Source organism: Streptomyces sp. NBC_00045 (genome assembly GCF_045041095.1).
Lineage (GTDB): Bacteria > Actinomycetota > Actinomycetes > Streptomycetales > Streptomycetaceae > Streptomyces.
On record NZ_CP108271.1, the window covers coordinates 5,401,411 to 5,456,416 of the forward strand.

General features: G+C 70.2%; 58 protein-coding genes, 1 tRNA gene and 1 pseudogene (2 of these 60 running past the window's edge). 39 read left to right on the plus strand and 21 right to left on the minus strand.

Annotated features, from left to right (window positions below):
* The 12 genes from OHA65_RS25470 to OHA65_RS25525 form a co-directional block, all read right to left on the minus strand.
* On the minus strand, positions 1-1,000 hold the 5' portion of the coding sequence (locus tag OHA65_RS25470; protein ID WP_327285437.1) for a hypothetical protein. 155 nt of this gene lie to the left of the window's left edge; 1,000 of the gene's 1,155 nt are visible here — the first part of the coding sequence; it begins with the start codon at positions 998-1,000; its stop codon lies beyond the left edge, outside the window.
* A complete protein-coding gene (locus OHA65_RS25475) occupies positions 997-2,478 on the minus strand; it encodes a hypothetical protein (RefSeq protein WP_328763705.1) in 1,482 nt (493 codons plus the stop codon). Before OHA65_RS25475 ends, OHA65_RS25470 begins: the two co-directional genes overlap by 4 nt.
* 2 nt (positions 2,479-2,480) lie before the next feature.
* Positions 2,481-3,335: an SAM-dependent methyltransferase gene (locus OHA65_RS25480; RefSeq protein ID WP_327285439.1), complete on the minus strand. Its 855-nt coding sequence runs from the start codon at positions 3,333-3,335 to the stop codon at positions 2,481-2,483.
* A gap of 74 nt (positions 3,336-3,409) precedes the next feature.
* Positions 3,410-5,176, minus strand: coding sequence for a GH3 auxin-responsive promoter family protein (locus OHA65_RS25485; protein WP_327285440.1), 1,767 nt, complete (start codon positions 5,174-5,176; stop codon positions 3,410-3,412).
* On the minus strand, positions 5,173-5,802 hold the full coding sequence (locus OHA65_RS25490; protein ID WP_327285441.1) for a hypothetical protein: 630 nt from the start codon (positions 5,800-5,802) through the stop codon (positions 5,173-5,175). Before OHA65_RS25490 ends, OHA65_RS25485 begins: the two co-directional genes overlap by 4 nt.
* Entirely contained in the window at positions 5,799-6,491 is a 693-nt protein-coding gene (locus tag OHA65_RS25495; RefSeq protein ID WP_328763709.1) for an HAD-IB family hydrolase, read from the minus strand. The genes OHA65_RS25490 and OHA65_RS25495 overlap by 4 nt, the downstream gene beginning before the upstream one ends.
* Positions 6,488-7,321: an AfsA-related hotdog domain-containing protein gene (locus OHA65_RS25500; protein ID WP_327285443.1), complete on the minus strand. Its 834-nt coding sequence runs from the start codon at positions 7,319-7,321 to the stop codon at positions 6,488-6,490. The genes OHA65_RS25495 and OHA65_RS25500 overlap by 4 nt, the downstream gene beginning before the upstream one ends.
* 41 nt (positions 7,322-7,362) lie before the next feature.
* Entirely contained in the window at positions 7,363-7,581 is a 219-nt protein-coding gene (locus OHA65_RS25505; protein WP_327285444.1) for a tautomerase family protein, read from the minus strand.
* Positions 7,582-7,659: 78 nt separating this feature from the next.
* Positions 7,660-8,568 carry a hypothetical protein gene (locus tag OHA65_RS25510; protein WP_371644809.1) on the minus strand — a complete coding sequence of 303 codons (909 nt, stop codon included), beginning with the start codon at positions 8,566-8,568 and terminating at the stop codon, positions 7,660-7,662.
* Entirely contained in the window at positions 8,561-9,181 is a 621-nt protein-coding gene (locus tag OHA65_RS25515) for a hypothetical protein (protein WP_327285446.1), read from the minus strand. The genes OHA65_RS25510 and OHA65_RS25515 overlap by 8 nt, the downstream gene beginning before the upstream one ends.
* Before the next feature lie 133 nt (positions 9,182-9,314).
* Positions 9,315-9,557, minus strand: a complete 243-nt coding sequence (locus tag OHA65_RS25520; protein WP_054222253.1) for an acyl carrier protein — start codon at positions 9,555-9,557, stop codon at positions 9,315-9,317.
* Positions 9,558-9,760: 203 nt separating this feature from the next.
* On the minus strand, positions 9,761-10,621 hold the full coding sequence (locus tag OHA65_RS25525; RefSeq protein WP_328763713.1) for a helix-turn-helix transcriptional regulator: 861 nt from the start codon (positions 10,619-10,621) through the stop codon (positions 9,761-9,763).
* A gap of 128 nt (positions 10,622-10,749) precedes the next feature.
* Here OHA65_RS25525 and OHA65_RS25530 point away from each other — a divergent pair, with 128 nt between their 5' ends.
* The 4 genes from OHA65_RS25530 to OHA65_RS25545 all read left to right on the plus strand — a co-directional run bounded on the left by OHA65_RS25530 (position 10,750) and on the right by OHA65_RS25545 (position 14,544).
* Complete coding sequence (locus OHA65_RS25530) at positions 10,750-11,544, plus strand: alpha/beta fold hydrolase (RefSeq protein ID WP_328763714.1); 795 nt, start codon at positions 10,750-10,752, stop codon at positions 11,542-11,544.
* A gap of 110 nt (positions 11,545-11,654) precedes the next feature.
* On the plus strand, positions 11,655-12,491 hold the full coding sequence (locus tag OHA65_RS25535) for a helix-turn-helix transcriptional regulator (RefSeq protein ID WP_328763715.1): 837 nt from the start codon (positions 11,655-11,657) through the stop codon (positions 12,489-12,491).
* 198 nt (positions 12,492-12,689) lie between these two features.
* On the plus strand, positions 12,690-13,724 hold the full coding sequence (locus OHA65_RS25540) for a beta-ketoacyl-ACP synthase III (RefSeq protein ID WP_327285451.1): 1,035 nt from the start codon (positions 12,690-12,692) through the stop codon (positions 13,722-13,724).
* A gap of 142 nt (positions 13,725-13,866) precedes the next feature.
* Entirely contained in the window at positions 13,867-14,544 is a 678-nt protein-coding gene (locus OHA65_RS25545) for an NADPH-dependent F420 reductase (RefSeq protein ID WP_405762471.1), read from the plus strand.
* A 102-nt stretch (positions 14,545-14,646) separates the two neighbouring features.
* On the opposite strand, the gene OHA65_RS25550 is transcribed toward OHA65_RS25545, so the two are convergent.
* A complete protein-coding gene (locus OHA65_RS25550) occupies positions 14,647-15,888 on the minus strand; it encodes an acyltransferase (protein WP_328763719.1) in 1,242 nt (413 codons plus the stop codon).
* 406 nt (positions 15,889-16,294) lie between these two features.
* Here OHA65_RS25550 and OHA65_RS25555 point away from each other — a divergent pair, with 406 nt between their 5' ends.
* From OHA65_RS25555 to OHA65_RS25565, 3 genes are all read left to right on the plus strand, one after another.
* The gene (locus OHA65_RS25555; protein ID WP_327285454.1) at positions 16,295-17,581 is read left to right on the plus strand and encodes an MFS transporter; all 1,287 of its coding nucleotides are present in this window, start codon (positions 16,295-16,297) and stop codon (positions 17,579-17,581) included.
* 221 nt (positions 17,582-17,802) lie between these two features.
* Positions 17,803-18,423, plus strand: coding sequence for an NADH oxidase (locus tag OHA65_RS25560; RefSeq protein ID WP_327285455.1), 621 nt, complete (start codon positions 17,803-17,805; stop codon positions 18,421-18,423).
* Positions 18,424-18,742: 319 nt separating this feature from the next.
* Positions 18,743-19,243, plus strand: coding sequence for a flavin reductase family protein (locus tag OHA65_RS25565; RefSeq protein WP_327285456.1), 501 nt, complete (start codon positions 18,743-18,745; stop codon positions 19,241-19,243).
* Between the two features lie 126 nt (positions 19,244-19,369).
* On the opposite strand, the gene OHA65_RS25570 is transcribed toward OHA65_RS25565, so the two are convergent.
* The 4 genes from OHA65_RS25570 to OHA65_RS25585 form a co-directional block, all read right to left on the minus strand.
* Entirely contained in the window at positions 19,370-20,179 is an 810-nt protein-coding gene (locus OHA65_RS25570) for an AfsR/SARP family transcriptional regulator (RefSeq protein WP_327285457.1), read from the minus strand.
* Between the two features lie 220 nt (positions 20,180-20,399).
* Entirely contained in the window at positions 20,400-21,386 is a 987-nt protein-coding gene (locus tag OHA65_RS25575) for an aldo/keto reductase (protein WP_327285458.1), read from the minus strand.
* A 94-nt stretch (positions 21,387-21,480) separates the two neighbouring features.
* On the minus strand, positions 21,481-22,605 hold the full coding sequence (locus OHA65_RS25580; RefSeq protein WP_327285459.1) for an acyl-CoA dehydrogenase family protein: 1,125 nt from the start codon (positions 22,603-22,605) through the stop codon (positions 21,481-21,483).
* Positions 22,606-22,708: 103 nt separating this feature from the next.
* Positions 22,709-23,530, minus strand: coding sequence for a DUF4231 domain-containing protein (locus tag OHA65_RS25585; RefSeq protein ID WP_327285460.1), 822 nt, complete (start codon positions 23,528-23,530; stop codon positions 22,709-22,711).
* Between the two features lie 163 nt (positions 23,531-23,693).
* On the opposite strand from OHA65_RS25585, the pseudogene OHA65_RS25590 reads away from it, so the two are divergent.
* Positions 23,694-23,875 (plus strand): annotated as a pseudogene (locus OHA65_RS25590) (site-specific integrase); the annotation flags it as partial.
* A gap of 176 nt (positions 23,876-24,051) precedes the next feature.
* Positions 24,052-24,270 (plus strand): hypothetical protein, encoded by a 219-nt coding sequence (locus OHA65_RS25595; protein ID WP_405762474.1) that lies wholly within the window; start codon positions 24,052-24,054, stop codon positions 24,268-24,270.
* A 715-nt stretch (positions 24,271-24,985) separates the two neighbouring features.
* Here OHA65_RS25595 and OHA65_RS25600 read toward each other — a convergent pair.
* Positions 24,986-25,741, minus strand: a complete 756-nt coding sequence (locus OHA65_RS25600) for a hypothetical protein (protein ID WP_405762476.1) — start codon at positions 25,739-25,741, stop codon at positions 24,986-24,988.
* 260 nt (positions 25,742-26,001) lie between these two features.
* Between OHA65_RS25600 and OHA65_RS25605 the strand changes: the two genes are divergently transcribed.
* Together OHA65_RS25605 and OHA65_RS25610 are read left to right on the plus strand one after the other, a co-directional pair.
* Positions 26,002-26,493: a GntR family transcriptional regulator gene (locus tag OHA65_RS25605; RefSeq protein WP_405762478.1), complete on the plus strand. Its 492-nt coding sequence runs from the start codon at positions 26,002-26,004 to the stop codon at positions 26,491-26,493.
* A gap of 25 nt (positions 26,494-26,518) precedes the next feature.
* Positions 26,519-27,082 carry an HD domain-containing protein gene (locus OHA65_RS25610; RefSeq protein WP_365952439.1) on the plus strand — a complete coding sequence of 188 codons (564 nt, stop codon included), beginning with the start codon at positions 26,519-26,521 and terminating at the stop codon, positions 27,080-27,082.
* Here OHA65_RS25610 and OHA65_RS25615 read toward each other — a convergent pair.
* Together OHA65_RS25615 and OHA65_RS25620 are read right to left on the minus strand one after the other, a co-directional pair.
* A complete protein-coding gene (locus OHA65_RS25615) occupies positions 27,075-27,548 on the minus strand; it encodes an NUDIX domain-containing protein (protein WP_405762480.1) in 474 nt (157 codons plus the stop codon). The genes OHA65_RS25610 and OHA65_RS25615 overlap by 8 nt on opposite strands.
* A 2-nt stretch (positions 27,549-27,550) precedes the next feature.
* Positions 27,551-28,291 (minus strand): helix-turn-helix domain-containing protein, encoded by a 741-nt coding sequence (locus OHA65_RS25620; protein ID WP_405762482.1) that lies wholly within the window; start codon positions 28,289-28,291, stop codon positions 27,551-27,553.
* An 867-nt stretch (positions 28,292-29,158) separates the two neighbouring features.
* Here OHA65_RS25620 and OHA65_RS25625 point away from each other — a divergent pair.
* The 17 genes from OHA65_RS25625 (at position 29,159) to OHA65_RS25705 (ending at position 41,691) form a co-directional block, all read left to right on the plus strand.
* The gene (locus OHA65_RS25625) at positions 29,159-29,479 is read left to right on the plus strand and encodes a hypothetical protein (protein ID WP_405762484.1); all 321 of its coding nucleotides are present in this window, start codon (positions 29,159-29,161) and stop codon (positions 29,477-29,479) included.
* Entirely contained in the window at positions 29,476-30,120 is a 645-nt protein-coding gene (locus OHA65_RS25630) for a GGDEF domain-containing protein (RefSeq protein WP_405762486.1), read from the plus strand. Before OHA65_RS25625 ends, OHA65_RS25630 begins: the two co-directional genes overlap by 4 nt.
* Positions 30,120-31,217, plus strand: a complete 1,098-nt coding sequence (locus OHA65_RS25635) for a conjugal transfer protein (protein WP_405762488.1) — start codon at positions 30,120-30,122, stop codon at positions 31,215-31,217. The genes OHA65_RS25630 and OHA65_RS25635 overlap by 1 nt, the downstream gene beginning before the upstream one ends.
* Entirely contained in the window at positions 31,217-31,561 is a 345-nt protein-coding gene (locus OHA65_RS25640; RefSeq protein WP_405763433.1) for an RRQRL motif-containing zinc-binding protein, read from the plus strand. Before OHA65_RS25635 ends, OHA65_RS25640 begins: the two co-directional genes overlap by 1 nt.
* Positions 31,562-31,590: 29 nt before the next feature.
* Complete coding sequence (locus tag OHA65_RS25645) at positions 31,591-31,881, plus strand: hypothetical protein (protein WP_405762490.1); 291 nt, start codon at positions 31,591-31,593, stop codon at positions 31,879-31,881.
* A 99-nt stretch (positions 31,882-31,980) separates the two neighbouring features.
* Entirely contained in the window at positions 31,981-34,134 is a 2,154-nt protein-coding gene (locus OHA65_RS25650; protein WP_405762492.1) for a cell division protein FtsK, read from the plus strand.
* A 140-nt stretch (positions 34,135-34,274) separates the two neighbouring features.
* The gene (locus OHA65_RS25655) at positions 34,275-34,556 is read left to right on the plus strand and encodes a hypothetical protein (RefSeq protein ID WP_405762494.1); all 282 of its coding nucleotides are present in this window, start codon (positions 34,275-34,277) and stop codon (positions 34,554-34,556) included.
* Positions 34,557-34,559: 3 nt separating this feature from the next.
* The gene (locus OHA65_RS25660; protein WP_405762496.1) at positions 34,560-34,760 is read left to right on the plus strand and encodes a hypothetical protein; all 201 of its coding nucleotides are present in this window, start codon (positions 34,560-34,562) and stop codon (positions 34,758-34,760) included.
* Positions 34,757-35,356 (plus strand): hypothetical protein, encoded by a 600-nt coding sequence (locus tag OHA65_RS25665; protein ID WP_405762497.1) that lies wholly within the window; start codon positions 34,757-34,759, stop codon positions 35,354-35,356. Before OHA65_RS25660 ends, OHA65_RS25665 begins: the two co-directional genes overlap by 4 nt.
* Positions 35,357-35,372: 16 nt before the next feature.
* Positions 35,373-35,528 (plus strand): hypothetical protein, encoded by a 156-nt coding sequence (locus tag OHA65_RS25670; RefSeq protein ID WP_405762499.1) that lies wholly within the window; start codon positions 35,373-35,375, stop codon positions 35,526-35,528.
* A gap of 4 nt (positions 35,529-35,532) precedes the next feature.
* Entirely contained in the window at positions 35,533-36,039 is a 507-nt protein-coding gene (locus tag OHA65_RS25675) for a hypothetical protein (RefSeq protein ID WP_405762501.1), read from the plus strand.
* 12 nt (positions 36,040-36,051) lie between these two features.
* Positions 36,052-36,342 carry a hypothetical protein gene (locus OHA65_RS25680; RefSeq protein WP_405762503.1) on the plus strand — a complete coding sequence of 97 codons (291 nt, stop codon included), beginning with the start codon at positions 36,052-36,054 and terminating at the stop codon, positions 36,340-36,342.
* A gap of 84 nt (positions 36,343-36,426) precedes the next feature.
* Entirely contained in the window at positions 36,427-37,353 is a 927-nt protein-coding gene (locus OHA65_RS25685; protein ID WP_405762504.1) for a bifunctional DNA primase/polymerase, read from the plus strand.
* 130 nt (positions 37,354-37,483) lie between these two features.
* Entirely contained in the window at positions 37,484-39,028 is a 1,545-nt protein-coding gene (locus OHA65_RS25690; protein ID WP_405762506.1) for a YfjI family protein, read from the plus strand.
* Positions 39,029-39,344: 316 nt separating this feature from the next.
* A complete protein-coding gene (locus OHA65_RS25695) occupies positions 39,345-39,515 on the plus strand; it encodes a helix-turn-helix transcriptional regulator (RefSeq protein ID WP_405763435.1) in 171 nt (56 codons plus the stop codon).
* The gene (locus tag OHA65_RS25700; RefSeq protein ID WP_405762508.1) at positions 39,512-40,966 is read left to right on the plus strand and encodes a tyrosine-type recombinase/integrase; all 1,455 of its coding nucleotides are present in this window, start codon (positions 39,512-39,514) and stop codon (positions 40,964-40,966) included. The genes OHA65_RS25695 and OHA65_RS25700 overlap by 4 nt, the downstream gene beginning before the upstream one ends.
* Before the next feature lie 83 nt (positions 40,967-41,049).
* On the plus strand, positions 41,050-41,691 hold the full coding sequence (locus OHA65_RS25705) for a hypothetical protein (protein ID WP_405762509.1): 642 nt from the start codon (positions 41,050-41,052) through the stop codon (positions 41,689-41,691).
* 142 nt (positions 41,692-41,833) lie between these two features.
* Here the strand turns inward: OHA65_RS25705 and OHA65_RS25710 are convergent.
* Positions 41,834-41,905 (minus strand) — tRNA-Arg (locus OHA65_RS25710).
* Between the two features lie 81 nt (positions 41,906-41,986).
* Between OHA65_RS25710 and OHA65_RS25715 the strand changes: the two genes are divergently transcribed.
* From OHA65_RS25715 to prmC, 11 genes are all read left to right on the plus strand, one after another.
* The gene (locus OHA65_RS25715; RefSeq protein ID WP_327285781.1) at positions 41,987-42,484 is read left to right on the plus strand and encodes a response regulator; all 498 of its coding nucleotides are present in this window, start codon (positions 41,987-41,989) and stop codon (positions 42,482-42,484) included.
* Between the two features lie 67 nt (positions 42,485-42,551).
* Entirely contained in the window at positions 42,552-43,601 is a 1,050-nt protein-coding gene (gene nrtL / locus OHA65_RS25720; RefSeq protein WP_405762510.1) for an ArgS-related anticodon-binding protein NrtL, read from the plus strand.
* 19 nt (positions 43,602-43,620) lie between these two features.
* Entirely contained in the window at positions 43,621-45,012 is a 1,392-nt protein-coding gene (gene lysA, locus OHA65_RS25725) for a diaminopimelate decarboxylase (protein WP_328763724.1), read from the plus strand.
* A 187-nt stretch (positions 45,013-45,199) separates the two neighbouring features.
* Complete coding sequence (locus tag OHA65_RS25730; protein ID WP_328763725.1) at positions 45,200-46,504, plus strand: homoserine dehydrogenase; 1,305 nt, start codon at positions 45,200-45,202, stop codon at positions 46,502-46,504.
* Positions 46,505-46,510: 6 nt separating this feature from the next.
* Positions 46,511-47,581 (plus strand): threonine synthase, encoded by a 1,071-nt coding sequence (gene thrC, locus OHA65_RS25735; protein ID WP_327285484.1) that lies wholly within the window; start codon positions 46,511-46,513, stop codon positions 47,579-47,581.
* Positions 47,582-47,916: 335 nt separating this feature from the next.
* Entirely contained in the window at positions 47,917-48,843 is a 927-nt protein-coding gene (thrB, locus tag OHA65_RS25740) for a homoserine kinase (protein WP_030295292.1), read from the plus strand.
* A gap of 434 nt (positions 48,844-49,277) precedes the next feature.
* Positions 49,278-51,389, plus strand: a complete 2,112-nt coding sequence (gene rho, locus OHA65_RS25745) for a transcription termination factor Rho (protein ID WP_405762512.1) — start codon at positions 49,278-49,280, stop codon at positions 51,387-51,389.
* A gap of 413 nt (positions 51,390-51,802) precedes the next feature.
* Entirely contained in the window at positions 51,803-52,903 is a 1,101-nt protein-coding gene (locus OHA65_RS25750) for an LCP family protein (RefSeq protein ID WP_327285486.1), read from the plus strand.
* 238 nt (positions 52,904-53,141) lie between these two features.
* Positions 53,142-53,360, plus strand: a complete 219-nt coding sequence (gene rpmE / locus OHA65_RS25755) for a 50S ribosomal protein L31 (RefSeq protein WP_030153765.1) — start codon at positions 53,142-53,144, stop codon at positions 53,358-53,360.
* A gap of 111 nt (positions 53,361-53,471) precedes the next feature.
* Positions 53,472-54,551, plus strand: a complete 1,080-nt coding sequence (gene prfA / locus OHA65_RS25760; RefSeq protein ID WP_327285487.1) for a peptide chain release factor 1 — start codon at positions 53,472-53,474, stop codon at positions 54,549-54,551.
* A gap of 82 nt (positions 54,552-54,633) precedes the next feature.
* Positions 54,634-55,006: the beginning of a peptide chain release factor N(5)-glutamine methyltransferase gene (prmC, locus tag OHA65_RS25765; protein WP_327285488.1), read on the plus strand. Its footprint extends 473 nt past the window's final position; only the first 373 of its 846 coding nucleotides appear in the window; the start codon lies at positions 54,634-54,636; its stop codon lies off the right edge, out of view.

The following is a 55,006-nucleotide window of genomic DNA, read 5'->3' on the forward strand; positions in this document are numbered from 1 at the left end:
CCGCGGACCGCTTGAGGAGCCGGGCGGCCACGGCGAGGCAGTGGCGCAGCAGGTCGTGGCGGAAGGACTGCTGCTGCCCAGGGCCGAGGGTCGCGATGAAGTACAGGCGCATGCCGAGCCGCAGCGCGCCGACGGCGTCCTCACCGGCGCCGTCCGCGTCGCAGGCCTCGACCGAGGCCCGCAGCAGCGCGCCGGCCGTGTGGTCGTGCCAGCCGCCGTGCCGGGCCGAGGTGATCTTGCCGTCGATGGGCACCCGGCCGATCGGCACCCGGCGCACCGTCGGCCCCAGCCGGGTCAGCACTCGGTTCAGCAGCTGGTAGTCCGCGTCGAGCTCGCGGTCGTACAGCAGGACGACCTCGTCGTACGAGGGGACCAGCGGCAGCAGTTCGCGCAGTGCGCAGGCCAGGTAGTTGGGGCGGCCGTCAGCCGTGACGATCCGGCGCAGCGGCATTCCGTACCGGGTGAGGTCCAGGTAGACGGGGCCTCCGCAGTGCCGCTGGTCCAGGACCAGGTCCACGGCGGCGAGCCGGTCGAGCATCTCTTCCAGCCCGAGACCGGGGGGCTGGTGCTTCCGCAGGCCGGGGTCGTGCATGCCGAGGCGCTCGTAGTGCCCGGCCCACAGCCGCAGCATCCGCTCGCTCGCGGGATGGACCCAGCCTCCGTGCTCGACGGCGTCCCGGTAGGGCCGCAGGACGTCGGCGCTCTGGCGCTGCCCGTCGCAGCGGTAGCGGACGTAGAGGTCCCCGATCTCCTCCTCGGAGAGCTGCGCGTAATCGGCTTCCCCGTGGGTGCGGTCGAGGTACTCCCAGAAGCCGACGGTCTGCTCGGTGACGTGGTAGGTGGTGTGGCTGTAGCGGTAGGTCACGGCGGCGAGCGGTGCGGTGGCCCGGAACATCACGTCGGTCCACAGCAGGCCCTTGAGGTGGCTGGGGGTCAGAGGTTTGGTGGGGGTGACCGTGACGGGTGCCAGCAGGACGTTCTTGCGGGGGAGCACCGTCATCCTTTCTCCTGGGCGGCGATGGCGTGCCGGAGTTCGGCGGGTGTCGGCGGCAGGGGGCCGGTCGGCCCGGCCGGTCGGGGGGCTGCGGCCGCCGCCCGTACGCGGGCCAGGAACTCCTCGTCGGCGAAGACCTCGGCGGGCGTGCTCAGGCTCGTCCCCATCCGGGTGAGCCCCCGCCACACGGTGCGGTCGGTGGCCGCCGCGGCGAGCGCGGCCGTCCGCAGCGCCCCGGGAACGGGCGCCGGTCCGGGCGGCTCGGGCGCCGGGGCCGCGGGAGCTCCGGTCCCGGCCCGCCACCGTTCGGCGCGGGACCGGGAATCGTGCGCCCCCAGCTCGTACCAGGGGCGCAGCAAGCGGTCGGCGAGGTCCGCGGCGGCCGGGCCCAACCGCTCGTCCGCCGCCGGGTGTTCCCCGATCAGCTCCGCGAGCCGGAAGGCGTGCGCGAGCGCGAGGGACATGCCGCGGCCGAACATCGGATCGGTGACGCAGGCGGCGTCCCCGGCCCGCAGCAGTCCGGCGACCGGGCGCTGCCGGCCGGCCGCCGCGCCGCGCAGGACGTTCGGCGGCATGGCGATGGCCCGTACCGGGCCGAGCGGCTCCGCCGCGTCCTCGTCGACCCAGGGGGCCAGGAACGGCGAGAGGCGGCAGGCGGTGGTGAACCCCCCGGGCGTGCGCAGGGCCGCCATCGCGCGGTCGCCGGGCAGCGCGCCGAAGGTGACGGCGAAGACGTCGTTGTCCGCCGGGTGCAGCACCGCCGAGTAGTGGTCCCAGATGCCGCCGGCCGCATTGCCCCGGTTGAGCGGGCCCGGCGGCGGGTCGTGGGGTCTGCGCAGCCGGTAGAAGCGGCCGAAGGCGTGCAGCCGGCTGGGGCCCGTCAGGTCCTGCGGCACCGGGACGCCCGCCGCGGCGAGCCAGGACCGGGACGCGCACCTGCGGCCGGACGCGTCCACCACCAGGTCGGCGGGGATCCGTTCGCCGCCGTCCGTCACCACTCCCGTCACCCGGTGCCCGGCCGGCCCGGTCGGGGCGGACAGGAGTCCGGCGACCGTCGTGCCGTGGCTGACGGTCACCCCGGGGAGGGCCTCGACGGCCCGGTGCAGCACGAGGTCCAGGACGGGACGGCGGACGAGCAGCGTGACGAGCTCCTCGTCCCCCGGCTCCCGGCCGGAGCCGGGGGAACCGGGGCCCGGGGGCGCCGCGGTGGTGAGGTCGACGAGCCGGGCCCCTTGCGCCAGCGCGGCGTCGAGGACGGCCGGTGCATGGCGGCGGAGCACGCGCACGCCCAGCGCGTTCAGGATGTGGTCGTGGGCGGCTTGCGGCACGGAGGGCCGCTCCCACAGCTCCGCGCTCTTGGCGGCCGGCCCGTCCGGCGGCGGTCCGCTCCTTTCCAGGACCCGCACCCGGTGGCCGCGCGCGCCGAGCGCCAGGGCCAGGGCGAGGCCGGCGATGCCGGCCCCCGCGATCACGGTGCCCGTCATGGTCAGCGACGCCTGCCGTGGACGAAGAAAACCCGCCGCACGTCCTTCACCTCGCGCGGCGGCACCGGGTCGGGCCACCGCCCGTAGTCGGCGTCGGGCTCGCCCGGCTGGACGGCGCGCACGTCGAACCCGTACTGCGCGAAGAGGGCCTCGGGCTCGTCGGTGCCGAACACCCAGGGGCACCCCCAGCCCGCGAAGACGTCCAGCAGGCCGCGCATGTGGGGAAGGGTCAGGGCGGCCCCGTTGACGATGTCGGCGGCGATCTCGCTGCCGGGCGCGGAGATCGCGGCGACCCGCTCCAGCATCCGGTGCGCGTCGGCCTCCGGGATGTAGTACAGCAGCCCTTCCAGCAGCCACGCCGACGGCACGGCGGGGTCGTAGCCGGACGCGACGAGCCGCTCCTCCCAGTCGTCGGCGGTGAGGTCGACGGCGACCGTACGGTGGTCGACGCGGGGCCGGACACCCCGCAGCCGCTCGGCCTTGAAGTCGAGCACCGCAGGCCGGTCGACCTCGAAGTAGCGGATGTGCTCGGGCCACGGGAGCCGGTAGGCGCGCGAGTCCATGCCCGCCGGGGCCAGCACGACCTGGGTCGTCCCCGGGTCCTGGGCCGCCCGCTGGAGCAGATCGTCGAAGAACCGGGTGCGGATGGCGTTGTAGTCCGGGGTGCTGGGCAGGGTCCGCGGCCGGTCGGGCGGGAAGGTCGCCGCCCGGATCTCGGCCAGCAGCTCCGGACCCGCCTCTCCGACCAGTCCGCCGGCGTACGGGTCCTCGTAGAGCCGGTCCTCGCGGCGGGTCTCGGCGGCCCGCAGCGCCGCGGTGAGCAGGGCGGTGCGTTCGACGGGGTTGAGCACGGGCATGGAAGGCTGCTCCTTGTCGTGGGGGGCGGGGTGCGGGTGCCGGGCGGCCGACGTGGGCTGCTGGTGGGGGGAGTTCAGCCGCGGGGCGCTGTGGTCAGGCGGTCCCAGAGGGCGTCGTCCTGCCGGAAGAGGCGGTCCTTGACCTGGGTGGGGCGGACGCCCGCGGCGACCGCCCCGTGCCAGTCCCGGTCGAACGCCTCGGCGTCCAGCAGGCGGACGGCGGGGGCGTCCAGCCGACCGGCCGCCCGGGCCCGTGCGTACCCGGCGGACTGCGCCGCGAGGGAGCCGTCCAGGGCGGCGGTGAAACGGGCGGTCTCGCGCTCGTGCCAGGGGGTGCGGGGGGCGATCGCGAAGACGTAGCGCGGGGTGCCCGGCACGGCCGCACCGGTGGCCCGTCGGGTGCCCCGTCCGACGACCTGTCCGGCAGCGGGTGCGACGGCCTGTCCGGCAGCCGGGGCGACGGCCGGTTCGACCCGGCACGCCACGTTGCGCAGGGCGAGCCCGCCGGAGTCCAGGGCCGTGTGCAGGGCCCTGACCACCTCGGCGTCGCGCAGTCGCTCACCCGCCGCGTCGGATCGGCCGCCCCGGCCCGCGTACTCCATCCGCGGCACTCCGCCGACGGTGTCCACGACCCGGACCACGTCGCCGACCGCGTACCGGTACAGCCCGCCGACATGGCTGAAGATCACGTGGTAGTCGTGGCCGGCTTCGAGCTCGTGCGGCAGCAGGGTGGCGCTGTCGGGGGCGAGGTCCTGGTCGGCGGGCACGAACTCGTACACCGACGCCGATGCGACGAGGCTGCCGGCCGACGCGTGCCGGTCCAGCGCCACCCCCACCGGACCCTCCGAAGCGGCCACCGGTGCCGGCAGCACGGCGACGCCGGAGCCGAACTCCTCGCGCAGCGCGGGCAGGTACAGCGAGGCCACACCGGTCGTCCAGCAGAACAGCGCCCGTAGCCGGGGCCACACGTGAGCCGGCCGTACGGTGCCGAAGTACTCCGCGAGCCGTTCGAGCTCGGCGGCCCGCTCGGGGTCCGGAGCCCGGTACGGCAGACCGCCGAGGGTGCCGTCCCGCACCTCCTTCACGATCCGAGACCACCACAGGTTCAGCTGGTAGGGGACGGCGGCGACCATCGCCGGGTTGATGCCGATCAGCGCCCGCAGGTCGCTCTGCACCGCCAGCCTGAGCCGCAGGTAGGCCCGTTCCAGGTGGTCGCCGGGCTCGGTGGGCACCGCGAGCATCGCCCACGGCGCGCCCGTGCCGGGCTCGGCGGAGAGGGGTTCGCCGAACCGGGCGCCGAAGTCCACCTGGCTGGCGCCCACATGGGGCCGGCCGTCGCCCGTGACGGGCGGGGCGCCGAGCGGATCGTGCTTGAGGTTGAGGACGGCGTCGGGCCGGTCCAGGACCTCCGGGAAGTGCTCGATCAGCGGGGCCCACGCAGCGAAGTAGAACGGCATGAAGGTCGTGCTCATGAAGCGCGGGGTGACGGGCACCTTCTTGTGGGCTCCGGTGCTGCCGCTGCTGGTGAAGTAGACCGCGGGCGCGTCCGCCGACAGCAGGTTGCGCTCCCCGGCGGCCGTCCGTTCGATCAGCGGGGCGTGGTCGGCGTACGTCCGCACCGGGACGGCCTCACGGAAGTCGTCCACCGTGAGGACGCGGCCCAAGCCGTGCTTCCTTCCGAAGCTGGTGGAGGCGTTGAAGCCCACCAGGTCGGTGAGGACGCGCTGCTGCGTGCCGCGCGGATCGGCGTGCTCGCCGGCCAGCCGGTCGCGCGCGGCGAACACCCGCTCGCGGTAGCGGCCGGTGTGGCCGGGGGCGTGCCAGACCGAAGAAACGTTCATGCGGTCAGCACCTCCCGTACGGCCCCGGCCGCCCGGTCGGCATCGGGCTGCTCGGTCAGCATCGTCACCGGCAACTCCCGCACCTCCTCCAGCAGCATCTTCCGCAGGTTCCTTTGGTAGCTCTCGAACTCCGTCCAGCTCCCGTCCTTGCCGTCGTACTCCAGGGCGTTGAGCCCCGCGCCGTCTCCCCTGCGGCGCCAGGCGGACCCGGGCGAGACGTCGAGGAAGACCACCCCGCTGGGCTGCGGGAAGGAACGCCACCAGGAGTACATCCGGCTGTCCTGGACCCCTGCCATCCGGCACTTCGCCAGGATCTTGTAGTAGTACGAGTCCACGAGCACCGGAACCTGCGGGTCCACCTCCCGCACCTGGTCCCGGAGGTGGACCACCGCCGTCTGCAGCACGCTGGCCATGAAGTCCACCGAGTACGCGCCACCGAGGCCCGGCAACAGGTGGTCGTGCACGTCCTGCCGCAGCCGCGGGATCAGGGCGTGCTCGGGTGCCACGAACGCGCTGTCCGTCGACACCATCCGCCACTGCGGCAGCATCGGTACCAGGCGCCGCATGACCGAGGACTTGCCGGCCCCGTCGGGACCCAGCAGTACGTGGAACCGACGCCCGCTCATCGGACGGCGACCGTCACGGAGCGCCGCGCCAGACGCTCGCGCAGCTCGGCGTCGTCGCCCACGACCACGGGATGCCCCACGAGCTCCAGCATCGGCAGATCGGAGACGTGGTCCCCGTAGGCGTGGCAGTCGAGCGGGTCGACGTCGGGCCGGGAGGCCAGGTGGGCGAGCACCGCGGCGCGCTTGCCCTCGCCGATGACCGGGGTGGCGACCTCGCCGGTGTAGACGCCGTCCGCGATCAGCGGGCGCGTGCACAGGACCGTATCCGCCCCCAGCTCGTGCGCCAGCGGTTCCAGCAGGGGCGGGAACGAACCCGAGACCAGGACCAGGCTCGCGCCGGCCGTCCGGTGCTCCCGCAGCGCGTCACGGGTGGAGTCGATGTAGAAACCCCGGGTGGAGGCGGTGCGCTCGGTGAACCAGTCGTCCGCCAGCTGCCTGACCGTGTCCACCGACTCGCCCGCGTAGTGGCCGTAGTAGAAGCGGTTGATGTCCTCGCGGGGCGTCCCGCCGTCGGCGCGCCGACGGATCACCGCCATGATCCGCTCGTACTCCTCCTCGCCCGCCGCGCCGTGCCGGCGCACCAACTGGTAGTGGAGGAAGTCGAACATGCTCTTGACCGTGATCAGCGTCTCGTCGACATCGCTGAAGACGATTCGGGGCCGGTCCGGGTCCGGCAGGCGGGCGTTCATGACGTACGGACCTCCGCCCGTGCCGGAGACGCCGCCTCCGCGGCCGCCGCCGCGGCGGCCAGCGCCACGCCGTCCTGGAGGGAACGCTGCGCCGCCCGCGTCTCCTTGGCGTGCGAGACCTGGGTGTCGAAGGCCGTGAACCGGACCTCCATGCCCGCGGTCTCCGAACCGCCCTGGCTCACGGAGAGTTCGCAGTGGAACGTCATGCGGGTGCGGTGCGGGGTCCGGTGGGCCAGCACGTGGCACCGCACCACCGCGGGGAGCGGGAAGAGGAAGTTGCGGTACCGGGTGGCGAAGGAGTCGATGACGAAGTAGCTGCTGCCGATCGCCTCGGGCGGCAGGTAGTACTGCTCGGCCACCGCGATGAACATCTGCCGGCCCGCCTCCGTGGCCAGCATCCCCTGCATGTGCTGCCCGGTGAGGTGGTCGGACATCACCTCGTTGTCGCCGTCCACCAGCAGGTCGGCCTCGTACCAGTCGCCGCCGACGGGCCGCGGCTGGGAGATGAGCACGTTCTCGGGGCGGTGCTTGTGCGCGATCTCCCGCCCGGCGCGGGTGTGCAGCGCCTGGTCGTCGATGACGACCAGGTCCGCGAGCCCGCGCCGGGCCAGGGTGTCGCGTATGAACTGGACGTCGAACAGGGAGACGCCCTGCCCCACGCTCACGCGGACCTCGCCGGCGCCGTCCGGGAACCCTCCGCTCCTGATCTGGCGGGCCAGCTGGGAGACGGTGAACACGCCTTCGTGGTGGGCGAACTCGGCGAACACATCGCCCACGAGGAACAGCGTGCCGGGCTTGGCATCGTTGACCTGGGGTGATTCATGGGACATGGCTGTCGGCCTTTCCTGTTCGGGGTGGGGTGGGGGGCACGTCATTCGGTCAGACGGCGGCTCAGTTCCGGGAACATCGGGTCACTGCCCAGGGAGCCGCCCTCCGCCCAGCGGTTGCGCGGCACCTCCTGGATGTAGACCGTGATCTTGTCCAGCGGTGCTCCCGTGACCTTCCTGACGGTCCGGGTCAGCTCCTCCATGAGTTCCTGGCACTGGGCGTCGTCCTGGCCGTCCCAGGTGGTGACGGAGATGATGGGCATGGGACCCCTCCGGGTCTGTCTGGTCTTGCGCGGCGGCCGGTTGTCCCGCCGCGCGAACTGCTGGGTGCGCGGGCGGCGTCAGGGCCGCGGGGTCCCGGCCCCGGTGGTCCGGAGCTCCTGGAACGACGGGCCGCGCAGCTTGAGATGGGCGTGGATGTCGCCGCCGAGACCGAACTCCCCGATGGCACCGCCGTAGCTGCGCTGGTAGCTCATCCACAGCACGACCACGTTGATGATCCGGTTGGCGCCGGGAAGCTCCGGGTCCGGGAACGGGTCCGGCATCGTGGCGTGGTAGCGGCCGGAGCCGTCCGCGTCCGTGACGAAGACGTTCGGCACCCCGAGCGGGCCCGGCCGGGTGGGCCCCGCCGGATCGAGGTCCCGGGCGCGCAGTGACATCACCGTGTAGACGCTGTGGGGGACGAGCCGGGAGAACTCGAAGTCGAACGTCCCGGAGCGGCCGTCCGGGGTGACGGCGACCTCCAGGGTCCCGCTCGCCCGCATCCACTGGCCGAACGTCACCGGCGTGACGACCTTGGGCCCGTCCTCCACGCGCAGGTCCGGGATGGGGACCTCGTGGAAGGCGTGGCTCGGCCGCTCGACCAGGGCGGCGTCCGGCAGCTGTTCCGGTGCGAACAGCATGGGGTAGTTGTTGCACGGCAGGGGCAGCGGCAGCGTGTGGAGAACGACGTCCCGGTCCGCCCCTTCGGGGTCGGTGTCCAGCTCGCGCACCACCGAGTACGGGGCGAGGCGCCCGAACTCGGGAACCTCGGTGTCCGGCGAGACCACGGCCGCGCCCCACTCGGGCGCGGCCCCGCCCGCGGCGGTGGGCCGGTTGATCATGCCCACCACCACGAAGTTGCCGTCCGCGTCCATGACCTCGCTCGGCGGGTACAGCGGACCCTGGGTCGTGAGAGCGAGTTCGTACGTCTCCTTGCGTCCCGGGGTCGCGAGCGCGGCCGGGCGGGTCGCCGTACCGGTCTCAGACATCGGCACGCTTGTAGACGCGGGTGTACAGGCCGCTCTCGCCGCCCACGATGTAGCGGTCGCCCGCCTGCTGGACGATCTCCTGGTACTCGGGCGACGTGAAGACCGCCTGGTACTGCGCCGGCTCGCACTCGAAACCGGACACGAACATCACGCCGGGCTGGGAGCTGATCAGCGAGTGGTACGCCAGGAACGTCTTCACCTCGTCCGAGCGGCGGACGACGTCGAAGATGGTGTTCTCGCGCCACTCGCGGTACGCGGCGTACGTGCTGGGCTTCACCTCGATGTACCGCAGCTGCACGTAGGGCGTCTGCGGCACCGGGTCGGTGGTGTCCTTCGGCGCCTCGACGAACTCCAGGAGATGGCGCCGGAAGTCCGTGACGAGGTCGTCGGAAACGCTCTCCCAGAGCTTGTGCCAGCCCGCGTTCAGGCCGTTCAGCTCCGCGATGTCCTTGACCGGCGTGATCTCCAGGACGTTGCCGTCGTCCACGCTGACGTACAGGGCGCGGCCGGCCACCGGCTCCTTCTGGTTCAGCCGGCTCCACTCGGCCAGGACCTGGTCCACCCGGCCGGGGGCCACGGAGACTTCGTTGAGGACGAGCAGGGTGGCAGACATGGGGTATTTCCTCTCGAATCAAGCGTGACGGACCACGCGAGCGGCGGAATGCCGGTCGCGAAAGAGAAGTGGGGGGTGGGGGTGAAGCGGGGATGCGGAAAGGCGGAAAGGGAGGGGGAAGAGGGGGAAAGCGTCAGGCTACGGTGACGCCCTTGGACGCGATCACCGCTGCCGCCTCCGCGACGGTCTGCTCGGGAACGAGCTCACCCATCTCGATCTCGACGCCGAAGGTCTTCTGCAACCGCAGGGCCAGTTCTTCCAGCAGCAGCGAGTCGATCTCCATCGCCTCGAACGTGGTGTCCGGAGTGACATCCGCTGTCGGCACGTCCAGTTCGCCCAGAACCGTGACCACCCGACTGACGATCGAATTATCCATGAGATTCCTCCGTGAATCACTGGGAACGCCGACTTTCGCGTTGCGGGATCGGAGCGGGTGAATTCAGCGGATCGAATTCCTCCCCGTCCCACGGATTCATCATGGGTTCTGGGAACCGGCGGAGGAAGTGTCTCCTGATCATGGTGGTGCGAACACCACCGGCACGGAGAACCGGATGCGGAAACCCGGTGCCGGCACGTCGATCAGGCGGCTTCGGCGTGAGCGCCGACCAGGTCGTGCGGACGCTCGGCCGACTCGGCCCGGGGCCGGGGGACGTACAGCGTCAGCAGGGATTCGGGGCTCTCCGGCACGCTCATCACCACGCGGTCGAAGACCCGCACCCCGGACTGCGGGAGCGCGATCTTGCGTCTGCTCTGGTTCGGGCCGACCACCTCGTGACAGTCCCACAGCGTGGCGAAACGCGGGCTGCGCTCGGCGAGTCCCTCGGCGATCCGGCCGAATTCCCGGTCCTCCGGGAAACGGGCCGACTGCGCCCGGAACTGGGCGACCAGCCCCCGCCCCACCTCGTCCGCTTCCGGGTACTTCTCGCGCGTGGAAGGTTCGGTGAAGAACTTCAGCACGCAGTTGTCACCGCGGGCCTCGATGCGGAACAGGGAACGGGCCGAACGGCTGGCCAGTTCGATCCGCCCGTACCGGTCCGTGATGTACGCCGGATTGCGCGACCACCCCTCGACGAGCGCGTGCATCCGCGCGTACTCGCTGTCCCAGTGGTGGCCCTGCATGCGCTGCGGCGGATTGTGGCCGGCCAGCCGGAAGAAGTAGTCGCGCTCCACGTCCCCGAGCCGCAGGGCGTTGCTGACCGCATTCACGATCCCTTCGGAGACGTTGATGTCCCGCCCCTGTTCGAGCCAGGTGTACCAGGACACCCCGACCCCGGCCAGGGCCGCGACCTCCTCGCGCCGCAGCCCCGGAGTACGCCGGCGCTCCACGTTCACCAGTCCGACTTCCTCCGGGGTGATCTGCTCCCTGCGCGCCCGCAGGAAATGCCGCAGCCTCGCCCGCCGTAAAAGTCCGGATACCGGGGGAGATGCAGTCGTCTGCATTCCTCGACCTCTTTCCAACTGAAGAAAATTTCCGAAGTGCGCCCGACTGGCAGACCCACCGGTGGTGTTGGCACCACCCCGTTCGACAGACACTCCCTCCCGCCGGAATCCGGCGCCACACTGACGGCATGTTCCACACAGCGGCGAACATCCCGGCAAGCACGGCGGCGGGTACGGCGAAGAGCGTTCCGGCGAAGAACGAGGCGGCCCGGCTGCGCCTGTTCTGTTTCCATCACGCGGGCGGCAGCGCCTGGTCCTTCTCGGGCTGGGGGCAATGGCTCGGCCGCGGCGTGGAGGTGGTGCCCGTGTCCATGCCCCCCAGGTCGGTGCCCGCGGCCGGCGTCCCCGGTGCCGTCAGCACGATGGACGCCCTGGTACGTGAGGTGACAAGGCAGCTGACCCCCTTCCTCGACGAGCCCTACGCGTTCTACGGACACAGCATGGGAGCGCTGGTCTCCTACGGCGTGGCACAGCGGCACGTCGCCGCGGGACGGCGCCCGCCCGCCTGTTTCGTGGCCGGGGCCCACCGCGCGCCGCACGTCCAGGCTGCGCCCGACCTGACCGTAGGGCTATCGGATAGAGCGTCCCTTGAGCTGCTGTTGGGCCTGGGTGGAGCCGGACGACTGCTGCGGGAGAACCCCGCACGGATGAAGGTCGTCGTCGAACGCCTCCGCGAGGACCTGCGGGTATGCGGCACCTACCGGCATCCGCAGGCGGGCCACCGGCCCCTGCCCTGCCCGGTCCACGTGCTGCTCGGCAGCCATGACCCGCTGGTCCCCGTGGCGGACGCCGAGGCGTGGCGCTCGCACACGAGCGCGGACTTCTCGTTCCGCTCCCTCCCCGGGGGCCACTTCTTCAACCGGGAACACAAGGACCTGTTCTTCGCCGAGTTGGGGAGCATCCTCGGGGCGGTGGAGAAGTGAACGGGCGGACGTGCACGTGCCCCGGAGGCCGCGTGTACGACCTCAAAACACGCGCCCGTGTGATTCCCGCCGCTGACACCGGCTGCCGGTGTGACCTACCTTCGGGCGGTATGGACGCCATGCCCTTAGGGACCGACCGGACCGACCGTACGAAGAAGAAGCGCACGGAGCTGGCGCACTTCCTGCGGAGCCGCCGCGCAGCGCTCTCCCCCGAGGACGTCGGACTGGTGACCTCCGCCCGGCGCGCCCGGGTCGGCCTCCGCCGCGAGGAGGTCGCGGTCCTCGCAGGGGTGAGCGCGTCCTGGTACGCCTGGCTGGAACAGGGCCGCCCCATCAAGGTCTCGGACGGGATACTCGACGCGATCAGCCGCGCCCTGCGCCTGAGCGAACTCGAACGGGTGCACCTGTACCGGCTCGCGGACGCCAACCCCCCGCTGCCCCTCTCCGATCCGGACCTCCCGGACTCCGGACTGTTCCAGCGGATGGTCGACACCCAGCTGTTGGGCCCCGCGTGCGTCATCGACCGCTACTGGGAGATCCTCGCGGTCAACGAACCGGCGGCCGATGTGCTGCGCCTGGGCCGCGACGGCAACGACAACTTCCTGACCAGCCTGTTCACCGGCTCCCACGGCGAGCGGTACCTGAACCGGCCCGAGGTGGCCCGCCGGATGACGGCCCGGTTCCGGCTCCAGTCCTCGTACGGCTCCGACGATCCGCGCTACGAGGAGATGGCGGACCGGCTGGCCCTCGACGACCCCGGGTTCTCCCAGCTGTGGGAGCGCCACGAAGTCGAGGAGTTCGTGCCGACGACGGTCGAGGTCGACCACCCCGAGGACGGGCCCGTCCCCTTCATGCTGTTCACGATGGACCTGGACGAAGCCGCCCGCACCCGGCTCCTGGTGTACCTGCCGCCGGGCATCTCCGGGCCCGTCGCGCCCTGGCCGTAGGACCGCCGGTCCCCACCCCGCTGCCACGAGGGTGGTGGTCCCACCACCACCAGCGGCACCCATAGCGCCAGCACGGTCTGGAAGGGCTCCGCCCGCCGCCGGACAATCGTCGGGTGGCCCGCCCCCGAGCGGAGAGCGGCCCGTTCCACCGTGCCCCCCGGTAGCGGCGTCCCGCACCGGCAACTATGGAGGCCCCCCTTGACTCATGCGTTGCCCCATGGCCGAGCAGCGGTCCTCGCCGGGCTCGGGACGTTCGTCCCGCCCCGCGTCGTCACCAACGAGGACCTGTCCCGGACCATGGACACCTCGGACGAGTGGATCCGCACCCGGACGGGCATCACCCAGCGGCACTGGGCCGACCCGGGGACCGCCACCGGCGACCTCGCCGTGGCCGCGGGCGAGCGGGCGCTGAAGTCGGCCGGCTCCGACGACGTCGACCTGGTGGTCCTCGCCACGACCACTCCGGACCACCCGTGCCCGGCGACGGCTCCCGAAGTCGCCTCCCGGCTGGGCCTGGCGAACGTGGCCGCCTACGACATCGCGGCCGTGTGCAGCGGCTTCGTCTACGGGCTCGCCTCCGCCGCGGGCGCCATCGCCGCCGGCATCGCCGACCGCGTGCTGGTCATCGGCGCGGAGACGTACTCCACGATCCTCAACCCCGACGACCGCACCACGTCGGTCATCTTCGGGGACGGCGCCGGGGCCGTGGTGCTGCGGGCCGGAGACCCCACCGAGCCCGGTGCGCTGCTGGGACACGACCTGGGCAGCGACGGCTCGTTGAAGGACCTCATCATCGTCCCGGGCGGCGGTTCACGGCAGCGCTCCGCCGCGGCCGCACCCGACGCACCCGAACCGGACCCCGCCGACGCGTACTTCAGCATGCAGGGCAAGCCGGTGTTCCGGCACGCCGTGACCCGGATGGCCGCCTCGTCCCAGGCCATGCTCGACCGCGCCGGCTGGGCGGCGGATTCGGTGGACTGGTTCGTGGGCCACCAGGCGAACGTACGGATCCTGCACGCCGTGGCCGACCAGCTCGGCATGCCCAGGGACCGGACGGTCGTCAATCTCGACCGCGTCGGCAACACCTCCGCCGCCTCCATTCCGCTGGCCCTCTCCGACGCCGTTGCCGGGGGCCGGATCACACCGGGCGACCGTGTGCTGATGAGTGCCTTCGGCGGTGGCGTCACCTGGGGCTCGACCGCTCTGGTCTGGCCCGACATCGTCGCGAACTGACACCCGTACACCCCGTATCCCCGTACACCCCGTATCCCCGTATCTCCGTTTACCCCGCATCCCCGTACTCCCGAATCCCTCCAGTCGGCCGCCGGTCAGTGTGACCGGCGGCCGACTTCCGTGTCGTCCGAGGAGATCTCCCATGACCGAAACGACCAACCCCCAGACGGCGCCCCCCCGAGCCGCGAAGCCGCTGGCCATCGGCATCCTGGGCGCGGGCAACATCGGCCGCCCGCTCGGCCGGCACTGGGTGGCGGCCGGGCACCGCGTGACCTTCGGCTCCCGGGACCCGGGCCGGCTCGTCCCGTTCGTCGAACCGCTGGGCGACCGGGCCCGGGCCGCGACGTACGCCGAAGCGGTCGAGGCCAGTGACGTCGTCCTGCTGTCCCTCCCGCACCCGGCCCTCGACGAACTGCTGGACCGGCTGGCGCCCCGGCTGGCCGGCAAGACCGTCATCGACGCCACCAGCCCGATCGGCGTCTCGGAGGACGGACTCTTCGTCTCCCTGCTCGGACCGGGCACCACCCGGGGCAGCAGGACCGCCGAGCGGCTGCCCGACGCGTCCGTGGCCCGTGCGTTCACCCACTTCCCGGACGAGCTGCTGTGGTCGCGCGGCACGCAGCAGCGGCACTTCTGGGGCATGGGCATCGCCTCCGACGACCCCGGCGCCCGGGAGGTCACGCAGGGCCTGGTGCACGACGCCGGCTTCGTACCGGTCCACCTCGGAGGCCTCAAGGAATCGGCCGCCCTGGACCCCGGCGGCGTCCTCTTCGGGTACGTCTCCACGCCCGCGGGCCTGCGCGCCGCGGCCGCCCTCTGACGGACCGACCGACGCGGACACCGGAAAACGCAAAGGGACCGCCTGCCCCGTCCGGCCGGAGCCGGACGGGGCAGGCGGTCCCCTTCGTGGTCGTGCGCACGGTCACGCGGTGGGGGCGGAACCGATCTTCTCGCCGGCGCCCCGGGCCGCGAGCGGCCGGTCCTCCGTCAGTGGCCGGTCCTCCGTCCCCGGGCGGGCTCCCGCGACGGGAGTCGCCGCGGCCGCCGGCTTCTTCTTCGGGTTCGACCAGCGCCGGGTGATCGGCCGTTCGATCAGGGCGTACAGCGCCCAGGACGCCAGGATCGCCACGCCCATGCACAGCACCATCAGGCCGACGGCCCCCGGAACCGAGTACGAGTTCCCGCCCAGCAGCTTCCACACCCCGACCATCACGGTGTAGTGCACCAGGTAGAAGGCGAACGAGACGTCGCCGAGCCAGACCATGACCCGGTTGCGGAAGATCGTGAACCGGCCCTCGTCGTCCGCGATGGCGCCGGCCGCGATGAGCAGGGCCGCCGGGACGACGCAGACCGCCCGCGTGGAGTAGATGGGCGGCGTGAAGTAGCCCACCGCGTAGCTCGCGACGAGCAGGACGCCCGACCAGACCATGCCGATGTTGCGCCAGCGCCCCGCCATCACCGAGCGGGCCACGAGGATGCCGAGCGCGAAGTCCAGTACGCGGGGCAGCGGCAGGATGTACGAGAAGAAGTACTGGTTGATCGAGGTGTCGGGCTCCGTGGGCATCATCGCCCCGGCCGGCACCAGCAGCGTCGAGAGCAGCGGCGTCGCGACGATCCCGGCGATCACGCCCAGGACCCAGAGGTTCAGCCGGTGGGCCGGGATCTTCCTGATCCAGTGGATCAGTACCGGGAACAGGAGGTAGAAGACCGCCTCGACGCCCAGGGACCAACCCGCCGGGTTCACCCCGAAGTTGATCGCGAAGTCCGGGTACCAGACCTGCACCATGAACAGGTTGAGCAGTCCGACCGTCATGTCCGTCAACGGAGCGGCGAACACCAGCATGGCCAGCGCCCAGACCACCACGTAGTTGGGGGCGATCTTGAGGAAGCGGCGCCGCCAGAAGCGCGGCGCGGTGTCGGTTTCCCGGGCCGACCAGGTCAACACGAAGCCGCTGAGCACGAAGAAGAACGTCACGCCGAGGGCGCCGGCGTGGGCGACCGCGTCGTAGTACGTGGTCACGGCAGAGCTGCTGCTCAGCCAGGGCACGCCCAGGAAGGCCAGGAGTGCGGCGTGGTAGAGGAACACCACGAAGGCGGCGGGGAAGCGCAACCCGGTCAGCGTGTCGAGTCGGGTCACCCGGGTACGCATTCTGTCCGTCGACACGTTTTCTGCTCCTTCAGAAGAGGGGAATCCGCGAGCGAATTGTGATGCGCATTGCGAAGCGAATGGTGATGCGCATTTGCGGTGCGAAGCGGGGGATGCCGAGAAAGCTACCCGACGTTCCGCCGCATTGCCTGGGCTGATCGATCCGGGTGGTGCCGCCACCAGTGCGGAGACCAACAGGCGCAGCGCCGGCCGTGTTTGTGCAGCGTAGGGGCGCTCGTCGGCGGGTGACTGGTGGTCCCACCACCACGACCCGGACGCACTTCCTCCGCGCGTACGAGCACGGGACAATTCATCGACGGGCCTTTTCTGGCAGTGATGATTCCCGCATTCTCCGCGCCGTCGGGCTGCCCGCGAGCAAAAACTCCGTCCCTTTCCCCGCCGGACCACCAAACCGGGAGCAACGATGTCCCCCAGTGCGACCAGTCAGACCAGCAAGCGGCCCGGAGGCACGGACCCAGCACCCGGGCCCACCTCCACGTCGACCCCGGACGCCCCGCCCGGGGCCGCCCCTCAGGGCTCGGTCCTGCGCGCCTGGCTGGCCGTGGCCGGACTGGCCCTCGGCGTCTTCTCCTTCGTCACCACGGAGACCCTGCCGATCGGCCTGCTCCCGTCCATCGCCGACGGCACGTCGGTCTCGCTGGGAACGGCCGGATTCCTCGTCACCGGCTTCGCGGCGCTCGCCGCGGTGACCGCCGCGCCGCTGACCGCGCTCACCGGGCGCGTGGACCGCAAGTGGCTGCTCGTCGCCCTGATGGTCCTCTACATCGCCGGCAACCTCATGGCCGCCGTCGTCGACGGCTACGCGCTCCTCCTGACCGCACGCCTCATCGTCGCCCTGGCGCACGGAGTGTTCTGGTCCATCGCCGTATCGATCGCCGTACGGCTGGTCCCCGAGCGGCACGCCGTCCGCGCGACCTCGGTGGTCCTCGGCGGCATCTCCCTCGCCTCCGTCGCGGGCACCCCGCTGGGCACCGCCGTCGGCCAGTCCGCGGGCTGGCACGCGGCCTTCGTCTGCGTCGGCTTCCTCGGCTTCCTCGTCCTGGGCGCGAGCCTGCTCTTCATGCCCGCCCTGCCCGCCCGGGGAAGCGGCAGCCTGTCCGCGCTCCTGCACGTACTGCGCCACCGCGCACTGCGCGTCGCGGTCGGCGTCACCGCACTGATCATGAGCGGCCACTTCCTCGCCTTCACCTACGTGGCCCCCTTCCTCCAGGAGGTGACCGGAGTCCGGCCGTCCCTCATCGGCGTGCTGCTGCTGGTCTTCGGTGCGGCCGGGCTGGCGGGGAACTTCGCGGCCGGTGCCGTCGTCGGCCGTGCCCTGCGGGCGAGCCTGATCGGCTGCACCGGGCTCCTGGCCGTCGTCATGGTGGTCATGTACGCGGGTGGGGCCAGCGGGCCCCTGGTCATCACGATGCTGGTGTGCTGGGGCGTGCTCTACGCCGCGCTGCCCGTCGCCCTACAGACCTGGGTCATGCGACTCGTCCCCGAGGAGAGCGAGGCCGCCTCGTCGCTGTACGTGGCCGCCTTCAACGGGGCGATCGGCGTGGGCTCGTTCATCGGCGGTCTGATCATCGACGGCTCCGGCCCCCGGCTGGCGATGGCCGTGGCCGGCGCCTTCGCGCTCGCCGCGATGCTGGTGACCGCCGTATTCGGCCGCAGCGGGGGAGGGGTGGCGCGCTCCGCCCGCTCCTGACCGCGCTCCGTCGACCGCGGCGTCGACCGCGGCGTCGACCGTTTCGTCGACCGTTTCGTCGACCGTTTCGTCGACCGATCCGACCCCGACCGCGCCCGTGTGACGGGCCTTTAAAGGCGGCGTGAGGAATTCCTAGTGGCCGTATGACGCACTGTGTGTCGTCGGGCCGGGGCCCGCGTCCATACTCGACGGATCCCTCCGCCCGGCAAGAGAGGTGCAATATGCGACAAACGACCGGGGGTGTCCAGACCTTCCATCTCTGGTCGCTGTCCGAGGACGTGATGATCGATCAGGGGGCCGGCGGAGACGCGTTGCTCCTCACCAGCCGCTGGGGCGAGGACCGGCTCGACCGGCCCAGCCCGGCGGTGCGCGAGGTGCTGCGGAGGATGGAGCTCGGGCCGGTACTCCTGGCCAACGCCCTGAGCGGCCCCGAGGACCAGTGCCCCTTCACGCTGCCGGCCCTCAGCAAGCTGTCGCACCTCGTGGTGCGCACCCTCGGCGTGGACGACCTGAAGGGGCCGCTGCTGTCCGTGGTGCCGTTGTCGTCCGCGGCCTCGTTCGTCCTGATCCGCCCGGCCGGCGAGAGCCGGGTGTGCCTTCCGCGACACGTGGCCTTCACCGTGCCGGAGTCGGGCATCGGATGCGTACTGGAGTCGGACCGCTCGCCCCACCGCGTCGTCCTGCACCGGCAGGAGGCGGCATGGGTCGCGATGACGCTCGCGTGGCCGACAACGCTCACAGCGGTTTCGGCCGCTTTGCCGCTGCCGCCCCAGGTGACCGAGGACATCATCGGTTATCTGGCGGCTGCCGGACTGGTCACCCCCGCCGACGAGCCGGCGTAGCGGATCCCTCCCGCAGGACCCCCGCGGACCCTCGTGCCGCCGGTCGGGAGGACCGCGGGACAGTGGCCCTGACCAGGGAAGACGTACCCTGTGATGGTGGTCGGCGGCCCGTCCGCAGCCAGCCGGGGGCGTGATGCCGCCCGGCGCCGTCGGCCGACGGACGCCCGTATTCCGGCCGTACCGGGTGCGCGGGGTGAACCGGCTCAAGGGCTACTGGCCCACCGGTCGAGTTCCCTTCCAGGTACTTTCTAGCCACTGCCCCGATAGTGCCGCCCATGCAGCGGGAAAGTCCCGTAACTGACTCGACGGAGTGGACACCATGCTGGACGCGGATACCTTCCGTAAGGTTTTCGGTTCGTTTCCGACACCTGTCGCGATCGTCACCGCACTCGGGGCGGACGGCGAACCGAGCGGTTTCACCTGCAACGCCTTCTCGGCCGTCTCGGCGGCCCCGCCCCACCTCCTCCTCTGCGTGGGCAAGGGGTCCCGGACCCTGCCCGCGGTGCTCTCCTCCGGGGTGTTCGCGATGAACTTCGTGGCCGACCAGGGCCAGGACGCGGCCCGGCTCTTCGCCGGGAAGGCGGAACGCAAGTTCGACGGCGTGGCCTGGCGCGGCGGGATTGCGGGCGTCCCCGTCCTCACCGGGGCCGCGGTCGCCTACGCGGGCTGCACGCTCGTACGGACCGTGGACGCCGATGACCACCTGCTGCTGATCGGGCGGGTGGAGGAGAGCGAGCTCTTCCCGGGTACGGCCGCCCTCTACCGGCAGGGCGAGTTCGGCACGTGGGAACCGGGCCGCCGGCTGGCCGTCCAGCACTGAACCGGGCGCCCCGCCGCCCGGCCCCGTACGCACGACGAAGCTCCTGGCGGACGCGGTGTCTGCCAGGAGCTTCGTCGGGCTTGGTCGTGCCGCGCGGCCCGGACGGCCCGCGCGGGGGCGCCCCGGCTAGGCGGAGAGCGCATGCAGGGTGGAGGAAGGGACCTGCAGGCCGCTGTCGTTGGCCAGGATGGCCTGGTGCAGCCGTTGCAGCCGCGGTGACGGCTCGACCCCCAGCTCCTTGATGAGCGCGTGGCGCAGGGCCTGGAAGGCGTCGAGCGCACGCCAGGGATGCCCGGCCCGGTACAGGGCGGTCATCAGCTGCGCGGACAGGGTCTCGTGCAGCGGCTGCTGGCTCACGAGCATCCGCAGCTCGCCGATGATCTCCGCGTGCCGGCCGAGGCTGAGGTCGGCTTCCAGGCGCATCTCCAGCGCCCAGTCGCGTTCCTCCTGCATGCCGATGACCTCGGTGCTCAGGACCTCCCCGACAGGGACGTCGGTGAGGGCCGGGCCGCGCCACAGCTCCAGGGCGCGGCCGAGCTGCTCGGACGCCGTCCGGGGGTCGTTGTCGGCCAGCGTCCGGCCGCCGACTCGCACCAGCTGCTGGAACTTCAGCAGGTCGAGGGAGAACTCCTCGGGGGCGAGCCGGTAGCCGCCGTAACAGGTCGCCAGAACGTCCTTGGCGCTCCGGCCGTTTTGCTGCTGCACACCGGCCTGGGTCAGTTTCCGGCGGAGTTGGAGAATGTAGGTCTGAAGGGTCGTGGCAGCGCTGCGGGGAATGGCGTTTCCCCACAACTCGGCCATCAGCGTTTCCACTTGTACGACGCGACCCGCGCGGATGGCGAGCAGCGAGAGGATCTGCCGGGGCTTTCCGGCGGTCGGCACTATGGACATGCCGTTCATGCGGGCTTCGAGTGGTCCGAGAACTCCGAATTCCATGAATCCAGCTTCGCAGTACCGTCGCGCGAGTGACCAGTGACGGCGGCACGAGCGGACATGAAGATCTCATACACGCAGGCCCGCCCACCGGCCCGCCTGCTCGTGAGCGGGCAGGCGGGCCGGTGGGCGGGTCGGGCTGGCGTGGGGCCGGTCGGGGCCGAGGTGTCGGAACAGGGCGCGACGGCCATTCGGTGACGACGGCCTCTTCGTTGACGAAGGCTCAGCCGTTGACGAAGGTGAGCCCGGTCGCGTCGTAGCGGGTGCCGGCGATCTGCTCCGGCGGGGCGGCCGCCTCGATCGCGGCGAGGTCCTCGGGGGTCAGTTCGACGGCCAGGGCCGCGAGGTTCTCCTCCAGGTAGCTCTGCCGCCGGGTGCCGGGGATCGGCACCACGTGGTCGCCCCGGTGCTGCACCCAGGCCAGGGCGAGCTGACCGGCCTTGACGCCCTTCGCCGCGGCCAGTTCGTCCAGCTTCGCGACGATCGCCAGGTTCCGCTCGCGGTTGCCGTCGGCGAAGCGCGGGTGGCCCCGCCGTACGTCGGTCTGCGCCAGCCCCTCGACCGAGCCGTACCGGCCGGTCAGGAAACCCCGCCCGAGCGGCGCGTACGGGACCACGCCCACCCCGAGCTCGCGGCACACCGGGACGATCTCCGCCTCCAGGTCGCGGGACCACAGTGACCACTCGCTCTGCAGCGCGGCGATGGGGTGCACCGCGTGCGCGCGCCGGATCGTCTGCGCGCCGGCCTCCGACAGGCCGAGGTGGCGCACCTTGCCGGCCCGCACCAGCTCGGCCATCGCGCCGACGGTCTCCTCGATCGGCACCTGCGGATCGACCCGGTGCTGGTAGTAGAGGTCGATGTGGTCGACGCCGAGCCGGCGCAGCGACGCCTCGCACGCCTGCCGCACGTAGGCGGCGTCTCCGCGGACCAGGGTGGGGTCGCCGAGGCGGTTGGCGAAGCCGAACTTCGTGGCCAGCACGACCTCGTCGCGGCGCCCGGCGACGGCCCGCCCGATCAGTTCCTCGTTGTGGCCGCTGCCGTAGAAGTCGGAGGTGTCCAGGAAGGTCACCCCGAGGTCGAGGGCGCGGTGCAGGGTCGCGATCGACTCGGCGTCGTCCGTGGCTCCGTAGCCGTGGCTCATGCCCATGCACCCCAGGCCCTGCGCGGAGACCGCGAGTTCGCCTAAGTACCGGGTGGGGACGTTGGTCATGCTGCTGCCTCCTGGGCTGGGGACCGTCTGCCCACGACGCTAGGTGTTGGAGTGCGCTCCAAGGCAAACGGGAGTGGTTCGTTCGTCGGGATCGTCAGGGGGTGAACGACCGGGACGCGAAGAGCGTCGCGGCCGGGTCGAACGTCAAGGCGATGTGCGTGGCGATGGAGTTGACGTCACGCCAGGCGCGCTGCAACGGGCTCTCGGTGGTGTGCCCGGAGGTCCCGGCGGTGGCGAACATCCGGTTGACGGCGTTCACGAGGTGCTCGGTCGCCAGCGCGTAGTCGCGTACGTTGCGGGCCGTCTCCTCCTCCGTGATCCGCGCGCCCCGGTCCGCGGCGGCCGCGGCCCGCTCCAGCAGCAGCATCGCGGCGTCGACCTCACCGGCGCTACGGGTCAGCACCGCCTCGTAGGTGCTGCGGGCGGGACCGGGCACGCCGGGCCGTCCGGCGCCTCGCGCCAACCGCTGCGCCGTGTCGCCCGTCCACAGCGCGAGCGCGCCGCGCGCGGCACCGAGGGCGGCGGGCGCGCACGACAGCCCGTTGACGGCCTGGATCGGCACGGTGTGACAGTCAGCCGAGGAGTCCGCCGGCCGGCCGTCGAAGAGGGACTGCCGGTCGACGCTGCGCGACGCGGGAACGAACACGTCATCGGCGATCAGCGTGTTGCTGCCGGTGGCCCGCATGCCGGAACCGGTCCAGGTGTCCTTGATCGCGTACTCGGTACGCGGCAGCGCGAACAGCCGCGCACCGCCCTCACCGGGCAGGACCGCGCACACCACGGCCCAGTCGGAGTAGTCGACGCCGCTGATGTACGCCCAGGAACCGGACACGCGCCAGCCGCCCGGCACCGGCGCGGCCTTGCCGATGGGGGACAGCGAGCCCACGACGAACACGTCGGGACCCCCGGCCCACACCTCCGCACGCCCGTCCAACGGCAGGTGGGCGGCCACCCGGGCCAGGCTCGACGCGACCGACGCACACCACGCGGTGGCCGCGCAGCCCTCGGCCACGACGGCGACGGCCTCGCTGAACTCCGCGAACGTACCCTCCACGCCGCCCTGCGCGGCCGGCACGAAGTGCCGTGCGAACCCCGCCTCCAGCATCCGCGCCACCACATCGGGAGTCAGCCGTCGCTGCTCCTCGGCATCACGCGCCCGCCGCCGTCCCCACTCGGCCAACTCCGCCGCCCGCTCAACGAGCCCGGTCCCCGTAAGCATCCTGCCTCCTCGTCAACGCCGATAAGCGGACCGGACCATGACACACCCCGGTAGACCCCGACTCGTCCCCCCCTAGAGCCACCCCTACGGACGCGGGACCCCGTCAGGTGAGTTGGGGGCGCTGCTGTTGCTGCGCCCCTTCGGGGGGCTGCTCCAGTTGCAGCTCCTTCTTCCGCTGCTCCTCGCGGATCCGCTCGATCTCCTCCGCGAAGAGGGTGGAGGCTTGGGCGCCAGAAAGATCCCTGTACCGCCTGATTCTCAGGGCGTAGGCCTGGAGTTCCAGATCGACCGAGTCGGCAGTCTGCTGAAGGTTGAGACTGCGCTCGCGAAACTTGAAGTAGGCGATGATCCCGGCGGAGATGCTCACCAGTGCGCTGATGGCGACAGCAACCCAGCTCCATACGCCCTGCTCGGCCGAGGCCGTAGTGGCAACCGAGGTCAGGATGGAGCCGACGATTACGGTGAGTTGAAACAGGTTGTGCCTGCTCCGGTATTTTTCTGCGCTCCGCCGGTAGTCGTCCCTGAGGGTCGAGATCGACTCGTAGTACTCGGGGAAGACCCCTGGAAGTGCTGCGGTATCCACCTCGCGCGACTGGAGATGGCGCTTCTCGGCTTCCAGTTGACGGAGCTCGACTTCTACGGCGGAGATGGTCCTTCGGAAGTGGGTCCACCAATAGGCGGACCCCAGGATGGAGACGATCGTCGCGCTGCCGCCGAGAAAATTGAGCAGCGATCGATCGTGGTTCTCCGGGCCGCTGGGCCAGTCGACGAGGACGTTCGCAGCGATCAAGGCGCCGATGAGCAATGGGTTGACTGCGAGCATCCACAGCAGTGTGAAGCGTCGGATCAGCCGACGCTCTACGACCTCGGCTTCCTTCGCAATGATCGACTGGTCGATGGTCAGGATGGTGGATGGTGTGGTCACTGGCCCCCCGTGTTCCTCGCCGGGCCCAAGAGGCCGGGCGCCGGCACATGGAGGTCAGGCTAGCTAGATCGTCCGCATCGCAGAACGGGGGCTCCTGGACCGCACCGCGAGGGCGCTGCCGTCCAGGAGAGGCTGAACCCCACTCGCCGCCCACTCGCGACCAGGCGGACTGCTCGGCAGCTCCGGTTACTGGCGTGTGTGGCAGGAGGCCAGGGAGCTGGCGCTCCCGCCGGACAAGGCGGGCTCGCCCTTGGCGCGGCGCCGTACGACCTCCGGTCGACGTGCATCACGCACCGGCTGCGCGCCGGGAACTCGCCGGAGGTGATCCACCGCAACCACGCCGGATGACCTGCCGCCGCGCAGCCCCGCCCGCCGTGCACGGGCGGGGCTTTCGTGGGTGCCCCCGTGCGCGCTGCGAGCGCGATCGGGGGAGAAGCGACTTCCCGTCAGGGGATGCTTCCAATGGCCGGATGGAGTAACGCAGCGGGCCGAGGTCCCCGATCCGGGGCCAGGGTAAGAGCATGGTCGACAGCGATGAGGGGATGGCCGCGCCCCAGAGGAGTCGTTTCGACGCCGTGCACAAGTGGGCCGCAACGGTGGCCGGTGTCGTCGCCCTGGCCTTTTCGCTCTACAACTTCACCGAACTTCAAAAGAAGCCGGAGATCGATCTGCCACTTCCTTGTTCCAGGCCGACGGTTGGAGCTTCCAACCCGGCCGGTACGAGGGTTCTCTGCAGTTGAATCGGGCCGGAAAGCGGGATCCGCTGACCAAGAAGTTCTGCGTTCTCATCTCGAAGAAAGCCGTGGATGAAATCCGCAATGGGGCGAGCGAGAGGGCATCTATTTATTCCGAAATGACCTGCCAAAGTTCTCGGGCAGTAAATACTCGGGCTGCTACGTGCGGGAAACCGATTGAAGCCAGGCCGCCCAATGGCTGCGGGGCAGGCTTTGTGCGGCGGCGCCGGATCGACTGGCGGGCCGCGCCCACCGGCAGCGCCCGGCTGTCGGGTGCAGGTGCCGCCGGCTGGAGCGAGCGATGACGGGTCGCCCGACACGGGCTCGGTAGGGACTCGCGGTGGGGGCGGCCGTCGATGTCGCACCAGGCGGCTTGGAGCGAGGGGTATCGAAGAGCTGTGCGGGCGGCGAGTCCACCAACGAGCAGTGGAGCGCCTCCCGTTCGCCCACGCGCCACCCACGCGTGGGCAGTGAGAGACAACGAGAAAGCCCCGGACTCAGCGGGACTGAGTTCGGGGCTTCTTCTTTGGCACTTCAGCTGGTCAGCGACACTTGCACACTGCTAGCTGGAGTGCCCCCGGCAGGATTCGAACCTGCGCACACGGCTCCGGAGGGCATGCCTGTGACGGCCAGTACACGGCCCCTGAACTGCACCTATGCCGCGTTGGCCCGGGCCAGCCCACGAGCTCTATCGCATACCGTGCACGCGCGAAGCTTGATCTCACTCGGTCGGCGCGTCGGGCATCTTCGCGGTCCCCGGGTCGGTCTGCTGGTTGGTGTCGGGGTTGGTGTGCTGGTTGGTGTTCGGGTCGGTCTGCCGGTTGGTATCGGGGTTCGTGTGCTGGTTCGTGTCCGAGTCAGTTAGCCGGTTGGTGTCGGGGTTCGTGTGCCGCTGTGTGTTCGGGTTGGTCAGCCGGCTCGTGTCCGGGTTGGCGTACCGCTGTGTGTTCGGGTTGGTCTGACGCTCTGTGTTACGGGGGTGCAGGTTAATTAGTCCCGTTCCCTTGTGACGGTATGGGGGTGCGGGGAAACAGGCAGCTTTCACGATTGCAGAGGTGACGACCAGAGCCACTCCAGCGGCTACTGGACCAGCCTTTGTGCCGACACTCGAAACCTTCGCTGCGGCAGTAATTGCTGTGAGTACTGAGAGCGGAAGGTTTTCCTTCACTGCTCGCCCCACTGTTTTCCCGTCGTTGACGTCAAGGACAGCCTTTGTTGTGTAAAGGGCGCCCGACCTCATGACAGTTACCGCGATCGAGCCTTGGGGTAGTATTCCCGATACTATTGCCCCCGTCGCGGCTTTAAGGCACGTGGCGCTAGTGTCAGTTATTGGGCCTATGCTTCTGTCGTTTTCAACCGGTGTGGTTGCAGCCGCTTCGGAGCGGGTGCTGGCTTGACTGGTCGCCATTCCGAAAACGCCAGTCATGGCACAGCAGGCAGTAGCAACGGTGATTCCCTGATGTAGTTTTTGATTCATGGCTGAATCCTGGAAATGTTGAATGTTTGCTCAACGAGCCTGGGTGGGCAGGCTTGTTGCTGGGTGCTTCATTTTTAGTCTGCGCTTGGATGGTCGTCGACGGCAAGGTGTGGAAGAGGGCTGCAAAATGAGTTTGTCTATGGCTGGAGTGCCCGAACCTCTCCCGAACGCGCTTCGCTCCCAGTAAGCCAGTCTCAGCGGTGCTAGGCGCGTCCTCACCGGGCCGCCCATGGCGATGGGGACCTCAGAGGGCCGCTCGCATGCGAAGCTGGGGCCGTTACTACCGCTGCAGGGGCCCGAGAAGGGGAGGCTGCGTGCCGCAGGCCAGTCCACGAGGAACGTACTTGCTCGTCTCGGAGTCGCTGCGAGCCAGGATCGCTGAGGGACGCTACGCGGACGGTCTGCCGTCCGAGGCCGAGATTGGGCGCGAGTTCGGAGTAGCCCGTACGACCGTGCGGCGAGCCTTGCGCGCCTTGGAGGAGACGGGGGATGTCGCCACCGTCGCCGGGGTCGGCCGGCAGCTCCCCGGGGGCGCCGGGCGCGCACCGTACGAGCAGATCATGGCGGACCTGTTGAACCAGATCCGCGAGGGAGCCCTTCCCATCGGCGCCCGCCTGCCCAGCGAGGCAGCGATGGTCGAGACCTACGGTGTTTCCCGCGGGACGGTGCGCCGCGCCGTCCGGGAACTGGAGACGGCCGGGCACGTAAGGGCCCAGCACGGGGTAGGAAGATTCGTCAGCAGCGCCAACTGAACCCAACCCCCGCGGAGGCAAATTCATGCAGCTGGCCAAGTGGGCCCATGACCTTGCGGAGTCGCTACTCGCCGAGGCCCTACCGAAGCGGTGGGCCCACTCGCAGCGCGTCTATTCGCAGGCTCTGACCCTGGCCCCGGCCCTGGGGGAGGACGCCGAACTGTTGGCGGCAGCAGCCATCGCGCACGATGTCGGATACGCCCAGGCCGCCGTCGACACCGGGCAGCACATGATTGACGGGGCCCGGTACCTGCGGGATGTCGTCGGAGCCGATCCGCGCTTGTCCAGTCTCGTGGCTTTCCACACGTCATCGCCGTGGGAGGCGTCCGAGCTGGGGCTGAACGATGCCCTCGCGGAGTTCGGTCCCGCGGAGCCCGATCTGGTGGATGCCATCACCTTCTGCGACCTCACAAGCAGCCCGACCGGCGCCCTGGTCGACCCCGGCGAGCGGTTGGCGGAAGTGCTGGACCGGTACGGCCCCGAACACGTCGTCTATCGAGCCGTCTCCGCGGCCCGTCCCGAGTTGCTGGCGAGGGTGGATCGGGTGAGGCAGCGTCGGGCCGAGGCGGAGTGGTCGGCTCTCAGCTGATCCGGGGGACCGGGGACTCCCGGAAGCCCTCTTCGAGGCGTCGGCGCGTGGTCGGCGACATGTCGAGTGAACCGACTTCAGCCCGCGGGACCCATCGGACCTCGAAGGATTCGGAACTCACCTTGATCTCGCCGCCGACCGGCCGGGCGCGGAAGCAGAGCGAGAACTCCTGGCGGACCTCGCCGTCCGCGAACGCGATGACATGCCCGGGGTCGGTGAAAATGCCCACCAGGCCGATCACCTCAACGGTGATGCCGGTCTCTTCCCGGACCTCTCGGACGACAGTTCCGGCGATGTTCTCGCCGATCTCTTGAACACCCCCCGGCATTCCCCAGCGCCCGTTGTCCGACCTGCGCTCCATAAGGACGTCGCCCGCGTCGTTGACCACGAAGGCCGTGACTGCGGGCACGATGCTGTTGGCCTTCGGTGCGGAGGGATCGTCGAAGTAGTCGGTGCGGCGGCTCATGGTCACCTTTCGAGGGGAACGGCTTCGGTCCAGACTTTCTCGAAGCTCTGCTGATATGTCGAGACCAGTTCAGCGCCGGCCACGCGGCGCAGGTGGAGAACTGGGGTCAGGGGCGCGCTTACCCCGTACACCTGCGTATTCACCAACCACTCTTCATCCGAGCGGTACAGCGAGTTGTGCAGGGTCGACCTATGTTGGCGAAACTCGATGCCTGGCACTGAGTAGAGCGGGCGGTACAACTTCATGACCTCGCGGACCTTGTAGGCCACGCCCTCTCCGATCTCCTCTTCCTCGCCGCGGCGCTGGATCTCCGGGCTTTCCGGATCTCCGAGCAGGATGCGTGCCCGGACGCCCTCAGCCGCTTTCAGCCTGAGGAGCCGCGCCCATCGGGGGTTTTCGGCGAGGAATACGCCCGCGTGCACCAGTACGCCGATTTCCCGCTCAGCCCTGCCGAACATCTGGAGCCACAGCTCGGCCGGCACGTAGGACCGGTGTGGGTACACCTTCAAGACTTCGGCGTCGGCAGCGTCCTTGCGCTGGGAGTCGGGCAGACCTTCCGGCCACAGGTACGACTCGTCCTCATGCAGCATCGCCGCGATGGCGAGGCGATGGCGGCGGTACGGCGCCCGCCCCTTGGTGATCCAGCGCTCCACGGTCTTGGGGTCCACCCCGACGTGCTCTGCCAGGGCTTCCACGGTGATGCCTTGCGTCAGCATCGCGGATCGCAACCGCTCGTTAGCCATCCCACCCCCAGGGACGTCCAGGGACGTACTCGACCTGCGGAACGTTACCGAGGACGTCCCAAGTCGTCCAGGGACGTGGTGACTTAGTCCCGTCCCTCGGCGGCACTCTGATGGCACATCACACGGAACCCCGGTTGAGCGAGGAGCTTGACAAGCGCAATCAGGGCCGCCACTGTGGAATACACGTTCAAGCGTGTATCGCATGTTGATTGGGGCGGTTCTCCGCGCTGACCTGCACCGATGCCTGTGACGAGCTATGCCCGGAGGAAAGCCCGAGGGGGCAAGTACGAAGGCAGCGTCCGTTCCTTAAGAACTCAACAGCGTGCCAAGCGAAACGAGACGGGGCGTGACCCCCGTCCCCATGGCGACGGGCAGTCGTCGGCGGCAACACCTTCTCTTGCGTTCTGGCTCTGGAGAACACCTCGCTTCAAAGGGGGTGCCACCCGGTACGCGCCGCCCTGCTGGCGTCAGAGCAGTGACGATGACGCACCCGACTACCCAGGCTCGGGACCGGAGCGCCGTGGCAACGGTGCGCCGGTGAAGCCTCGCCCCTCCGGCTTGGAGGCCCCTGTGATCCACCGACATCTACGGGCGCTGGCCGTACTGGACCGGCACGGCCAGCCGCGCCCCTCGCGTCACCGCTCAACCGCCCTGCGAAGCATCTCCGGGCTTCACCGCCCGGCATTGCTCGCACGGCTCGCTCTCCCTTCCGCAGTGCTCGCAGCGCTGCGGCCGGTTGCCTCCCCCGCCCGTCACGTACGGGCGGGGTGGAGGGTCGCCGCGAAGTTCGGGCTTCACCCCCGGGGCGCTGCCTCTCACCACGGACCGAGGCGCCCCGGTTCCCTTCGCTCATCAGGAGAGATCCACATGCGTTCGTACATCGGTAACCACGAGATCGTGAACCCCGCCGAGTTCGAGGAGCTGGCGCTCGGATTCGATGAACTGCCCCTGGGGCTCGACAGGGACCTGTTTCGCGGCCCGCTCACCCCGGAGACGGCCCAGGAGCGTGCGGCCCGTGAGGCGGTGGCCCGTGAGGTCATCGCCGAGCTGGCCACACTGGGCGAGGGTGGCGACGAGATCGCCGCATGGGACGCGCTCTACGCCGACGCGCTCACCCGCACGGTTCCCTTCCTGCGTGCCGCTGCCCGTGACGCCGGCCGCTCTACCCGGACGGGGGAAGCGGCATGAGCCACACCATGACGGCCCTGTCCGCAGCACTTCCCCTCGCATCCGGCTGGTCGGTTCACAGCCTGTGGATGCGGCGCCGGATCGACGCTGCCCGCCGCGACCCGCTGACCAGGCTGTGGACGCGGGACGCGTTCGAGGGGCGGGCCCGCAAGAGCCTGGCCCAGAAGTGCCAGCGCGCGGTGCTTGTCTTGGACCTCGACCGGTTCAAGGAGATCAACGACACCCTCGGCCACGCGGCCGGAGACGCGGTCATCCGCGAAACCGGGCAGCGCCTGGGCCGGTGGGCCGAGGAACACGCCGGGGTCGCCGGACGCCTGGGCGGGGACGAATTCGCCGCCGTCATCCCCGGCTACGGCATCGACAAACTGCGCGTGGACCTTTTCATGCTGATCGGCCGGCTGGACCAGCCCGTGCCGCATGAGGGCCACCCGATCGAGGTCCACGCCTCGATCGGAGCCGCCTACTACCGCAAGGGCAACGGTGACCTGTCCACCCTGCTGCGCCGTGCGGACGAGCAGATGTACAAGGCCAAGCAGCGCGGCGGAGGCTGGCGCATCGCGCACCGGCTGACCGTCCCCGCGATGAGCACGGTCAACGGCCGCCGCGACGGCCGCCCCGGCACCCGTGGGGAGGCGGCGTGATGACGACCCGCACGTCACTGACCATGGCGCAGAGGGTCGTGCTGACGGCCGCGTTCGTGCCCATGCTCGCCACCGGCATCGCAGGTGGCGTGGGTACCTACAGCAACATCAGCCGCGCCTACGGCACGGGTACAGCGCTCGGCGCGGTCGCGGCCGGTGAAGGTGCGACCGCGGTTCTGGCACTGGTCCTGCTCGGGCTGACGATGCTCGGCCAGTCCTCCCCCCGCATCATCCGGGTGGGCTTGTGGGCCCTGCCCGCTGCCGCCTCGGTCATGGCGGCGATGGCGGCCGATGACCCGGGCCGCACCGTGATCTACGCCGTGACCCCGATGGGCATGTGCGTCGCGGCGGAGGGCATGGCGTTCCTGGCTCGGCGGATCGTGGTCCACCAGGACGGCCGCGACGCCGAGGCGGAAGCCAAGGCGGCCGCCGTGGTGCGGTCCCTGGCCTACCACCGGGCCCGTGCCGCGAACCACCCGTGGGCGCTCGTTCGGAAGTGGTCCGACCAGACATCGTGGCGGCTGGCCCGGAAGGTCGGATTGGGTGACGCGTCGTTGGGTGCGCGACTCCTGGACGTTCAGCGCGACCGGCTCACCAGCGGCGCGGACGCCGCCCTGGCCGCCATGTTCATCGGACCCTCAAACCAGCACGAAACCTCAGAGATCACCGTAAATCGGTTGGGGCCTGACCTGCACGAGTCGACCCCCGAGGCCCCGACCGTGACAGCCGACCTTCCCGCCCTTGAGTCGGCCGACCCGATGCCGGTCATCGCGCCGGTGGCACTGCCCGAGGCGGTTGCGGTAGTCGAGCCGGTCGAGCTTCCCCAGTCGGCTCCGGTGAAGTCGGTTGCCGCTGCGGAGTCGGCTCCGCGTCGGGCGACCGGTCGGGTCCCGAAGTCCGCACGTACGCCCCGACCGACGCGGGATTCGGATGAGCTGCTGGATGAGGCCCGGTCGGTCACGGCCAACTGGTCCGATGGAGAGCTGACGGCCGAGGCCATCCGCAAGGCGGTCCGTACCTCGTCCGCCAACGGGCGTCTGCTGCGCGACACGCTCAAGGCCGAGCGCGCCGCCGCGGCTGAAGCAACGGCCGCGTGATGGCCGGGCGCGGCATACCCGTCTATTCATGGAGGCTCGCCCCGGACGGGCTGGCCACCCGCCGTCAGCTCCGCGCGGCCGGCCTGCGCCCCGGCGGACAGGAAGTCGTGGCCCAGCTGGAACGGCCCCGCTACCGGCGGGAGCCGCTGACCGCCTACCTGTACCGCGTCGACCTGGCCAAGCCGGTCCGGCCGATGACCCCGGGCAAGGCCGCTGCACTCGCCAAGGCGAACACCGCCCGCCGGACCTGCCCCGAGTGCCGTGCGGACGCGGGCTACGTCATCCCGGCATCGCTCGGCATGTGCGTGCCCTGCGCCTACCCCGAAGACCAGCGCGCCGCCTGAATCCCTCGGACCAATCCAGGAGATCAGCCATGAGCACCGCTATCACTGCCCTCAACACCTCCGCCAACGTCGACGCTGAGCGTCGCGAGGCCCGCAACAGCCGCCGGCGCGCGAAGCGTCGTGCGGAGGCCCGCCAGTGCAAGGCCCGCCACGCCGCGTTCGAGCTGTGCGCCTGGGGCGCCTGGAACGGTGACCGCCCCCGCGCTACGGCCGCCGACGTGGCCCGCAGGGCCAACGCGATGTACGGCGCCTACCTCAAGGGCGACGACATCACCGCCCAGGGGGGCGTCGACGCGCTCGCCTGGGCCATCAGCCTCTGAGCTGCACAAACCTGCTTCACGCGGGGCCCGGACGGTCGGCCGTCCAAAGCGCCGTCCGGGCCCCGTCCACCCCACTCGATAAGAGGGAGCAGACCCACCGTGTCTGATGTCCACGTCACCGGCCAGAGCGAAGAGCCCGAGCGCCCCGGCGCCGAGGTCTTCGACATCACCACCAAACGCCCCACCGTCTCGGTCCCGGTCGCCCCGCCGGCCGACCTGGACGACGACGAAGACGAGTCGCCGCGCCCGCGGCCGGTCGACTCCCCGGACCTGCCGTCCCCGGGCGTCACCACCTACAAGCGGCTCCCGATCATCCCTTCCTGGCTGAAGTCGAAGCCGGGGTTCGTCTCCACCACCCAGCGCGCGGCGAGCAACGCGTTCTACTCAACGGCCTTCCATGGGATCCGCACCCCCTGGTACGCACTTCAGCTCGGGCTGCACGCACCGCGCGGCGTGGCCCGTCTGGTCCGCGACACGAACCGGTGGGTGTGGGACGCCGAGGCGGCCCCGCTCCGCGCGTATGAGGTCTACAAGGAGAACACCGCCGAGTACCTGAAGCTGTCGCGGCAGCGTGACAGCCGGGTGCGGCTGCGGACGCTGGTCACCGTGGTGGCGCTGATCTTCGGTACCGGCTTCGCGCTGACCATGTACGTCATGGCCCCGGCCTGGCTCACGGTGCTGGCCTCGGCCGCGGTCCTCACCGCCGGTTTCTGGGGCGCCCCCCAGGACCAACCGGTGATCGGGCCGGCCGTGTTGAAGACGGAGCTCCAGAAGCTCACCGGCACGCTCGTGCTTCGGGCGCTGGACAACATCGGCAACGCGAAGCTGTCGGCCGCCATCAAGAAGGGCGGCGACATGAACGGCCTGCGGTTCACCTCGGAGATCACCCGGGACGGGCCCGGCTACCGCGCCGACTTGGACCTTCCCTGGGGCGTCACCCCCGAGGACATCATGGAGGCCCGCAAGCCGCTCGCCTCCGGCCTGCGCCGCAAAGTCGGCTCCGTCTGGCCCTCGGCCGACCCGACCGAGCACGAAGGGCGACTGATCCTGTGGGTGGGCGACAAGCCCATGAACGAGACCAAGAAGCCTGCCTGGCCGCTGCTGAAGTCGGGCAGCGTGGACCTGTTCAAACCGGTCGTCTTCGGCAACGACCAGCGCATGGGCGACGTCGCCGTGACCCTGATGTTCGCCTCCGTGGTCGTCGGCTCCATCCCGCGCATGGGCAAGACGTTCCTGATGCGCCTGTTCCTGCTCATCGCCGCACTGGATCCGCGCGCCCAGCTGTACGCGTTCGACTTCAAGGGCACCGGCGACTTCGGCGCGCTGGAACCGGTCTGCCACCGCTACCGGGCCGGAGATGAGGACGAGGACATCCTCTACGTCCTCGAATCGCTGCGGGAACTGCGTGCCGAGCTGCGCCGCCGGGCGAAGGTCATCAAGTCGCTGCCCCGCTCGCGCTGCCCGGAGTCGAAGGTGACCCCGGACCTGGCCAACGACAAGAGCCTTGGCCTGCACCCGATCGTTGCCGCGTTCGATGAGTGCCAGGTCCCCTTCGAGCACGACAAGTACGGCGCCGAGATCGAGGAAATCTGCACCGACCTCGGCAAGCGCGGCCCGGCCCTCGGCATGGTGACCCTGTTCGGCACCCAGCGCCCCGACGCCAAGTCGCTGCCTACCGGCATCTCCGCGAACGCGGTGCTGCGGTTCTGCCTCAAGGTCATGGGCCAGCCCGCCAACGACATGGTGCTGGGCACCTCGATGTACAAGGCCGGTTACCGGGCCACGATGTTCTCCCGCACCGACCGCGGCATCTGCTGGATGGCCGGTGAAGGAGACGACCCGCGCATCGTCGCCTCCGCGTTCGTCGACGCGCTCGGCGCCGAACAGGTCGTAGTCCGGGCCCGCCGGATGCGTGAGGAGTACGGCAACGTCACCGGCCACGCCATCGGCCAGGAACCCGAGACCGGGGAAGCCTCCTTCGACGTCCTCGCCGACATCCTCAAGGTCGTGCCGGCCGATGAGGAGAAGGTCTGGAACGAGAAGGTCGCCGCCCGCCTCGCAGCCCTGCGCCCCGAAATCTACAGCGGCTGGAAGGCCGAGACGGTCACCACGAACCTCAAGCCGCACGGCATCACCGCCCAGGACGTCTGGGGCTCCACCGCCACCGGCAAGGGCACCACCCGCCGCGGCATCGCCCGCGCCGACATCACCACGACCATCACTCTCCGTGACGGAAGGCGGTCCGGGAGCTGACTCGCACCGCTGCTAGACCTAGCGGCCCGCGCTGCTAGGTCTAGCACCCCCGCTAGCACCCTAAAGCGGTCCCCATCAGCGATCTCGCACCTAGCAATCGACCTGCGCAAACACTGGAAACCCCGGCCGGAAGGCACCCCATGGCCCTGACCCTCCTTGCTAGCGCCTGCCTGCTCCTCGTCACTTTCGGTTACGTCAGTCTGTGTGCGGGATCGCCGTTCGGCACCTGCCGCAAGTGCCGTGGCTTCGGCTTCGCGATGAAGACCGACCGCAAGGGCCGCCTCAAGCGCGGCAAGCACTGCCGCCGCTGCGACGGCCACGGCAAGCGCATCCGCGTCGGCCGCCACCTCTACAACCTCTGGCTGCGCCTCTACCGCGATGCCAACCCCGCCCCGCGCAAGACGTTCGTCCCGAAGGGATAACCCATGGCCATCACCGTCTCGCTCGTCGCCCTGTTCGGGCTGGTCCTGTTCTTCCTCCTCCGCTCCAAGACCCTCGGCTACGGCTCCGCGTTCGTGGCCGCGATGTTCGGCTTCTTCCTCGCCTCCACCGGCGCCTCCGGCCCCATCAACGAACTCACCACCGCGATTATTAAGGCCGTCTCGGATCTGGGGAGCCAGGGATGAACGAGCCCATCACCTACCGGCACTGGGCCATCGACCTCGCCCCCAAGGCGGCCCCCGCCCTGGCCACCACGACCGTGCTCATCCTGGGCCGGATCTGGAACGCCAACGGCGCCGAACACAGCGTCGGAAACGCGGCCCTCATGGTGGTTCTCGCTACCGGAGCCGCGACGGCCGGCGCTTTCGCCTCCGGCGGCCGCTCCGGTGACAGCGTGATCGCCGGAACCGCATTCGCCGCATCCGGCGGACTGGCCCTGGCCGGCGTCGCCGGATACGCCGACGGACTCTCCCTGCCGATCCTCCTGTGGGCGCTGGCCACCGCCGTCGCCTGCGGACTCGCCGCCCGCTACTGGCGCACCGACCGCCGCGAGAGCGTCGCCCACGAGCGGCACACCCTCGGCCGACGCGAGCACCACGCCCACGTGGAACGGGTGGAAGCGCTGCGCGCCGGAGCCCAGATCGAAGTCGCCCGATCCGGCGCCGCCTACGCCGAACAGCTCGCCAACGCCCTCATCACCCGCGCCACCCTCCCCGGATTCAACCCCCAGGCCATCACGAACGCAGGCCTGCCCGAGCTCCCCGCCAAGCACGACCACTGACCGAAGGAGCACCCGCATGAACGTCGACCCTCACGAGGTCGTGAGCCTCGAAATGGACTGGGACCACCTCGACCAGCCCTACACCCGACGAGTCACCCGCCTTCAGCTGGGCGAACTCCTGCTTCAGCTGGACGACATGGCCGACCAGACGGAAGCCGAAGAGGAGAACTGACGCCATGTTCGAGATCCGCGTCATCTGCGCCCCGACCGAAGCACCCGAGATCACCAAGGCTCTGTCCGAGACGTTCGCGACAAGCGCGGTACGGCAGCGGCCCACCCGCGACGGGGACCGCGTCCGCCTCTACGTCACCGCCGAACAGCAGCCCAGCCACTGGCCCGCGCCCGAAGCGGCCTACGCCACCGCTCCGAGCATCATCAGCGAGATCGGATGGACCGCCGGCGGAGCCCGGGACTGTCTGCACGGCATCGCGGTCCGCGAGTTCTGGCTCCGCAAGGCCGCGCTCCTGGACCGCATCGCCCTCACCGATGACGAACCCGTCAGCGGCGACGCCGCCACCTGCGCCGTCGAGGCGGCCCGGAGGCTGATGGAGATCGACCACGCCGCAGGGCTCGGCCCCAACGGTCATGCCAACGGCCCCTACACCCCGGATCACCCGGACAGCGTCCGCGATCCCCGCGGCTACGTCCGCCAGGAATACGCCCTCTGGATCCGCCACCACTGAGGAGAGATCGCCATGAGCACCAGCCCCGCCCTCAGCACCACGCAGCACCCCACGATGTACACGCAGGTCGATGGCCTCAGCTACCGGCCTGAGCGCATCAGCGTGATCGCGGCAATGTCCCACATCCGCAGCGCACGCAAGAGCCCCAAGAACGTCGACGCGGTCAACGTGTACGCCTTCACCGGCCGCGACGGCATCCCGCTGCACGTGGTCTACATCCACCACGCCCCCGGGCGCTGGCACGGCGTGAACGACGTCATCGACGTCTACGAGATCCCCACCGCCGCGCTCACCGACCTGTAGCTGTGCCCGGGGCGGTCGCCTCTCACCACAAGACCGCGACCGCCCCGGTTCTCCGTCCCTTCGCAGAAACAGGAGACCCCCAGCATGACACCAACACCCACCCCGGCGCTCCTGCGCGCCGCCCTGGTCGCCGCTGAGCGTGGCTGGCCTGTGTTCCCGCTCCGCCCCGGAGACAAGCGGCCCGCCGGACATCCCGAGCGCAACTGCCCCGGCACCGGCCGCTGCTTGGACGGCCATCGCACCCCCGAGCAGCGCGCCACCCTCGCCACCGAGCACATCACCACGTGCTGGCAGAGCGCCCCCTACAACGTCGGCATCGCCACCGGCCCCGCCGGTCTCCTGGTCGTCGACCTCGACATCCCCAAGGAAGGCGAGGGAGCCCCACCCCCGGAATGGGCCGGGGCCATCGATGGCCTGGACGTCTTCGCGATGCTCTGTGAGCGCGCTGGTGAGCGGCTGCCGACCGAGACGTACACCGTGCGCACCCGCCGCGGCGGACAGCACCTGTACTTCACCGTCCCTGCCGAAAAGCAGCTACGTGGGAGCGCGGGGCGGTTGGGGTGGAAGGTCGACACGCGAGCCTGGGGCGGGTATGTGGTCGCGGCCGGCAGCACCGTGGGCACCGGGTCCTACGAGATCATTCACGACGCGCCCCCGGCCCCCCTCCCCACGTGGCTCGGTGACCTGCTCACCCCGCCACCCGCACCCGCACCCGTTTCCGTGGCCGTTCTCCGCGCACGCATCGGGAAGGCGGACCGGTATGCGACGGCCGCCCTGAACGGCGAGGTCGCCAAGGTCGCGGCCGCCGCGACTGGCGCCCAGAACACGACGCTGTACAACGCGGCGTACGCCCTCGGCCGCCTCATCGCCGCAGGCACCCTCACGGAGACGGAAGTCACCGACGCGCTCACCGCTGCCGCGCCGGAGGGGCTCGCGCCCTCCCGGGTCGCAGCGAGCATCCGCGACGGCATCCGTCGCTCCCTCCGCAACGCGAGCGGAGACGCGGCATGACCACCACTGACGACCCCAGCTCCGCCGGACGACACCAGGCCCGGGATGGCAGTAGCGCGCCGAAGGTCGTCGGCCGTCAGGCCGTCCTTTCGGCTCTTCGTAGTGGCCCGCAGGAAGGCAGGACCGCAGCATGACCGCACAGCCCACCGACGCCGACCTCTGGGCCGGGTTCGACGCCGCCGCCGAAGAGGTGACCGGACCGGTCTGGGACGAGCCGGTCCCGCTCACCGGCCGCCGGGACCTCCCCACCTTCCCCGTGGACACACTCCCGCCGTGGCTGTCCGCCATGGTCGCCGCCGTCGCCGAGGAAACTCAGACCCCCGCCGACCTCGCCGGATGCCTGGCCCTAGCAGTGATCGCCACGGCCGCCGGCGGACGGGCCACCGTCTGCGTCCGCGGCCGGTGGCGCGAGCCGGTCAACCTCTACACCGCCGTGGCCCTGGACCCCGGCAACCGCAAGAGCGCCGTGTTCGCCCTGATGACCGAGCCGCTCATGGCCGTGGAGAAGGCTCTCGTGGAACTCTCCGGCCCCGCCCGCGCGGAGGCCGAGACCACCGCGCGCCTTGCCAAGGCCGCCGCAGACAAAGCAGCGGCCAAGGCCGCGAACGCCGAGGCAGGTATGCGCGACCAGCTCACCGCCGAGGCCGTCGCCCTCGCCCAGGCCGCCGAGGAAATCAAGGTCCCCTGCAAGCCCCAGCTCGTCGCGGACGACGTGACGCCGGAGAACCTGGCCACCTTGCTCACCGAGCAGGAAGGCCGGATCTCCGTCCTCTCCCCGGAGGGTGGAATCTTCGAAATCATCTCGGGCCGCTACAGCGGAGCACCCAACATGGAGATCTTCCTCAAGGGCCATGCAGGGGACATGGTGAGGGTCAACCGGCAGGGCCGCGAGGCCCAGCACGTCGAACACCCCGCCGTCACGATGGGCCTTGCCGTTCAGCCCGAAGTTCTCGAATCCATCGGGCAGATCAAAGGGGCCGACGGCCGCGGACTACTGGCCCGGTTCCTGTACGCGCAGCCCGAATCGCTGGTCGGCCGCCGCAACCTCACTCCGGAGCTCATCCCTGACGACGTGGCCGACACCTACACCCGCCAGCTCGGCGGTCTGGCCATGGCCCTGAACGGCTGGACCGACCCGGCGGTACTCACCCTCACCCCCGAGGCCGACGCGGTCATGCTGGCCTACCAGAAGGTCACCGAATCCCGGATCGGGAAAGGCGGCTCGCTCTCAGGCATCGTGAAGTGGGCCAGCAAGAGGGACGGAGCCGTTGCTCGCATCGCCGGGCTGCTCCACCTGGCCACCCACCCCGAGAGTGGGTGGGCTCGCCCCATCGAGGCCGCCACGCTGGCCGACGCCACCAGGCTCGGGGACTACTTCACTGCCCACGCCCAGCACGTCTTCGACGCCATGGGAGCTGATCCGGCACAGGAAGCAGCCCGTCAGCTCCTTGCCCACATCGGCGACGCCCGGGTGAGCGGCTTCACCAAACGGGATCTGTTCCGCCAGCTCTCCCGGGGGGACTTCCCCGCCATGGCCGACCTCGACCCGGCCTTGGCCCTACTTGAGGAACACGGCTGGCTCCGCCAGCAGCCCCCGCCCCCGCGCTCTGGGCGCGGTGGTCGGCCGCCCTCCCCGAAGTACGACGCGCACCCGCGCCTCGCTCGCGGCGCCTGACACAACCCCCACCGGACCGCCACAACTGACAGAACCCCCGATCCGGCCCGCTGACCTGCATAAACGGGCCCTACGGTCACCGTGACAGAACCTCCGGAAACTCCGACAGAACCCCACCCGTCGGCCATGACAGAACCCGTCGCCGGAGGTTCTGTCGGAGTTTCCGCGAGTTTTGTCAGAGCTGCCCTCAGGCCTGAGTCCGCAGGTCAACGCGCTTTCGCCGAGGTTCTGTCAGTTGTGTCAGCGGTTCCGGGGTTCTTGCTCCCCAATCCATGCCTTCCCGAAGGAGCTCGCCGTGGCCAAGCCCCGCGACGAAATGCTGACCATCCCGCAGGTGGTCGAAGAGATCGGTGTTCCGCGAGCCACGTTCTATCGCTGGCGTCAGTGCAAGAAGGGCCCCAAGTCCATCAAGCTTCCGAACGGTTCCGTCCGGATCCGACGGTCCGAGTTGGTCCGTTGGCTGGAGATGCGGGAGGAATCCGCGTGACGAACGACGCCGATTCTGGGTCCGAGCAGAACAATGGCTTGGACCCAGAAGGGTTTTCCCTCGATGTCCGCCTGTGGAATGTGACCAAGGCGCAGAGCAAGACCCGCCCGTATCAGCTCCGTTGGATCGTCGGGGGGAAGGTCAGTAGCAAGACGTTTGCCACCGTGGCGCTTGCGGGGAGCCGCCGGTCCGAATTGTGGTTGGCCATGAAGCGCGGCGAGGCGTTCCGCATCAAGGACGGCCTGCCTGAGTCCGAAGTTCGCGCCGCCGCGCAGGCCGCAGAGCCCGCGGATGCTCGCGAGGAACTTTCCTGGTTCACGTTCTGCCGCGAGTACATGGCCATGCGCTGGCCCACGGCTGCTGCCAAGACACGCGAGGGCATCGCGGATGGTCTCGCTGCGGTGACCCTGGCCATGGTGGAGCAGGACAAGCAGATGCCCGAGGTAGAGGAGCTGCGCCTCGCTCTTCGCTGGGCTGTTGTCCCGGCAAACGCCGAGTTGGAGCCGCCGGCCGAACTCGAAGATGCCCATCAGTGGCTTTCGAAGAAGTCGCTGCTCGTTTCCGCGTTGGAAGATCCGAAGATTCTGCGAGACGTCCAGTACCGGCTTTCGTTCAAGCTGGACGGGACGCCTGCGGCGGGAGAGACTTCCCGCCGCAGGCGCCGCGCCTTGAACACCGCCGTGGAATACGCGATCGAGCGCAAGCTCCTGTTCGAGAACCCTCTTGCCGCGCTCAAGAAGGTGAAGATCTCTTCATCGGGTCGTGTCGACCCGCGCGTTCTCGTGAACAAGACCCAAGCTGCTCAGTTGCTCGCCGCGGTTTCGTACGTCGGGACGTGGGACCGTAAGAAGGGGCGCCGTCTGGTGGCGTTCTACGCGGTGATGTACTTCGCGGCTCTCCGCCCGAGCGAGGCGGTGGGGCTGAGGAAGTCGGACTGCTACCTCCCCGAGAAGGGATGGGGGACGCTCACCCTCCGGGACACACACCCCGTGTCGGGCAAGCAGTGGACGGACAGCGGGGAGCGCCACGACAAGCGAGGGCTGAAGTCCAGGGAGGCCAAGGACGACCGGCCGGTTCCGATCCCGCCGCCGCTGGTCGCCATGCTCCGGGCTCACCTGGAGGAGTTCGGGACGGCCAAGGACGGCCGGCTCTTCACGAACGAGCGGCTTGGTCTCGTCGGCAGCAGCACGTATTGGCGGGTCTGGAAGGACGCCCGGGAGTACGCGCTCCCGCCGGACCTCCAGGGATCCATCCTCGGTGGGCGGCCGTACGACCTGCGGCACACCTGCATCACCACCTGGTTGAACGCCGGGGTCCCCGTGGCCGAGGTGGCACGCCGCGTCGGCAACTCGCCCGAGGTCATCCACCGCGTTTACGCGGGGTGTATCTACGGCCAGGAGGAGGCAATGAATACCAAGATCGAGAAAGAGCTGGACTGGCCAGCCTCCTGAGCGCTTTCACCTCTGAGCGGGCCACGGTGCCTGTACGTTCCCCTCGAACGGCCAGTGGACATCTGGTCAAGTGGGAGGGTGCGTTGTACATCGCTGTTGATCTACTGGATGGCAAGGGCTTCAATCTCGCCACGCTGATTCTTGCGGGCCTGGCTTTGTTGATGGGTGTGCTCGCGGTCTATTACGGCCGGAAGGCCCTGTTCCCGCCGAAGCGGCAGCTGACCTATCAGTTGGAGCGGTCGTCGCCCATCCTTGATCAGTCCGGGCTTGATCCGAGCAACGACGTCATCGAAGTGACGCGCAACGGCGTGCCGTTGGTTGACCCTCATCTAGCTGTCGTGTGGGTGAGGAACACGGGTCGGCATGCCATTGCGAGCGAACAGTTCGATCGAGGGCGGCCGCTGGAACTGGACCTGCAGACACCGATCGTCGAACTCCTCACCGCAGAGGCGGCCGGTGCGCGCTCTCTGGTGGGCGCCTGCTCGGTTTCAGGTAAGTCGGTTCTGTTTGGCCCCGAACTTATCAAAAGGGGGCAAACCGTCACGGTGACAGTGCTGACTGAAGGGAGCGCCGACTTGGTGGTGCGTGAACACTTCATCGACGTCAGGTTGAGCAACGCGGGGCGTGTCAGCGGTCAGGGGCACTTCGTGCGGTCGGTCGGCGGACCGGCCCTTCTCTCGGCGCTCACCGCCACTGCTGGGTTGCTCGTGAACATCCTGACCTGAGGAAGCCTGCACGCTCTATCGCAGGTCTAGCGCGATCAGTGCGTAACAACGACAAAGACCTGGACTCAGTGGGACTGGGTCCAGGTCTTCATGCTTGGCACTCGTGCAGGTCAGCGGCTGTTTCACGCTGGTCTAGCTGGAGTGCCCCCGGCAGGATTCGAACCTGCGCACACGGCTCCGGAGGCCGTTGCTCTATCCCCTGAGCTACGGGGGCGTGTCGTTCGCGTTGCGGCGACGGGTTGAACACTACCAGCTTCCGCGGGGTGATCAGGAACCGTTTGCGGGCCTGGGGGGCATGGGTCGCTCGGAGGGGGTGGAAGTGGCAAAAACCCGGACGCGGGGGCTTAGGGCGACCTACTCTCAAGTTGTGCCAGGCGTCTCGGGCCGGGTGCTTGTTGTCGACGACAACAAGGTCATCCGGCAGCTGATCAAGGTCAATCTCGAGCTGGAGGGCTTCGAGGTAGTGACCGCGAACGATGGTGCCGAGTGCCTGGACGTCGTGCACCGCGTGTGCCCCGATGTGATCACCCTTGATGTGGTCATGCCCCGGCTGGACGGGTTCGGGACCGCCGCGCAGCTGCGGGCCGATCCGCGGACGCGGCATGTGCCCGTCGCCATCGTCAGTGCCTGTACGCAGCACGAGGTGGAGTCCGGGATCGAGGCGGGGGTCGATGCGTTCCTCGCCAAGCCCTTCGAGCCCGCCGAGCTGGTGCGGGTCGTACGCCGGCTCGTCGAGCGCAAGGATCGGCGTGAGCGGAAGGGTGGCGCGCCGGCCGGGCGCGGGAGAGGGTAACGGCGTCCGCTGTTCACATGGCGAAACCGTTCGCGGGATGGGTGGGCTTCTCCCCTAGGCTGGTCCCGTGATCCCCGCCGACCTGTCCCGTACCGTCGTGCGCGCCGTGCGCTGCGCCGTCGAGGACGGGGAGCTGCCCGCCCGGGCGGGGGTGCCCGAGCGGGTCGTCGTCGAGCGGACCCGTCCCGGTGGTGTGGGGGACTACGCCACACCCGTGGCCTTCCAGATCGCCAAGAGCGCCGGACGCCCGCCCCTGGACGTCGCCGGGGTACTGGCCCGGCGGCTCGGCGCCGTTGCCGGGATCGAGCGGGTCGAGGTGACCGGTCCCGGGTTCCTCAACTTCGTGATGGACCCGGTGTCCGTCGACGCCCTCGTACGAGAAGTGCAGGCCCGCGGGCGCCGGTACGGGTTCAGCGCCACGGCAAGCGTCGGCATCGGCGTCAGCATCGGCTCCAGCTCCAGCTCCAGCTCCAGCGCCAGCTCCGGCTCCGGCGGGCTGCGCGCGCGGGTCGTCGAAGAGGCCCTGCTGAGGATCCGGGCCACTCAGGGCACAGGTACGGGCATGGGCACGGGCATGGGCGCCGATGCAGCAGCAGCCGTCGCCGCGGCCGCCCCCCACACCGCGCCCGTCGCCAAGCGCGACGGGGACGTCGTCCGGCTCTACGGGGAGGACGCCGCCCGCTGGGCCATGCTCTGCGTCGCGCCGCACGAGAGCCCCTCGTTCTCCGCCCGCCTACTCGTCCAGGACGAGTCCAGCGAGTTCTTCCGCGTGCGGTACGCCCACGCCCGCAGCCGCGCGCTCGTGCGCAACGCCGCCCGCCTCGGGTTCGGGAGCGGGCCCGGCGAGGTCCCGGACGGCGGGCCGCTCGCGCAGGTCCTCGCCGATTACCCCCTCGTCCTTGAGGCCGCCGCGCACCGGGCGGCGCCGGAGCAGGTCGTCCGGTTCCTCGTGCGGGCCGCCGACGAGCTGCTCGACTTCCACTACCGCGTCCTGCCCAAGGGGGACGAGAAACCCTCGGCCGCCCACCGTGCCCGGCTGGCTCTTGCCGAAGCCGCCGGGACGGTGCTGGCCGGCGGCCTGGACCTGCTCGGCATAGCCGCACCCGACTGCCTGTGATCTGCGAAGAGAGATACCGATGAGCCGTTCCGCGCACCCCGCCGGGCCCCGCCACGCCGACGTCCTGCCCGAGGGGCACTACTCCCCGCCGCCCGCCGACCTCAACGAGCTCGACGAGAAGGTCTGGGCGCGGACGGTACGACGCGGCCCCGACGGCGTCGCGGCCGTGGGCGGCATCCCCGTCACCACGCTCGCCGAGGAGTTCGGGACGCCCGCCTACTTCATGGACGAAGAGGACTTCCGGGCGCGGTGCCGGGCCTGGGCGCACGCCTTCGGGCCCGACGCCGACGTGTTCTACGCGGGGAAGGCGTTCCTCTCCAAGGCCGTCGTGAAGTGGCTCAAGGAGGAGGGCCTCAACCTCGACGTGTGCTCCGGCGGGGAGTTGGCCACCGCCCTCGCCGCCGAGATGCCCGCCGAGCGGATCGCCTTCCACGGCAACAACAAGTCGGAGAGCGAGATCCGGCGGGCCGTCACCGCCGGCGTCGGGCGGATCGTGCTCGACTCCTTCCAGGAGATCGCCCGCGTCGCGCACGTCGCCCGTGAGCTGGGGGTGCGCCAGCCCGTGCAGATCCGGGTGACCGTGGGCGTCGAGGCGCACACCCACGAGTTCATCGCCACCGCGCACGAGGACCAGAAGTTCGGCATCGCCGTCGCCGACGGCTCGGCCGCCGAGGCCGTTCGCCGCGCCCTCGGGCACGACAGCCTCGACCTGCTCGGCGTCCACTCCCACATCGGCTCGCAGATCTTCGACATGGCCGGCTTCGAGGTGTCCGCGAAGCGGGTGGTGCAGCTGCTGGCCGCCGTACGGGACGAGCACGGGATCGAGCTGCCCGAGATCGACCTCGGCGGCGGCCTCGGCATCGCCTACACGTCCTCCGACGACCCCCGCGAGCCCCACGAGATCGCCAAGGCCCTGCACGAGATCGTCGCCCGGGAGTGCGAGTCCGCCGGGCTGCGCGCGCCCCGGATCTCCGTCGAGCCCGGCCGGGCCATCGTCGGGCCCACCGCGTTCACGCTGTACGAGGTCGGGACGATCAAGCCGCTCGAAGGGCTGCGGACGTACGTCTCCGTCGACGGCGGCATGTCCGACAACATCCGCACCGCCCTCTACGACGCCGAGTACGGGGTCACCCTCGTCTCCCGCGTCTCCGACGCCGAGCCCATGCTGGTCCGCGTCGTCGGCAAGCACTGCGAGAGCGGTGACATCGTGGTGAAGGACGCCTTCCTGCCGGCCGACCTGGCTCCGGGGGACCTCCTCGCCGTGCCCGCCACCGGGGCGTACTGCCGCTCCATGGCCAGCAACTACAACCACGCGCTCCGCCCGCCCGTCGTCGCCGTGCGCGACGGGCAGGCCCGCGTCATCGTCCGGCGCGAGACGGAGGAAGATCTCCTGCGTCTCGACCTCGGATGATCCGCATATTTCTGCGTAAAGCCCCCGGACCCCCAAAATGGATGTCCCCGGGTGACCGGGTGTCCATGCGCGTCTCACTCAATGGACCGAGGATGGAAAGTGCTGTCCATTGAGTGAGACTGGTTGAGACCCTGGCGCGCAATACCGTGCGCCGGGTGGTGATGGAAGATCGAAAGGCGTAGGTCGAATGATGCGTACGCGTCCGCTGAAGGTGGCGCTGCTGGGCTGTGGAGTGGTCGGCTCAGAGGTGGCGCGCATCATGACGACGCACGCCGACGATCTGACGGCCAGGATCGGCGCGCCCGTCGAGCTCGCCGGCGTCGCCGTGCGCCGCCCCTCCAAGGTGCGCGAGGGCATCGACCCGGCCCTGATCACCACCGATGCGACCGCCCTCCTCAAACGCGGCGACATCGACGTGGCCATCGAGGTCATCGGCGGCATCGAGCCCGCCCGCACCCTGATCACCACCGCCTTCGAGCACGGCATCTCCGTCGTCTCGGCCAACAAGGCGCTGCTCGCCCAGGACGGCGCCGCACTGCACGCCGCGGCCGAGCAGCACGGGCTGGACCTGTACTACGAGGCCGCCGTGGCCGGCGCGATCCCGCTGGTCCGCCCGATGCGCGAGTCCCTCGCCGGCGACAAGATCAACCGGGTGATGGGCATCGTCAACGGCACGACGAACTTCATCCTCGACAAGATGGACTCCACCGGCGCCGGGTATCAGGAGGCGCTCGACGAGGCCACCGCCCTCGGGTACGCCGAGGCTGACCCGACCGCCGACGTCGAGGGCTACGACGCCGCCGCCAAGGCCGCGATCCTGGCCGGCATCGCCTTCCACACCCGGGTCCGCCTCGATGACGTGTACCGCGAGGGCATGACCGAGGTCAGCGCCGCCGACTTCGCCTCCGCCAAGCGCATGGGCTGCACCATCAAGCTCCTCGCGATCTTGGAGCGTGCCGCCGACGGCGAGTCCGTCACCGCCCGCGTGCACCCGGCGATGATCCCGCTCAGCCACCCGCTCGCCTCCGTCCGCGAGGCGTACAACGCCGTCTTCGTCGAGGCGGAGGCCGCCGGGCGGCTCATGTTCTACGGTCCCGGGGCGGGCGGCTCGCCGACCGCCTCGGCGGTCCTGGGCGACCTCGTCGCCGTATGCCGCAACAAGCTCGCCGAGGCAACGGGGCCCGGTGAGTCGGCGTACACCCAGCTGCCGGTCAGCCCCATGGGCGACGTCGTCACGCGGTACCACATCAGCCTCGATGTGGCCGACAAGCCGGGCGTCCTCGCCCAGGTGGCGACGACGTTCGCGGAGCACGGTGTCTCGATCGATACCGTACGTCAGCAAGGACGTCCGGACGGGGTCGGCAATGAAGCCTCCCTCGTCGTCGTCACCCACCGCGCACCCGACGCCTCCCTCTCCGGGACCGTCGAGGCGCTGCGGAAGCTGGACACCGTGCGCGGTGTCGCCAGCATCATGCGTGTTGAAGGGGAGTAAGGACCCATGAGCAGCAATCGCACCCACCAGTGGCGCGGCATCATCGAGGAGTACCGGGACCGCCTGCCGGTGACGGACGCCACTCCCGTGGTCACGCTCCGTGAGGGCGGTACTCCCCTCGTCCCCGCGCAGGTGCTCTCCGAGCGCACCGGCTGCGAGGTCCACCTCAAGGTCGAGGGCGCGAACCCGACGGGGTCCTTCAAGGACCGCGGCATGACCATGGCGATCAGCAAGGCCAAGGAGGACGGCGCCAAGGCCGTCATCTGCGCCTCCACGGGCAATACGTCGGCGTCCGCCGCCGCGTACGCGGTGCGCGCCGGGATGGTCTCGGCCGTCCTCGTGCCCCGCGGGAAGATCGCGCTCGGCAAGATGGGCCAGGCCCTCGTGCACGGCGCCAAGATCCTCCAGGTGGACGGCAACTTCGACGACTGCCTGGACCTGGCCCGCGCGCTGTCCGACAACTACCCGGTCGCGCTGGTCAATTCCGTCAACCCGGTGCGCATCGAGGGTCAGAAGACGGCCGCGTTCGAAATCGTCGACGCCCTCGGCGACGCCCCTGACATCCACGTGCTGCCCGTCGGCAACGCCGGCAACATCACCGCGTACTGGAAGGGCTTCAAGGAGTACAAGGCCGACGGCCTGGCCTCCCGTACGCCCCGCGTGTGGGGATTCCAGGCTTCCGGCTCGGCGCCCATCGTGCGCGGCGAGGTCGTCAAGGAGCCGCACACCATCGCCACCGCGATCCGCATCGGCAACCCGGCCTCCTGGGACTACGCACTCGCGGCGCGCGACGAGTCGGGCGGCTTCATCGACGAGGTGACGGACCGCCAGATCCTGGCCGCCTACCGCCTGTTGGCCGCGCAGGAGGGCGTCTTCGTCGAGCCCGCCTCGGCGGCGTCCGTGGCCGGTCTGCTCAAGGCCGCCGAGCTGGGCCTGGTCGACCCGGGTCAGAAGATCGTGTGCACCGTCACCGGCAACGGCCTCAAGGACCCCGACTGGGCGGTCGCCGGCGCTCCGCAGCCCGCCACCGTCCCGGTGGACGCGGAGGCCGCGGCCATCCGTCTCGGCCTGGTCTGATCCGGCCGGGCCCCACCCGGGTCCGACCCCGGAAGGCACCACCCCGAGTTGCCGGATTCCGCAGGCCTGCGGAATCCGGCAACTCGGGTCGTACGGCACAAAAGTCAACGGCATTCAGCGGAATCCACCGGAAGACACCGACACGCATCGTGCGCCTCCTGTGCGCCCTATGTCGCGAGATAACCTTCCTTCGATACGCTGTACTTACATCCGCCACCGCGCATATGACCGTGGTGCTGCCCAGAGGGCCTTCGGGTGTCGTACGTTCTCCAGTACATTCGCAGCGAGCCAGCGAAGATCTCGTCTCGCACAGTCACAAGGAGTGTCATCTGACGATGGCCGGTCCAGCGTTCCGCGCCGCCGCCGTACGGGTGCGCGTCCCCGCCAGCAGTGCCAACCTCGGCCCGGGCTTCGACGCCCTCGGTCTGGCCCTGGGGCTCTACGACGACGTCGTCGTCCGGGTGGCCGACTCCGGCCTGAACATCGACATCGCGGGCGAGGGCGCCGACACCCTCCCGCGGGACGAGAGCCACCTGCTCGTACGCTCCATGCGCACCGCCTTCGACCTGCTGGGCGGGCAGCCGCGCGGCCTTGAGGTCGTCTGTGCCAACCGCATCCCGCACGGCCGCGGCCTCGGGTCCTCCTCCGCCGCCATCTGCGCCGGCATCGTCGCCGCCCGCGCCGTGACCATAGGCGGGGAGGCCAAGCTCGACGACGCGGCCCTGCTCGAACTGGCCACCGAGATCGAGGGCCACCCCGACAACGTCGCCGCCTGTCTCCTCGGCGGCTTCACGCTCGCCTGGATGGACGGCGGCAGCGCCAAGGCGATCCGTATGGAGCCCGCCGATTCCATCGTTCCGGTGGTCTTCGTCCCGTCCAAGCCGGTCCTGACCGAGACCGCGCGCGGCCTGCTGCCGCGCAACGTCCCGCACGTGGATGCGGCCGTCAACGCGGGTCGCGCGGCCCTGCTCGTCGAAGCCCTGACCAGGCGTCCCGAGTTGCTGCTGCCGGCCACCGAAGACCGGCTCCACCAGGAGTACCGGTCCCCGGCGATGCCGGAGAGCGTCGCACTCGTCAACCGGCTGCGGGCGGACGGCATCCCCGCGGTCATCTCCGGCGCGGGCCCCACGGTCCTCGCGCTGGTCGACAACGGTGCGGCCGACAAGGTCGCGCAGCTCGCGGGCGAGGGGTGGGCGGCGAACCGGCTCGCCCTCGACGCCGCGGGCGCGAGCGTACTTCCGCTGGGCACCCAGGGCGGCTAGGCCGTACGGGCGCACCCGCCAGGGGCGGGCGGCCGGGGCAGGCCGCCCGCGCGGAAGGCGCGATTGCCGGTGATTGAGAGGGGGAATAACTGTTGGATCCGGTAGTGTTAGTCTCAAGTGCGCAGCCGAAGCCGCCATGGCTCGGCGCTCAGTGTCCCCATTCGGGACCACCTTTCTTCCGGGAGCCTCCCCGACTGCTTTGATCACTTCCAGCAGTTTCGAGCACGCTCCGGAATCGGCGTGACATTCCCACGCTTCCAGCTCGGGGGCTTCTCGCCGGAACCACCCATGCACGTTTCTTTCCGCCGTATCTCTATCGGCGGACCACCGCCCCGGCTGCGGTCCACGTCCCATCAGGCCATGGACTGCTGTCGGACAGCACAACCGGTCGCCGAGCCAGACAGGCCGACGTCCGCTCCAGGGAAGGACCCTTCGTGAGCGACACCACCGATCTGATGGGCGCTGCCGACACCAATGTCGACACCAGTGCTCCCGCCGCGGCAGCCGCGCCCAAGCGCCGCCGCTCCGGTACCGGCCTCGACGGCATGGTCCTGGCCGAGCTGCAGCAGGTCGCGTCGGGCCTCGGGATCAGGGGCACCGCGCGGATGCGCAAGAGCCAGCTGATCGAGGTCATCAAGGAGGCGCAGGCGGGCAGCAGCGCCCCCAAGGCCGCGGCCCCCGCCGCAGATGCCGCCGAGGCCAAGCCGAAGCGCCGCGCCACCAGCAAGGCCCGTACGGGTGAGGCCGCCGCGGAGGCGCCCGCCGAGAAGCCTGCCGCCCAGGCGCAGATCGAGATCCCGGGCCAGCCGGCCAGCGAGGACGCCCCGGCCGGCGAGCGCCGCCGGCGCCGTGCCACGGCCCCCTCCGGCAGCCCGGAGGCCGCGGCCCCCGCCGCCGTGCAGGTCGAGGCGAAGACCGAGGCCGTCACCGCGACCGCTCCGGCCGAGACCAAGGTCGAGGCGGCCACCGCCGTCTCCGCGCCCGCCCAGGAGGGCGACGGCCGCGGCCGTCGCGACCGCCGCGACCGCGGTGACCGTACCGAGCGCGGCGAGGGCCGCCGCGACCGCCGTGACCGCGGCGCAGCCAAGGCCGACGACCAGGGCCAGGGCGGCCAGGGCCAGAGCCAGGCCGGCCAGGGTGGCCAGGGCCAGGGCCAGGGCCAGGGCCAGGCCGGCCAGGGTCAGGGCGGCCAGGGCGGCGGCCGTCAGGACCGCCAGCAGCAGGGTGGCCGTCAGGACCGCCAGCAGCAGGGCCAGCAGGGTCGTCAGGACCGCCAGGACAACGGCCCGCAGGACGACTTCGACGACGAGGGCGGCCGTCGCGGCCGCCGGGGCCGTTACCGCGACCGCCGTGGCCGTCGCGGCCGCGACGAGTTCACGCCGAACGAGCCGCAGGTCGCCGACGACGACGTCCTGATCCCCGTCGCGGGCATCCTGGACATCCTCGACAACTACGCGTTCATCCGGACCTCGGGCTACCTGCCCGGCCCGAACGACGTGTACGTCTCCCTCGCCCAGGTCCGCAAGGCGGGTCTGCGCAAGGGCGACCACACCACCGGTGCGGTGCGCCAGCCCAAGGACGGCGAGCGCCGCGAGAAGTTCAACGCCCTCGTGCGTCTGGACTCGGTGAACGGCATGGCGCCCGAATCCGGCCGCGGCCGACCGGAGTTCCAGAAGCTGACCCCGCTGTACCCGCAGGACCGGCTCCGTCTGGAGACCGACCCGGGCGTGCTGACGACCCGCATCATCGACCTCGTGTCGCCGATCGGCAAGGGTCAGCGAGGCCTGATCGTGGCCCCGCCGAAGACCGGCAAGACCATGATCATGCAGGCGATCGCCAACGCGATCACCACCAACAACCCCGAGTGCCACCTGATGGTCGTCCTGGTCGACGAGCGTCCGGAAGAGGTCACCGACATGCAGCGGTCGGTCAAGGGCGAGGTCATCTCCTCGACCTTCGACCGCCCGGCCGAGGACCACACCACCGTCGCCGAGCTGGCCATCGAGCGCGCCAAGCGTCTCGTCGAGCTGGGTCACGACGTGGTCGTCCTGCTGGACTCCATCACCCGTCTGGGCCGCGCGTACAACCTCGCGGCGCCCGCCTCCGGCCGCATCCTGTCCGGTGGTGTCGACTCGACCGCGCTGTACCCGCCGAAGCGCTTCTTCGGTGCCGCGCGCAACATCGAGGACGGCGGCTCGCTGACCATCCTGGCCACCGCGCTGGTCGACACCGGCTCGCGCATGGACGAGGTGATCTTCGAGGAGTTCAAGGGCACCGGCAACATGGAGCTCAAGCTCGACCGGAAGCTCGCCGACAAGCGCATCTTCCCGGCCGTCGACGTCGACCCCTCGGGCACCCGCAAGGAGGAGATCCTCCTCAACAGCGAGGAGCTCGCCATCGTCTGGAAGCTGCGCCGGGTGCTGCACGCGCTCGACTCGCAGCAGGCCATCGAGCTGCTGCTCGACAAGATGAAGCAGACGAAGTCGAACGCCGAGTTCCTGATGCAGATCGCCAAGACGACCCCGTCGGGCAAGAACGACGACTGACGTCGCCCTGCGCACCACCGCGACCGCCCCCGCCGCACCCGCGGCGGGGGCGGTTGCGCGTTTCGGGTTCCGGCTGCCCGGTGGGCATGCGGAACCGTTTCCGGGAGCCCCTGCCCGTTTCCGCCCTTTCCCTCCCCTTCCCGCCCGTTTCTGAAAACCCGAGCCGATGCGAGCTTCGCCACACTTGCCGTTTTCGTGAACCTGCGGGGCATGGCGTACGTCCCCCGGGGAAACCGCAGGTGGGCGCGGTGTCACGGCGCGCCCGTCCCGCCCGGGCCGGCGCAGCGCACCCGTCGGGGCGCCCCCTCGGCCATGGAACCCTGGAGCCCGTTCGGCCGTCTGTGTCAAAGGGCAGTGCGGGGGAGGCCACTGGGCCGGAGATCCGGCCGGGAACGTACAGGACTGAGGAGAGCATGAGCGAGGACAGCAGGGTCGGCGGCCGGCGTGCCGCGAGCCGGCGCCGACGGAAACCCGCGAAGCGCCGCAAGGCCCTGGCCATCGCCGCGTGGAGCGCCGCCGGCGTGGTCCTGCTGGGCGGGGCGGGTCTCGGCTGGTTCTACTTCCACCTGAACGGGAACCTGAAGACGGTCGACATCGACCAGGCGCTCGGCACCGACCGCCCGCAGAACGTGGACAACGGTTCGATGGACATCCTCGTCCTCGGCTCCGACTCCCGCGGCGGCGCCAATTCCGAGTACGGCCGCGACGACGGCGGCTCGGCCCGCTCCGACACGGCGATGATCGTCCACCTGTACGACGGCCACAAGAAGGCCACCGTCGTCTCGATCCCGCGCGACACCATGGTCAACCGGCCGGCGTGCACGCTGAGCAACGGCAAGACCGACCGCGGCAGCTCGCGCTCCCAGTTCAACGAGTCGTTCACCATCGGCGGGGCCGCCTGCGCGGTCAAGACCGTCGAGAAGATGTCGGGGATCCGCATGGACCACTACATCGAGGTCGACTTCACGGGCTTCAAGAAGATCATCGACAACCTCGGCGGCGTCGAGCTGACCACCACCAAGCCGATCAAGGACGGATCGAGTCACCTCGACCTCCCGGCCGGCCAGAACAAGCTGAACGGCGAGCAGGCCCTGGGCCTCGTACGGACCCGCAAGAGCGTCGGCGACGGCTCCGACCTGGGCCGAATACAGCTCCAGCAGGCGTTCATGAAGGCCCTGATCAAGCAGGTCAAGGGCATCGGCGTCTTCGACAACCCCAAGCGGCTGCTCGACCTCGCCGACACCGGCACCAAGGCGCTCACCACCGACAAGGCGCTCGGTGACGTGAAGTCCCTGATGGGCTTCGCGCAGAGCCTCCAGGGCATCGACGCCCAGGAGATGCACATGATCACGCTGCCGGTGACCGTGGACGCGCGCGACGCCGACCGCGTCGCCCCGCTCACCAAGGAGTCCAAGATGGTCTGGGACGCCCTGCTGGCCGACCAGCCGGTTCCCGCCGAGGCCACCAAGAACTCCATGGGCGACAAGGGCACGGCCGGCGAGATCGTGAAGTAGACCTCAGTGCGACGGCGGCCCGCGACGGCGGGGCGTGCGGCTACCACCAGGGCAAAACGCCTGGTCACGCTGTTGTCGCGGGGGAGCGGAATAGATGGCGGACCCCCCTCGTTGAGGGATGCGTCCTCAGAATTTTGACAGGCAGCCCGGTCCTGGCAGACTGGTCTGTCGGCCCCGGTTCACGCAGTGCGCAATTCGGCTCCTGCGACCCGGCGCCCTCCCGAATCTAGGAGACACCTTGAAGCGCGATGTTCACCCCGAGTACGTCGAGACCCAGGTCAGCTGCACCTGTGGCGCGTCGTTCACCACCCGTAGCACCCTGACCGAAGGCACCATCCGTGCCGAGGTCTGCTCCGAGTGCCACCCGTTCTACACGGGCAAGCAGAAGATCCTCGACACCGGTGGCCGTGTTGCCCGCTTCGAGGCCCGCTTCGGCAAGGCTGCCGGCTCGAAGTAGCGAGCCCCCGGCGCCGGACCCCGGCTGCACCCTGTCCACACGGGGGCAGCCGGACCGGCGCCTTTGTCGTCCCGCAGCCCTTTTTCATACTTTTCACTTCAGGAGCCCCCGATGTTCGAGGCGGTCGAGGAACTGGTCGGCGAGCACGCCGACCTTGAGAAGAAGCTCGCCGACCCTTCGGTCCACTCGGATCAGGCCAACGCGCGCAAGCTCAACAAGCGCTACGCGGAGCTGACCCCGATCGTCGCGACCTTCCGTGCCTGGAAGCAGTCCGCCGAGGACATCGAGACGGCGAAGGAGTTCGCGGCCGACGACCCGGACTTCGTGGCCGAGGTGAAGGAGCTCAGCGCGCAGCGCGAGGAGCTCACCGAGAAGCTCCGTCTGCTGCTCGTCCCGCGCGACCCCAGCGACGACAAGGACGTGCTCCTTGAGGTCAAGGCGGGCGCGGGCGGCGACGAGTCGGCCCTGTTCGCCGGCGACCTGCTGCGCATGTACCTGCGCTACGCCGAGCGCGTGGGCTGGAAGACCGAGATCATCGACGCCACCGAGTCCGAGCTCGGCGGCTACAAGGACGTCCAGGTCTCCGTCCGCACCAAGGGCGGCAACGGTGCCACCGAGCCCGGCCAGGGCGTCTGGGCCCGCCTGAAGTACGAGGGCGGCGTGCACCGCGTCCAGCGCGTTCCGGCCACCGAGTCCCAGGGCCGCATCCACACCTCCGCCGCCGGCGTGCTCGTCACCCCGGAGGCCGAGGAGGTCGAGGTCGAGATCAACGCGAACGACCTGCGCATCGACGTGTACCGCTCGTCCGGCCCCGGCGGCCAGTCCGTCAACACCACCGACTCGGCCGTGCGCATCACGCACGTCCCGACCGGTGTGGTCGCCTCCTGCCAGAACGAGAAGAGCCAGCTCCAGAACAAGGAGCAGGCGATGCGCATCCTCCGGTCGCGCCTGCTGGCCGCGGCCCAGGAGGCCGCCGAGCAGGAGGCCTCCGACGTGCGCCGCAGCCAGGTGCGCTCCGTGGACCGCTCCGAGAAGATCCGTACGTACAACTTCCCGGAAAACCGGATCTCGGACCACCGGACCGGTTTCAAGGCGTACAACTTGGACCAGGTGCTCGACGGCGACCTCGATCCCATGATCCAGGCCTGCGTCGACGCGGACTCGGCCGCCAAGCTCGCGTCCGCGACCTGATCCGCGCCCGCCCCGCGCGACCCCGCTCGACCTTGTACGACCCCCGCTCCACCCCCGTACGACAGCAGCCCGGAGGACCAGCGTGAACTTGCTGCTTGCCGAGGTGGCCCAGGCCACCCAGCGGCTGGCCGCCGCCGGCGTGCCCTCACCGCGCTTCGATGCGGAGGAGCTCGCGGCCTTCGTGCACGGCGTCAAGCGGGGGGAACTGCACCACGTCAAGGACGCGGACTTCGACGCCCGTTACTGGGAGGCCGTCGCCCGCCGCGAGGCGCGCGAGCCGCTCCAGCACATCACCGGCCGCGCCTTCTTCCGGTACCTGGAGCTCCAGGTCGGTCCCGGGGTGTTCGTGCCCCGGCCCGAGACCGAGTCGGTCGTGGACTGGGCCATACACGCCGTCCGCGCGATGGACGTCGTCGAGCCGCTGATCGTGGACCTGTGCACCGGGTCCGGCGCCA

Bases quoted from the DNA above. Each gene is read 5' to 3' on its own strand.
- OHA65_RS25475 (WP_328763705.1), bottom strand. From the start codon at position 2,478: ATGACGGGCACCGTGATCGCGGGGGCCGGCATCGCCGGCCTCGCCCTG.
- OHA65_RS25480 (WP_327285439.1), bottom strand. From the start codon at position 3,335: ATGCCCGTGCTCAACCCCGTCGAACGCACCGCCCTGCTCACCGCGGCG.
- OHA65_RS25485 (WP_327285440.1), bottom strand. From the start codon at position 5,176: ATGAACGTTTCTTCGGTCTGGCACGCCCCCGGCCACACCGGCCGCTAC.
- OHA65_RS25490 (WP_327285441.1), bottom strand. From the start codon at position 5,802: ATGAGCGGGCGTCGGTTCCACGTACTGCTGGGTCCCGACGGGGCCGGC.
- OHA65_RS25495 (WP_328763709.1), bottom strand. From the start codon at position 6,491: ATGAACGCCCGCCTGCCGGACCCGGACCGGCCCCGAATCGTCTTCAGC.
- OHA65_RS25500 (WP_327285443.1), bottom strand. From the start codon at position 7,321: ATGTCCCATGAATCACCCCAGGTCAACGATGCCAAGCCCGGCACGCTG.
- OHA65_RS25505 (WP_327285444.1), bottom strand. From the start codon at position 7,581: ATGCCCATCATCTCCGTCACCACCTGGGACGGCCAGGACGACGCCCAG.
- OHA65_RS25510 (WP_371644809.1), bottom strand. From the start codon at position 8,568: ATGTCTGAGACCGGTACGGCGACCCGCCCGGCCGCGCTCGCGACCCCG.
- OHA65_RS25515 (WP_327285446.1), bottom strand. From the start codon at position 9,181: ATGTCTGCCACCCTGCTCGTCCTCAACGAAGTCTCCGTGGCCCCCGGC.
- OHA65_RS25520 (WP_054222253.1), bottom strand. From the start codon at position 9,557: ATGGATAATTCGATCGTCAGTCGGGTGGTCACGGTTCTGGGCGAACTG.
- OHA65_RS25525 (WP_328763713.1), bottom strand. From the start codon at position 10,621: ATGCAGACGACTGCATCTCCCCCGGTATCCGGACTTTTACGGCGGGCG.
- OHA65_RS25530 (WP_328763714.1), top strand. From the start codon at position 10,750: ATGTTCCACACAGCGGCGAACATCCCGGCAAGCACGGCGGCGGGTACG.
- OHA65_RS25535 (WP_328763715.1), top strand. From the start codon at position 11,655: ATGGACGCCATGCCCTTAGGGACCGACCGGACCGACCGTACGAAGAAG.
- OHA65_RS25545 (WP_405762471.1), top strand. From the start codon at position 13,867: ATGACCGAAACGACCAACCCCCAGACGGCGCCCCCCCGAGCCGCGAAG.
- OHA65_RS25555 (WP_327285454.1), top strand. From the start codon at position 16,295: ATGTCCCCCAGTGCGACCAGTCAGACCAGCAAGCGGCCCGGAGGCACG.
- OHA65_RS25560 (WP_327285455.1), top strand. From the start codon at position 17,803: ATGCGACAAACGACCGGGGGTGTCCAGACCTTCCATCTCTGGTCGCTG.
- OHA65_RS25565 (WP_327285456.1), top strand. From the start codon at position 18,743: ATGCTGGACGCGGATACCTTCCGTAAGGTTTTCGGTTCGTTTCCGACA.
- OHA65_RS25570 (WP_327285457.1), bottom strand. From the start codon at position 20,179: ATGGAATTCGGAGTTCTCGGACCACTCGAAGCCCGCATGAACGGCATG.
- OHA65_RS25575 (WP_327285458.1), bottom strand. From the start codon at position 21,386: ATGACCAACGTCCCCACCCGGTACTTAGGCGAACTCGCGGTCTCCGCG.
- OHA65_RS25580 (WP_327285459.1), bottom strand. From the start codon at position 22,605: ATGCTTACGGGGACCGGGCTCGTTGAGCGGGCGGCGGAGTTGGCCGAG.
- OHA65_RS25595 (WP_405762474.1), top strand. From the start codon at position 24,052: ATGGTCGACAGCGATGAGGGGATGGCCGCGCCCCAGAGGAGTCGTTTC.
- OHA65_RS25600 (WP_405762476.1), bottom strand. From the start codon at position 25,741: ATGAATCAAAAACTACATCAGGGAATCACCGTTGCTACTGCCTGCTGT.
- OHA65_RS25605 (WP_405762478.1), top strand. From the start codon at position 26,002: ATGCGAAGCTGGGGCCGTTACTACCGCTGCAGGGGCCCGAGAAGGGGA.
- OHA65_RS25610 (WP_365952439.1), top strand. From the start codon at position 26,519: ATGCAGCTGGCCAAGTGGGCCCATGACCTTGCGGAGTCGCTACTCGCC.
- OHA65_RS25615 (WP_405762480.1), bottom strand. From the start codon at position 27,548: ATGAGCCGCCGCACCGACTACTTCGACGATCCCTCCGCACCGAAGGCC.
- OHA65_RS25620 (WP_405762482.1), bottom strand. From the start codon at position 28,291: ATGGCTAACGAGCGGTTGCGATCCGCGATGCTGACGCAAGGCATCACC.
- OHA65_RS25625 (WP_405762484.1), top strand. From the start codon at position 29,159: ATGCGTTCGTACATCGGTAACCACGAGATCGTGAACCCCGCCGAGTTC.
- OHA65_RS25630 (WP_405762486.1), top strand. From the start codon at position 29,476: ATGAGCCACACCATGACGGCCCTGTCCGCAGCACTTCCCCTCGCATCC.
- OHA65_RS25635 (WP_405762488.1), top strand. From the start codon at position 30,120: ATGACGACCCGCACGTCACTGACCATGGCGCAGAGGGTCGTGCTGACG.
- OHA65_RS25640 (WP_405763433.1), top strand. From the start codon at position 31,217: ATGGCCGGGCGCGGCATACCCGTCTATTCATGGAGGCTCGCCCCGGAC.
- OHA65_RS25645 (WP_405762490.1), top strand. From the start codon at position 31,591: ATGAGCACCGCTATCACTGCCCTCAACACCTCCGCCAACGTCGACGCT.
- OHA65_RS25655 (WP_405762494.1), top strand. From the start codon at position 34,275: ATGGCCCTGACCCTCCTTGCTAGCGCCTGCCTGCTCCTCGTCACTTTC.
- OHA65_RS25660 (WP_405762496.1), top strand. From the start codon at position 34,560: ATGGCCATCACCGTCTCGCTCGTCGCCCTGTTCGGGCTGGTCCTGTTC.
- OHA65_RS25665 (WP_405762497.1), top strand. From the start codon at position 34,757: ATGAACGAGCCCATCACCTACCGGCACTGGGCCATCGACCTCGCCCCC.
- OHA65_RS25670 (WP_405762499.1), top strand. From the start codon at position 35,373: ATGAACGTCGACCCTCACGAGGTCGTGAGCCTCGAAATGGACTGGGAC.
- OHA65_RS25675 (WP_405762501.1), top strand. From the start codon at position 35,533: ATGTTCGAGATCCGCGTCATCTGCGCCCCGACCGAAGCACCCGAGATC.
- OHA65_RS25680 (WP_405762503.1), top strand. From the start codon at position 36,052: ATGAGCACCAGCCCCGCCCTCAGCACCACGCAGCACCCCACGATGTAC.
- OHA65_RS25685 (WP_405762504.1), top strand. From the start codon at position 36,427: ATGACACCAACACCCACCCCGGCGCTCCTGCGCGCCGCCCTGGTCGCC.
- OHA65_RS25690 (WP_405762506.1), top strand. From the start codon at position 37,484: ATGACCGCACAGCCCACCGACGCCGACCTCTGGGCCGGGTTCGACGCC.
- OHA65_RS25695 (WP_405763435.1), top strand. From the start codon at position 39,345: ATGCTGACCATCCCGCAGGTGGTCGAAGAGATCGGTGTTCCGCGAGCC.
- OHA65_RS25715 (WP_327285781.1), top strand. From the start codon at position 41,987: ATGGGTCGCTCGGAGGGGGTGGAAGTGGCAAAAACCCGGACGCGGGGG.
- lysA (WP_328763724.1), top strand. From the start codon at position 43,621: ATGAGCCGTTCCGCGCACCCCGCCGGGCCCCGCCACGCCGACGTCCTG.
- OHA65_RS25730 (WP_328763725.1), top strand. From the start codon at position 45,200: ATGATGCGTACGCGTCCGCTGAAGGTGGCGCTGCTGGGCTGTGGAGTG.
- thrC (WP_327285484.1), top strand. From the start codon at position 46,511: ATGAGCAGCAATCGCACCCACCAGTGGCGCGGCATCATCGAGGAGTAC.
- thrB (WP_030295292.1), top strand. From the start codon at position 47,917: ATGGCCGGTCCAGCGTTCCGCGCCGCCGCCGTACGGGTGCGCGTCCCC.
- OHA65_RS25750 (WP_327285486.1), top strand. From the start codon at position 51,803: ATGAGCGAGGACAGCAGGGTCGGCGGCCGGCGTGCCGCGAGCCGGCGC.
- prfA (WP_327285487.1), top strand. From the start codon at position 53,472: ATGTTCGAGGCGGTCGAGGAACTGGTCGGCGAGCACGCCGACCTTGAG.